56 protein-coding genes (2 of these 56 cut by a window edge) are annotated in these 55,899 nt (G+C 59.5%); 28 read left to right on the top strand and 28 right to left on the bottom strand.

From position 1 onward, the window contains the following. From V6S97_RS16555 to V6S97_RS16575, 5 genes are all read left to right on the top strand, one after another. Window positions 1-565, top strand: partial view of a D-galactarolactone cycloisomerase gene (locus V6S97_RS16555; protein WP_111821061.1) — the 3' end only. It extends 572 nt beyond the left edge of the window; 565 of the gene's 1,137 nt are visible here — the last part of the coding sequence; its start codon lies beyond the left edge, outside the window; it ends in the stop codon at window positions 563-565. Next, window positions 562-1,440: an amidohydrolase family protein gene (locus tag V6S97_RS16560; protein WP_087745502.1), complete on the top strand. Its 879-nt coding sequence runs from the start codon at window positions 562-564 to the stop codon at window positions 1,438-1,440. Before V6S97_RS16555 ends, V6S97_RS16560 begins: the two co-directional genes overlap by 4 nt. A 143-nt stretch (window positions 1,441-1,583) precedes the next feature. Further along, entirely contained in the window at window positions 1,584-2,561 is a 978-nt protein-coding gene (locus tag V6S97_RS16565) for a TRAP transporter substrate-binding protein (RefSeq protein WP_026372454.1), read from the top strand. Between the two features lie 69 nt (window positions 2,562-2,630). Further along, complete coding sequence (locus V6S97_RS16570; RefSeq protein WP_020812561.1) at window positions 2,631-3,152, top strand: TRAP transporter small permease; 522 nt, start codon at window positions 2,631-2,633, stop codon at window positions 3,150-3,152. A gap of 1 nt (window position 3,153) precedes the next feature. Beyond that, entirely contained in the window at window positions 3,154-4,434 is a 1,281-nt protein-coding gene (locus V6S97_RS16575) for a TRAP transporter large permease (RefSeq protein ID WP_020812560.1), read from the top strand. A 29-nt stretch (window positions 4,435-4,463) separates the two neighbouring features. Here the strand turns inward: V6S97_RS16575 and V6S97_RS16580 are convergent, their stop codons facing one another. Beyond that, window positions 4,464-5,390: a helix-turn-helix transcriptional regulator gene (locus tag V6S97_RS16580; protein ID WP_020812559.1), complete on the bottom strand. Its 927-nt coding sequence runs from the start codon at window positions 5,388-5,390 to the stop codon at window positions 4,464-4,466. A 212-nt stretch (window positions 5,391-5,602) separates the two neighbouring features. On the opposite strand from V6S97_RS16580, the gene V6S97_RS16585 reads away from it, so the two are divergent. The 6 genes from V6S97_RS16585 (at window position 5,603) to V6S97_RS16610 (ending at window position 12,591) form a co-directional block, all read left to right on the top strand. Next, the gene (locus tag V6S97_RS16585; protein ID WP_111821060.1) at window positions 5,603-6,484 is read left to right on the top strand and encodes a carbohydrate ABC transporter permease; all 882 of its coding nucleotides are present in this window, start codon (window positions 5,603-5,605) and stop codon (window positions 6,482-6,484) included. Window positions 6,485-6,488: 4 nt separating this feature from the next. Then, window positions 6,489-7,373 carry a carbohydrate ABC transporter permease gene (locus V6S97_RS16590; RefSeq protein WP_003508131.1) on the top strand — a complete coding sequence of 295 codons (885 nt, stop codon included), beginning with the start codon at window positions 6,489-6,491 and terminating at the stop codon, window positions 7,371-7,373. 2 nt (window positions 7,374-7,375) lie between these two features. Beyond that, a complete protein-coding gene (locus tag V6S97_RS16595; protein ID WP_003508132.1) occupies window positions 7,376-8,476 on the top strand; it encodes an ABC transporter ATP-binding protein in 1,101 nt (366 codons plus the stop codon). Window positions 8,477-8,519: 43 nt separating this feature from the next. Continuing rightward, complete coding sequence (locus tag V6S97_RS16600; protein WP_111821059.1) at window positions 8,520-9,788, top strand: ABC transporter substrate-binding protein; 1,269 nt, start codon at window positions 8,520-8,522, stop codon at window positions 9,786-9,788. A 110-nt stretch (window positions 9,789-9,898) separates the two neighbouring features. Continuing rightward, a complete protein-coding gene (gene pglA / locus V6S97_RS16605; protein WP_111821058.1) occupies window positions 9,899-11,452 on the top strand; it encodes a polygalacturonase PglA in 1,554 nt (517 codons plus the stop codon). Between the two features lie 8 nt (window positions 11,453-11,460). Further along, on the top strand, window positions 11,461-12,591 hold the full coding sequence (locus V6S97_RS16610) for a glycoside hydrolase family 88/105 protein (protein ID WP_111821057.1): 1,131 nt from the start codon (window positions 11,461-11,463) through the stop codon (window positions 12,589-12,591). Window positions 12,592-12,603: 12 nt separating this feature from the next. On the opposite strand, the gene V6S97_RS16615 is transcribed toward V6S97_RS16610, so the two are convergent. Beyond that, a complete protein-coding gene (locus tag V6S97_RS16615) occupies window positions 12,604-12,840 on the bottom strand; it encodes an acyl carrier protein (RefSeq protein ID WP_020810476.1) in 237 nt (78 codons plus the stop codon). 310 nt (window positions 12,841-13,150) lie between these two features. On the opposite strand from V6S97_RS16615, the gene V6S97_RS16620 reads away from it, so the two are divergent. Further along, window positions 13,151-14,248, top strand: coding sequence for an acyltransferase family protein (locus V6S97_RS16620; protein WP_334427553.1), 1,098 nt, complete (start codon window positions 13,151-13,153; stop codon window positions 14,246-14,248). A 380-nt stretch (window positions 14,249-14,628) separates the two neighbouring features. Here V6S97_RS16620 and V6S97_RS16625 read toward each other — a convergent pair whose 3' ends face one another. From V6S97_RS16625 to V6S97_RS16680, 12 genes are all read right to left on the bottom strand, one after another. Continuing rightward, window positions 14,629-14,916 (bottom strand): hypothetical protein, encoded by a 288-nt coding sequence (locus V6S97_RS16625; RefSeq protein WP_020810478.1) that lies wholly within the window; start codon window positions 14,914-14,916, stop codon window positions 14,629-14,631. Window positions 14,917-15,464: 548 nt separating this feature from the next. Then, window positions 15,465-15,605 carry a hypothetical protein gene (locus V6S97_RS16630; protein ID WP_003508140.1) on the bottom strand — a complete coding sequence of 47 codons (141 nt, stop codon included), beginning with the start codon at window positions 15,603-15,605 and terminating at the stop codon, window positions 15,465-15,467. Between the two features lie 96 nt (window positions 15,606-15,701). Then, entirely contained in the window at window positions 15,702-15,917 is a 216-nt protein-coding gene (locus V6S97_RS16635; RefSeq protein WP_111821055.1) for a hypothetical protein, read from the bottom strand. Window positions 15,918-15,952: 35 nt separating this feature from the next. Continuing rightward, window positions 15,953-16,189, bottom strand: coding sequence for a 30S ribosomal protein S21 (gene rpsU / locus V6S97_RS16640; protein ID WP_020810479.1), 237 nt, complete (start codon window positions 16,187-16,189; stop codon window positions 15,953-15,955). A gap of 28 nt (window positions 16,190-16,217) precedes the next feature. Then, window positions 16,218-16,508: a hypothetical protein gene (locus tag V6S97_RS16645; protein WP_003508143.1), complete on the bottom strand. Its 291-nt coding sequence runs from the start codon at window positions 16,506-16,508 to the stop codon at window positions 16,218-16,220. Window positions 16,509-16,617: 109 nt separating this feature from the next. Further along, window positions 16,618-16,827, bottom strand: a complete 210-nt coding sequence (locus V6S97_RS16650; protein ID WP_003508146.1) for a cold-shock protein — start codon at window positions 16,825-16,827, stop codon at window positions 16,618-16,620. Between the two features lie 281 nt (window positions 16,828-17,108). Further along, on the bottom strand, window positions 17,109-17,279 hold the full coding sequence (locus V6S97_RS16655; protein WP_003508147.1) for a hypothetical protein: 171 nt from the start codon (window positions 17,277-17,279) through the stop codon (window positions 17,109-17,111). Between the two features lie 336 nt (window positions 17,280-17,615). Next, window positions 17,616-18,851 carry a Gfo/Idh/MocA family protein gene (locus V6S97_RS16660; protein WP_003508149.1) on the bottom strand — a complete coding sequence of 412 codons (1,236 nt, stop codon included), beginning with the start codon at window positions 18,849-18,851 and terminating at the stop codon, window positions 17,616-17,618. A gap of 19 nt (window positions 18,852-18,870) precedes the next feature. Further along, window positions 18,871-19,692, bottom strand: coding sequence for a sugar phosphate isomerase/epimerase family protein (locus V6S97_RS16665; RefSeq protein WP_111821053.1), 822 nt, complete (start codon window positions 19,690-19,692; stop codon window positions 18,871-18,873). A 24-nt stretch (window positions 19,693-19,716) separates the two neighbouring features. Next, window positions 19,717-20,880, bottom strand: a complete 1,164-nt coding sequence (locus V6S97_RS16670; protein ID WP_111821052.1) for a dihydrodipicolinate synthase family protein — start codon at window positions 20,878-20,880, stop codon at window positions 19,717-19,719. Between the two features lie 10 nt (window positions 20,881-20,890). Beyond that, complete coding sequence (locus V6S97_RS16675) at window positions 20,891-22,033, bottom strand: Gfo/Idh/MocA family protein (RefSeq protein ID WP_162691921.1); 1,143 nt, start codon at window positions 22,031-22,033, stop codon at window positions 20,891-20,893. A 246-nt stretch (window positions 22,034-22,279) separates the two neighbouring features. After that, window positions 22,280-22,978, bottom strand: coding sequence for a TetR/AcrR family transcriptional regulator (locus tag V6S97_RS16680; RefSeq protein WP_111821051.1), 699 nt, complete (start codon window positions 22,976-22,978; stop codon window positions 22,280-22,282). A 117-nt stretch (window positions 22,979-23,095) separates the two neighbouring features. On the opposite strand from V6S97_RS16680, the gene V6S97_RS16685 reads away from it, so the two are divergent. From V6S97_RS16685 to V6S97_RS16700, 4 genes are all read left to right on the top strand, one after another. Further along, complete coding sequence (locus tag V6S97_RS16685; RefSeq protein ID WP_111821050.1) at window positions 23,096-24,385, top strand: ABC transporter substrate-binding protein; 1,290 nt, start codon at window positions 23,096-23,098, stop codon at window positions 24,383-24,385. 6 nt (window positions 24,386-24,391) lie between these two features. Then, window positions 24,392-25,345: a carbohydrate ABC transporter permease gene (locus tag V6S97_RS16690; RefSeq protein ID WP_003508157.1), complete on the top strand. Its 954-nt coding sequence runs from the start codon at window positions 24,392-24,394 to the stop codon at window positions 25,343-25,345. After that, complete coding sequence (locus tag V6S97_RS16695) at window positions 25,338-26,213, top strand: carbohydrate ABC transporter permease (protein WP_020810285.1); 876 nt, start codon at window positions 25,338-25,340, stop codon at window positions 26,211-26,213. Before V6S97_RS16690 ends, V6S97_RS16695 begins: the two co-directional genes overlap by 8 nt. Before the next feature lie 86 nt (window positions 26,214-26,299). After that, entirely contained in the window at window positions 26,300-27,373 is a 1,074-nt protein-coding gene (locus V6S97_RS16700; protein ID WP_003508161.1) for an ABC transporter ATP-binding protein, read from the top strand. A 138-nt stretch (window positions 27,374-27,511) separates the two neighbouring features. Here V6S97_RS16700 and V6S97_RS16705 read toward each other — a convergent pair whose 3' ends face one another. The 4 genes from V6S97_RS16705 to V6S97_RS16720 are packed head-to-tail and all read right to left on the bottom strand — an operon-like array spanning window position 27,512 to window position 32,232. Then, window positions 27,512-28,288, bottom strand: a complete 777-nt coding sequence (locus V6S97_RS16705; protein WP_099086915.1) for a sugar phosphate isomerase/epimerase family protein — start codon at window positions 28,286-28,288, stop codon at window positions 27,512-27,514. After that, window positions 28,285-29,301 (bottom strand): hydroxyacid dehydrogenase, encoded by a 1,017-nt coding sequence (locus tag V6S97_RS16710; RefSeq protein ID WP_003508173.1) that lies wholly within the window; start codon window positions 29,299-29,301, stop codon window positions 28,285-28,287. The genes V6S97_RS16705 and V6S97_RS16710 overlap by 4 nt, the downstream gene beginning before the upstream one ends. Beyond that, complete coding sequence (locus V6S97_RS16715; RefSeq protein ID WP_112278165.1) at window positions 29,298-31,175, bottom strand: DUF2264 domain-containing protein; 1,878 nt, start codon at window positions 31,173-31,175, stop codon at window positions 29,298-29,300. Before V6S97_RS16715 ends, V6S97_RS16710 begins: the two co-directional genes overlap by 4 nt. Next, entirely contained in the window at window positions 31,168-32,232 is a 1,065-nt protein-coding gene (locus V6S97_RS16720; protein WP_112278166.1) for a LacI family DNA-binding transcriptional regulator, read from the bottom strand. The genes V6S97_RS16715 and V6S97_RS16720 overlap by 8 nt, the downstream gene beginning before the upstream one ends. A gap of 112 nt (window positions 32,233-32,344) precedes the next feature. Between V6S97_RS16720 and V6S97_RS16725 the strand changes: the two genes are divergently transcribed. The 7 genes from V6S97_RS16725 (at window position 32,345) to V6S97_RS16755 (ending at window position 40,586) form a co-directional block, all read left to right on the top strand. Further along, a complete protein-coding gene (locus V6S97_RS16725; protein ID WP_026372429.1) occupies window positions 32,345-33,637 on the top strand; it encodes an ABC transporter substrate-binding protein in 1,293 nt (430 codons plus the stop codon). Window positions 33,638-33,817: 180 nt separating this feature from the next. After that, entirely contained in the window at window positions 33,818-34,747 is a 930-nt protein-coding gene (locus V6S97_RS16730; protein ID WP_020812829.1) for an ArsR/SmtB family transcription factor, read from the top strand. A 121-nt stretch (window positions 34,748-34,868) separates the two neighbouring features. After that, window positions 34,869-36,380, top strand: a complete 1,512-nt coding sequence (gene arfA / locus V6S97_RS16735; RefSeq protein ID WP_112294024.1) for an arabinosylfuranosidase ArfA — start codon at window positions 34,869-34,871, stop codon at window positions 36,378-36,380. Window positions 36,381-36,387: 7 nt separating this feature from the next. Then, entirely contained in the window at window positions 36,388-37,461 is a 1,074-nt protein-coding gene (locus V6S97_RS16740) for an ABC transporter ATP-binding protein (RefSeq protein WP_334427554.1), read from the top strand. A 75-nt stretch (window positions 37,462-37,536) separates the two neighbouring features. Further along, window positions 37,537-38,811 (top strand): extracellular solute-binding protein, encoded by a 1,275-nt coding sequence (locus tag V6S97_RS16745; RefSeq protein ID WP_080864974.1) that lies wholly within the window; start codon window positions 37,537-37,539, stop codon window positions 38,809-38,811. A 66-nt stretch (window positions 38,812-38,877) separates the two neighbouring features. Continuing rightward, the gene (locus V6S97_RS16750; RefSeq protein ID WP_162687303.1) at window positions 38,878-39,762 is read left to right on the top strand and encodes a carbohydrate ABC transporter permease; all 885 of its coding nucleotides are present in this window, start codon (window positions 38,878-38,880) and stop codon (window positions 39,760-39,762) included. Further along, a complete protein-coding gene (locus V6S97_RS16755; RefSeq protein ID WP_003508186.1) occupies window positions 39,759-40,586 on the top strand; it encodes a carbohydrate ABC transporter permease in 828 nt (275 codons plus the stop codon). Before V6S97_RS16750 ends, V6S97_RS16755 begins: the two co-directional genes overlap by 4 nt. 12 nt (window positions 40,587-40,598) lie before the next feature. On the opposite strand, the gene V6S97_RS16760 is transcribed toward V6S97_RS16755, so the two are convergent. The 4 genes from V6S97_RS16760 to V6S97_RS16775 form a co-directional block, all read right to left on the bottom strand. After that, the gene (locus V6S97_RS16760) at window positions 40,599-41,330 is read right to left on the bottom strand and encodes an ABC transporter ATP-binding protein (protein ID WP_112278169.1); all 732 of its coding nucleotides are present in this window, start codon (window positions 41,328-41,330) and stop codon (window positions 40,599-40,601) included. Further along, the gene (locus tag V6S97_RS16765; protein ID WP_112294025.1) at window positions 41,327-42,196 is read right to left on the bottom strand and encodes an ABC transporter permease; all 870 of its coding nucleotides are present in this window, start codon (window positions 42,194-42,196) and stop codon (window positions 41,327-41,329) included. Before V6S97_RS16765 ends, V6S97_RS16760 begins: the two co-directional genes overlap by 4 nt. Then, window positions 42,193-43,188 carry an aliphatic sulfonate ABC transporter substrate-binding protein gene (locus V6S97_RS16770; protein ID WP_112278171.1) on the bottom strand — a complete coding sequence of 332 codons (996 nt, stop codon included), beginning with the start codon at window positions 43,186-43,188 and terminating at the stop codon, window positions 42,193-42,195. The genes V6S97_RS16765 and V6S97_RS16770 overlap by 4 nt, the downstream gene beginning before the upstream one ends. Window positions 43,189-43,337: 149 nt before the next feature. Then, window positions 43,338-44,666 carry an LLM class flavin-dependent oxidoreductase gene (locus V6S97_RS16775; RefSeq protein ID WP_020812837.1) on the bottom strand — a complete coding sequence of 443 codons (1,329 nt, stop codon included), beginning with the start codon at window positions 44,664-44,666 and terminating at the stop codon, window positions 43,338-43,340. Between V6S97_RS16775 and V6S97_RS16780 the strand changes: the two genes are divergently transcribed. Then, on the top strand, window positions 44,643-44,843 hold the full coding sequence (locus V6S97_RS16780) for a hypothetical protein (RefSeq protein ID WP_060726495.1): 201 nt from the start codon (window positions 44,643-44,645) through the stop codon (window positions 44,841-44,843). The two genes, V6S97_RS16775 and V6S97_RS16780, sit on opposite strands and share 24 nt — an antisense overlap. Before the next feature lie 248 nt (window positions 44,844-45,091). On the opposite strand, the gene V6S97_RS16785 is transcribed toward V6S97_RS16780, so the two are convergent. The 5 genes from V6S97_RS16785 to V6S97_RS16805 all read right to left on the bottom strand — a co-directional run bounded on the left by V6S97_RS16785 (window position 45,092) and on the right by V6S97_RS16805 (window position 50,175). Further along, complete coding sequence (locus tag V6S97_RS16785) at window positions 45,092-46,213, bottom strand: sn-glycerol-3-phosphate import ATP-binding protein UgpC (RefSeq protein ID WP_020812839.1); 1,122 nt, start codon at window positions 46,211-46,213, stop codon at window positions 45,092-45,094. A 32-nt stretch (window positions 46,214-46,245) separates the two neighbouring features. Next, entirely contained in the window at window positions 46,246-47,130 is an 885-nt protein-coding gene (locus tag V6S97_RS16790; RefSeq protein WP_003508199.1) for an ABC transporter permease subunit, read from the bottom strand. 7 nt (window positions 47,131-47,137) lie between these two features. Beyond that, entirely contained in the window at window positions 47,138-48,028 is an 891-nt protein-coding gene (locus V6S97_RS16795) for a carbohydrate ABC transporter permease (RefSeq protein WP_003508200.1), read from the bottom strand. Window positions 48,029-48,109: 81 nt separating this feature from the next. Next, the gene (locus V6S97_RS16800) at window positions 48,110-49,453 is read right to left on the bottom strand and encodes an extracellular solute-binding protein (RefSeq protein ID WP_334427555.1); all 1,344 of its coding nucleotides are present in this window, start codon (window positions 49,451-49,453) and stop codon (window positions 48,110-48,112) included. A gap of 248 nt (window positions 49,454-49,701) precedes the next feature. Beyond that, window positions 49,702-50,175 (bottom strand): VOC family protein, encoded by a 474-nt coding sequence (locus V6S97_RS16805; protein ID WP_031234446.1) that lies wholly within the window; start codon window positions 50,173-50,175, stop codon window positions 49,702-49,704. Between the two features lie 490 nt (window positions 50,176-50,665). Here V6S97_RS16805 and V6S97_RS16810 point away from each other — a divergent pair, with 490 nt between their 5' ends. The 3 genes from V6S97_RS16810 to V6S97_RS16820 all read left to right on the top strand — a co-directional run bounded on the left by V6S97_RS16810 (window position 50,666) and on the right by V6S97_RS16820 (window position 54,209). Next, the gene (locus V6S97_RS16810) at window positions 50,666-52,450 is read left to right on the top strand and encodes a methyl-accepting chemotaxis protein (protein ID WP_080864977.1); all 1,785 of its coding nucleotides are present in this window, start codon (window positions 50,666-50,668) and stop codon (window positions 52,448-52,450) included. Between the two features lie 283 nt (window positions 52,451-52,733). Further along, on the top strand, window positions 52,734-53,627 hold the full coding sequence (locus V6S97_RS16815; protein ID WP_112278173.1) for a lytic transglycosylase domain-containing protein: 894 nt from the start codon (window positions 52,734-52,736) through the stop codon (window positions 53,625-53,627). 168 nt (window positions 53,628-53,795) lie between these two features. Further along, complete coding sequence (locus V6S97_RS16820) at window positions 53,796-54,209, top strand: hypothetical protein (protein ID WP_162691920.1); 414 nt, start codon at window positions 53,796-53,798, stop codon at window positions 54,207-54,209. Between the two features lie 36 nt (window positions 54,210-54,245). Here V6S97_RS16820 and V6S97_RS16825 read toward each other — a convergent pair whose 3' ends face one another. Then, window positions 54,246-55,148 (bottom strand): hypothetical protein, encoded by a 903-nt coding sequence (locus V6S97_RS16825; protein WP_080864981.1) that lies wholly within the window; start codon window positions 55,146-55,148, stop codon window positions 54,246-54,248. Between the two features lie 190 nt (window positions 55,149-55,338). On the opposite strand from V6S97_RS16825, the gene V6S97_RS16830 reads away from it, so the two are divergent. Further along, on the top strand, window positions 55,339-55,899 hold the 5' portion of the coding sequence (locus V6S97_RS16830; RefSeq protein ID WP_080864982.1) for a 3'-5' exonuclease. Its footprint extends 420 nt past the window's final position; 561 of the gene's 981 nt are visible here — the first part of the coding sequence; it begins with the start codon at window positions 55,339-55,341; its stop codon lies off the right edge, out of view.

Here is a 55,899-nt window from a genome sequence, read left to right as displayed (position 1 = left end):
GATGATCGACGCCAATCATGGTTATACCGTCACCGAAGCCATCACGCTCGGCAAGCGCGCTGCCGATTATGGTATCGACTGGTTTGAGGAACCGGTGGTTCCGGAACAGCTTGATGCCTATGCCCGGGTGCGGGCGGGTCAGCCAATCCCGGTTGCGGGCGGCGAGACCTGGCATGGACGTTATGGCATGTGGCAGGCGCTTTCCGCCGGTGCTGTGGATATTCTCCAGCCCGATCTATGCGGCTGCGGCGGCTTTTCCGAAACACAGAAGATTGCGACGCTTGCCACGCTGCACGGCGTGCGCATCGTGCCGCATGTCTGGGGGACCGGCGTGCAGATCGCCGCCGCGCTGCAATTCATGGCGGCGATGACGCCCGATCCGGTGCGCGTCAATCCGATCGAGCCGATCATGGAGTTCGATCGCACGCATAATCCGTTTCGTCAGGCCGTGCTGCGCGAGCCTATCGAGGCGTTGAACGGCATTGTCGCCATTCCCAATGGTCCCGGTCTTGGAATTGAGATCAACCGCGACGCATTGCTTGAATTCAGGATGCCAGACCCGTGAGCGAACTTGTCAGAAAACTGAGCGGCACAGCGCCTCAGCCTGCTTTCCCGAAAGGGGCTGTCGACACGCAGATGCATATGTATCTGCCTGGTTATCCCGCCTTACCGGGCGGGCCGGGCCTGCCGCCCGGCGCCTTGCCGGGACCGGAGGAGTATCGCAAGCTCATGCAGTGGCTCGGCATCGACCGGGTCATCATCACTCAGGGCAACGCCCACCAGCGCGATAATGGCAACACGCTCGCCTGTGTCGCTGAGATGGGCGAGGCGGCCCGCGCCGTGGTCATTATCGATGCGGCCACGACCGAAAAGGACATGGAGAGACTGATCGCCGCCGGCGCCGTTGGCGCGCGCATCATGGATCTGCCTGGCGGTGCCGTGAACCTTTCCGAGCTTGATGCGGTGGATGAGAGAGCGCAGGCGGCTGACTGGATGGTGGCGGTGCAATTCGACGGCAATGGTCTTCTCGATCACCTGCCACGCCTTCAGAAAATCCGCTCACGCTGGGTGTTTGATCACCACGGCAAGTTCTTCAAGGGCATCAAAACGGACGGCCCGGAAATGACGGCTCTTCTGAAGCTGATCGATCGCGGCAATCTCTGGTTCAAGTTCGCCGGCGTCTATGAAAGTTCGCAGGAAAACTGGCCCTATGAGGATGTCGCCGCCTTTTCGCGGGTGATCGCCGCCCATGCGCCGGAGCGCATCGTCTGGGGCACCAACTGGCCGCATAATTCGGTGCGCGAAACGGCTGCCTATCCGGACGATGCCCGCCTTGCCGAACTGACGCTCGGCTGGCTGCCGGATGAGGCGGCCCGTCATCGTGCATTGGTGGAAAATCCGGAAGCGCTGTTCAAGATGCCGCCATTCAAGGCGGCATAGGTCAATTCGGGATGGGAGGGGAAGGGAGGCCCCATCATCCTTTTCAAATGAGAGGTCTTTGCATGCCGGCCCGGATGGGCGTGAAAAAATCGGTCCGATAGCCTTGGAGGGGCTGGGCCGTTTCAACAATGGAGGAGGAAAGCATGAAAAAGATTGCAAGCATGATGTGCGTCGCGATGGGGATCGCGCTATCAGGTGTGGCCGCCGGCGCGCAGGAAATAACCCTGCGCTCCGCCGATATCCACCCGGATGGTTATCCAACCGTCGAAGCCGTGAAATACATGGGCGAGCTGCTGGCCGAGCGAAGCAATGGCCGCATCAAGATCCAGGTCATGAACAATTCCGTTCTCGGCGGCGAGAAAGACACTATTGAGCAGACCCGTTTCGGCGTCATCGACATGAACCGCGTCAACGCCGCCCCCTTCAACAATCTGGTCAAGGAAACCACCGTTCTCGGCCTGCCGTTCCTGTTCCGCTCGACCGAGCACATGCACAATACGGTGGACGGCCCGATCGGCGATGAGGTTCTGGCAGCCTTCGAACCACACGGCCTTGTCGGCCTTGCCTTTTACGATTCCGGTGCGCGTTCCTTCTACACCACCAAAAAGCCCGTCGAAAAACTGGCGGACCTGAAGGGCCTGAAAATTCGCGTGCAGCAGTCCGATCTGTGGATTTCGATGATGCAGGCCTTTGGCGCCAACCCAACGCCGATGCCGATGGGTGAGGTCTATTCCTCACTTGAAACCGGCGTCGTTGACGGCGCCGAAAACAACTGGCCGTCTTACGAATCCGCCCGCCACTATGAAGTGGCGAAAAACTACTCGCTGACGGAGCATTCCCTCAATCCGGAAATTCTCGTCATTTCCAAGATCTCCTATGACAAGCTCTCGCCGGAAGACCAGAAGCTGCTGCGCCAGGCCGCCAAGGATTCCGTTGCCAAGATGCGCGAACTCTGGAGCGCGCGCGAAAAGGCGTCGGAAGAAAAAGTCCGCGCCGGCGGCGCCAACATCATCAAGGTCAACAAAGAGGAATTCGCTGCGGCGATGGGTCCGGTCTACGACAAATTCGTCACCGATCCGAAGATGAAAGACCTTCTGGAACGTGTGAAAGCGGTCAAGTAACGCGCGGAAAACCGGCCCTGGACACAGGGCCGGTTTTCTTTTGTCGCCGTGGATGCGGAGGAACAGACAATGCGAAATTTCATGCGGGCAATCCGCCCCTTTCTCGGCGCGCTCAGCCACGCGTCGCTTTATATTGCCAGTATCGGTATGATCGCCATGACGCTCATCGTCGGCTGGCAGGTCTTTGCCCGTTACATCCTGAATGATTCACCCAGCTGGTCGGAGCCGCTGTCGCTGCATCTCATGTCATGGTTCATCATGCTGGGGGCAGCCGTCGGCGTGCGCGAAAGCGTGCATCTTGGGCTTGATATTCTGCGCTACATGATGTCGCCACGCGTGCAGAAAGTCATGGACTTGACGAGCCTTGCGCTCATCTTTTTCTTCGGCGTCGGTATGGCCTGGTATGGTGCCTCGCTTTCCATGGGCACGTGGTCGGCGACGATCCCGGTTCTCGGCTGGCCCGGCGGCACGGACTTCTTCCCGCTGATCGGCGGCGGTTTCCTCATTGCGCTGTTTTCCGCCGAACGTTTCATCGATCTTATCATCGGCGAGGAAATCGCGGCTGACGTGATCGTGCAGGAGGCTGCGTAAAATGGCTTACACCATTCTCTTCGGCGTCTTCACCCTGCTGATGCTGATCGGCACGCCGATCGCCTTCTGCCTCGGCATCGCTTCCTTCGCCACGGTTCTTTATCTCGGCCTGCCACCCGTCGTTGTGTTCCAGCAGATGAATTCCGGCATGAATGTCTTTGCGATGATGGCGATCCCGTTCTTCATCTTCGCCGGAGACCTCATGGTGCGCGGCGGCATCGCCCATCGCCTCATCCGCTTTGCCGCCGGTCTCGTCGGGCACCTGCGCGGCGGCCTCGGTCAGGTCAATATCGTGGCCTCGACGTTGTTCGGCGGCATTTCCGGTTCGGCCGTCGCCGATGCCTCGGCTGTCGGCGGGCTGATGATCCCGCAAATGGCCAAACGCGGTTATGACAGGGATTATGCCGTCAATATCACAGTCAATGCCGCCATCATCGCGCTGATGATCCCGCCCTCGCATAACATGATCCTCTATTCGATTGCAGCGGGCGGCAACGTCTCGGTCGCCGATCTTTTCACCGCCGGCATCATTCCGGGCCTGCTTTTGGCCGCGGCGCTGATGGTGACGGCCTATATCGTCGCCCGCCGCAAGGGTTATCCATCCGAACCGTTTCCTGGTTTTTCGAAGCTGATGTATTATCTGCTGGCGTCGTTCCCCGGCATTCTGCTGATCGGCATCATCTTCGGCGGTGTGCGCTCGGGCATTTTCACCGCCACGGAAAGCTCCTGCATCGCCGTGCTCTATGCCTTCCTCGTAGCCATGCTGGTTTACCGCGAGCTGGACTGGAACGGTTTCGTGGAAGCGGTGATGGGTGCCGTCCGCACCACGGCCATGGTGCTGCTCGTCATCGGCACGGCGGCGTCCTTCGGCTGGCTGATGGCCTTCCTGCAGGTGCAGACGCTGATGATCGCCGCAATCAGCGCGATTTCGGACAATCCAATCATCGTGCTGCTGGTTATCAACGTCATCCTGCTGCTGCTCGGCACCTTCATGGACATGGCGCCCATGGTCATCATCTCCACGCCGGTGCTTTTGCCTGTCGTGAAGGCCTTCGGCATCGACCCCGTGCATTTCGGCGTCGTGATGATCCTGAATGCCGGCATCGGCCTCAACACGCCGCCGGTCGGAACGGTGCTCTTCGTCGGCTGCGCGGTGGGCGGCATATCGATACGGGAAGCGATGCGGACGATCTGGCCTTTCTTCGGCGCCAGCATCGCCGTGCTGCTCGCCGTCACCTATATCCCGTCGCTTTCCCTGTGGTTGCCATCACTGTTCCGGTAACTCCGGAGGTTCCAAACAAGGAGGCCCCGCTATGCCGGGGCCTTTTCCATTTCGGCGGCAAGCAGCCTCTGTTGTTCATGCTCGTCAAACGCCATCAGATTGCCATGCCGGCTGCGGCGTATCCGGTTCATATGCTCGCGCGGACTTAGTCCCAGTGTGCGCTTGAACATGCGTGAGAAATAATAGGGGTCGCCATACCCCACCTCGGCAGCGGCCGCCGAGACTGAAAGTCCTGCCTCGAGAAAATGCATGGCGCGTTCCATGCGCTTGAATTCCTGATATTTCCGCGGCGTTCGACCCACCCGTTTCTGGAATTCGCGCAGGAAATAATCGCGATTATAGGGCGCTGCGTCTGTCGCCCGACCGGCAATGTCAGGGTCCAGCGGATTGGCCGAAATCATGGTGATCGCCTTCATCACCGCAAGGTCGAGGCCTTCCGTGCCTTCCGGCTGGAAACTCGGGCGGTCAACCCATCCGAGGAAGGCATCGTCGATGAAGGCGATCAGAAGCACCATGAAAAGATGGTGCTGGCCCAGTGTCACGGAAGAGGGCGGGGCGCTCTGCCGGTAGTGACGCACGAGCGGCTCCAAAAGCGGCCAGCGGCTCAGCCGTAATTTCGGCTTCAGGTCCATCTGCGCGATCAGGTTGTGGCGGCCGTAAATGTCGAGCGTGAAATGCTGCGCCACGCCGCGATAGGTCAAGGCCTGCTCGTTCCAGCCGACAAAGCGCTGCCCCTTCAAAATCAGCATCGCATCACCGGGCTCCAGCACCCGCGCCTCGCCATCGACGAGATAGTGCCCGCGTCCTTCCAGGCAGATGATGAGATCGTCCACCTGATTGGATTTGTCGATCTGCCAGGTGCGCGAATGCTCCATCTTGATCGTCGCGCGCGTCAGGTTGAGGTTGAGCGCCGCAGGCGGAACGGATGACAAAATGCCACCTTCGATTTCGTCCATCTTTTTCCTCGTCTTTGTTAATTCACCTTGGCTCGGAAATTTGGTCTTGTCACCGCATAAATAGCTTTTACGCGCCGTATCAATGAGGGAGGAGATCGGTCGCGGCGAGAAATTGCGCCATCACGCGCCCGCCGCCGGCCGTTCCAGGAGAATCACTTGTACGAAATTGTATTCTGTCAGTCGCGTTCCATTGGGGCGCGGGGAGGTGCGGCATGAAATCTCAGCGCTTCCTCGGGCTGGGATATCTGACGCCTTATATCATCGGGCTGCTGGTCTTTACCGCGATCCCGTTTCTTGGCTCACTCTATCTCAGCTTCACCCGTTACGACCTGATGAGCGATCCAAGCTGGGCGGGGCTGGCGAATTACGAGCGCCTGGTCACCCGCGACCGCACCTTCATGAAATCGCTGAACGTTACCCTGTTCTACGTGTTTCTGACGGTGCCGCTGAAGCTTGCCTTCGCCCTCTTCATTGCGGCGATACTCAATTACAAGCTGCAATTCATCAACTTCTTCCGCACGGCCTTTTACGTGCCGTCCATCCTCGGCGGCTCGATCGCGATTGCGGTGCTGTGGCGCTACATCTTTGCAAGCGAGGGGCTCGCCAATATGGCGTTGGCGGCCGTCGGCCTGTCGCCGGTTGATTGGTTCGGTGATCCCGGCAACGCGCTTTTCACCATCACGCTGCTGCGTTGCTGGCAGTTCGGCTCTGCTATGGTGATCTTTCTCGCCGCCCTGCAATCCATCGACAAATCGCTTTACGAGGCGGCCGCCATCGATGGCGCGGGCAAGGTCAGGACCTTCTTCTTCATCACGCTGCCGCTTTTGACACCCGTGATCTTCTTCAACCTCATCATGCAGATGGTGCAGGCATTCCAGGAGTTCAACGGACCTTACATCATCACCCAGGGCGGGCCGCTGAAGTCCACTTACCTCCTGCCACTTTATATCTACGACGAGGCCTTCAAGAAGTTCAACATGGGCTATGCCTCCGCCATCGCCTGGGTGCTTTTCACCATCATCACCGTGCTGACCCTCGTGGCCTTCTGGTCCTCGAAGAAGTGGGTCTATTACGCCGGCGACAAGCGGAATTGATGCCATGACCGATATCGCAACCCTAAACGACATGCAGGCGGCCCGCCGGGCACGGCTCAGGCTGCTCTCCACCTCCGTCCGCTACGTGCTGCTGTTCGCCGTCGGCCTTGTCATGCTTTACCCGCTGATCTGGCTGGTGGGCGCAAGCTTCAAGACCAATTCGGAAATCTTCTCCGGCGCCGGTTTCATCCCGGAAAACCCGACGCTGGATGGCTATATCCGCGGCTGGGAAACCTCGACGCCCTATACGTTCGGCCGGTTCTTCTGGAATTCGTTCCTGATCATCCTGCCGAAGGTCATCGGCACGGCGATTTCCTGCACCATGGCGGCCTATGCCTTTGCCCGCTTCGATTTTCCGCTGAAGAAAATCCTGTTCGGCTCGGTCATCGCCATCTTGCTCCTGCCGAACGTCGTCACCCGCATTCCGCAATATATTCTGTTCCGTGATCTCGGCTGGCTGGATAGTTTCCTGCCGCTCTGGGTTCCCTCGGCTTTCGCCGGTGATGCCTTCTTCGTCTTCATGCTGGTGCAGTTCCTGCGCTCGCTGCCATCGGACATGGAAGAGGCCGCCCGCGTGGATGGCGCCAACAGCCTGCAGACGCTCATCTATATCGTCGTGCCGATGCTGGCGCCGGCGCTGATCTCGGTCTGCCTGTTCCAGTTCATGTGGACGATGAACGATTTTCTTGGGCCGCTGATCTACCTGTCCTCGGTCGACAAATATCCGGTGAGCCTTGCGCTCAAACTCTCCATCGACACCACCGAAGCCTTTGAATGGAACCGCATCCTGGCGATGTCGGTGCTGACGATCGCGCCTGCGCTGATCGTGTTCTTTGCGGCGCAACGGTATTTCATTGAAGGGATCTCGTCTGGCGGGGTCAAGGGCTGAAAATGGCAAGCGTTCAACTTAAAAATCTCGAAAAAATCTATGGCGGCAGCTTCAAGGCCGTGCATGGCATCAATCTCGACGTCGAGGATGGTGAGTTCATGGTGTTCGTCGGCCCTTCCGGCTGCGCCAAATCCACGACGCTGCGCATGGTGGCGGGGCTGGAGGAAATCACCGGCGGCGAAATCCTCATCGGTGACCAGCGCGTCAACGACCTGCCCCCCGGCAAGCGCTCCATCGCCATGGTATTCCAGAATTATGCGCTTTATCCGCATATGAAGGTGCGCGGCAATCTCGCCTTCGGCCTGAAGATCGCCGGTGTCGCCAAGCCTGAGATCGAAAAGGCGATCGACAATGTCGCGCGCATTCTCGAAATCGAGCCGCTGCTCGACCGGTTGCCGAAGCAGCTTTCCGGCGGACAGGCGCAGCGTGTGGCGCTGGGTCGCGCGCTCATCAAGAAACCTGGCGTGTTCCTGTTCGATGAGCCGCTGTCCAATCTCGATGCCAAGCTGCGCGCCTCCATGCGGGTACGCATCACCGATCTGCACCGCCAGCTGAAGGCGGAAGGTCTGTCCTCCACGGTCATTTACGTTACGCATGACCAGACGGAAGCCATGACCATGGGGGACCGTATCTGCGTGATGCAGGCCGGGCGCATCATGCAGGTCGCGACGCCGAAGGAGCTCTACAACCATCCCGCCAATCTGTTCGTGGCCGGTTTTATCGGTATGCCGGAAATGAACCTCGTGGATGTGACCATCGACGGTGCGGAATTCGTCATTGGCGGGCAGCGCCTGCCAATCGGCGAACATCTTGAAAGGCGTCTTTCAGCAAAGCCGGTAGATGCCGTCATCGGCATTCGCCCGCAGCATCTCTCGCTGGCAGGCGAGGCTGATGGTCCGGCCTTGCAGGCGAAACTCACCAATGCGGAATTCATGGGTCACGAGGTCTATCTGCACGCCGATCTCGGCGGCCAGAAGCTGGTGAGCGTGGTGGGGGCGGCGGAGTTCGAAGCGCTCGGACGCGACGGTATCCTGCGGCTGAAGCCGGACCCGGAGAAGCTGCATATTTTCGACAAGGCCGATGGCCGCAACGTCTCGCTGTGAGGAGGGGACGCGCGTGCCTGATTTTTCGAGGAGGAGAAGAACAATGAAGATGATGACAAGAATGATGGCGATGTTCGCCGGTGTAGCCTATGCCGCCATGGCGGCGGCCCCCGCGGCGGGTGCTGCAGAACTGCGCATGTCGTGGTGGGGCGGTGAAAGCCGCCATGTCGCCACCCAGAAGGCCATTGCCGCCTGCGGCGAGAAATACGGCCACACGGTGAAGGGGGAATTCACCGGCTTCGACGGCTATCTGGAAAAGCTGACCACGCAGATGGCCGGCAAGACGGAAGCCGATATCGTTCAGGTCAACTGGCCATGGCTGCCGCTGTTTTCCAAGAACGGCGAGGGTTTTGCCGATCTGCGCCAGCTGAAACCGCTCGATCTTTCGCAATGGGCCGAGACCGATCTGGAGGCAGGATCGATGAACGGCGTGCTGCAGGGGCTTTCCGTCTCCACCACGGGCCGCGTCTTCTTCTTTAACGCCACCACCTTCGAGAAGGCGGGCGTGGAAATTCCGAAGTCCTGGGATGAGTTCTTCGCGGCAACCAAGACCATCAAGGAAAAGCTCGGCAAGGACTATTACACCTTCAATGCCGTGAAAGAGACCGCCCAGTTGCTCGTAACGCTGGCCATCGTGCAGAAGACGGGCAAGGATCTGGTCGACCCCAAGACCAACCGTGTGGCCTGGACGCCGCAGGAGCTGGCAGAGGGCATCTCCTTCGTCGGCAAGCTGGTCGAAACCGGCTCCATCCGCTCCCAGAAAGAGGAGGCGGCCGATGGCAACGTCAATCTCTATGAAAAGCCGTCCTGGTCCGAAGGCCGCATCGCCGGCTCCTATGAATGGGACTCGACCTATTCGAAATATGCCGATCCCCTGAAGGAGGGACAGGTTCTGAAACCGGTGCCGATGCTGAAGCTTGCCGATGCCGTGACGGAAGGCGTTTATCGCAAGCCCTCCATGGTATTTTCGATCTCGAAAAACTCCAAAAATCCGGAAGCGGCTGCTCAGATTCTGAACTGCCTGCTTAACGAGCCGGAGGGCGTCGACGCGCTTGGCACCTCGCGCGGTCTGCCGGCGTCGAAGGCTGCGGCGGCGCGTCTGGGTGACAAGGGCGAGCCGGAAGTGCGCGCCGCCAATGCCATCGTCATGGCGGCATCGGGACCGGTGGTTTCCCCCTTCAACGAACATCCGGAAATCCGCTCGGGCTTTATCGATACGCTTGAAGAATATGCCTATGGCCAGCTGACGGCGGAACAGGCAGCCGAGCAGATCATCGATACGACCAACGATGTTCTTGCCAAGTTCGATTGACGACAATGGCCCGCCGCCTCTGGTGGCGGGCCCTCTATCCGGCCGCCGGATGATATGAAGCATGTCCGCCAAGGGTTTGGCCGGCCATTCACGAAAGACGAGAAGAGAGCATGAACGAACCCCTTGTCATCGCGTCTTCGGCGCGAACGGCAGCGCTTTGCCTTGCCGCGCCCGGCGCTCGATATTTCCTTCCGTCCAAAACGGAATGGCGTCTGACGTCGGCGGATGGCGATGAACGGAGTGGCGAAACCGCGACCGTGGTGGCGCTGCTGCATGATCTCTCCCCGGATACGCGCTATATCTTCGAAGCGGAAGGGTTCGGAAGGCTGGAGTTCAGAACCCTTTCCTGTGCCGGGCGTGTCGATGCCGCGGCATTTCAATTGTTGCCGGATGTTTCGCTCGATGATGAAGAGGGCGCGCGCGCCAATGCGCAGGTGCTGGAAAGGGCGGTTGCCGCCGTGCCGCAGGGCGGCACGTTGCGACTTGCAGCCGGTGTCTGGACCGCCTTTCCCGTGCGCCTCAAAAGCAACATGACCTTTCACCTTGCGCAGGGAGCCGTACTGCGCGCACCTTCCACCCGCAGGGGATGGCCGATATTGCCCGCACGCGATGAGGTCGGCCGCATGCTGGGCAGCTGGGAAGGATTGCCGGATGCCTGTTTTACCGCGCCGGTTCATGCCATCGGGGTAGATAATCTCGTCATCGAGGGCAGGGGCATTCTTGATGGCTCCGGCGACAAGGGCGATTGGTGGAGCTGGCCGAAAGAAACCCGCGATGGCGCGCGCCGGCCGCGTGGTCTGCATCTCGTTTCCTGTCGCAAAACCCAGCTTCTCGGTTTCACGATCCGAAACGCCGCCTCATGGACGATCCATCCGCAGGGCTGTGAAGAGTTGATCGCCGCTGGTCTCAGCATCGTCGCGCCGCATGAAAGCCCGAACACCGATGGTTTCAATCCAGAAAGCTGCCGCAACGTCACGATATCAGGCGTGCGCTTCTCCGTCGGAGACGATTGCATCGCGGTGAAGGCGGGAAAGCGCGGCCCTGACGGCGAGGACGATCATCTTGCGGAAACACGCGGCGTGCGTGTAGGTCATTGCCTGATGGAGCGCGGCCATGGCGGGCTGGTGATCGGTTCGGAAATGTCCGGCGGCGTGCATGACGTGGCGGTTGAGGATTGCGACATGATCGGCACGGATCGCGGCCTGCGCCTCAAGACACGGCGCGGGCGGGGCGGCACCGTCAGCAACATCGCCATGCGCCGGGTGCTGCTGGATGGCGTGAAGACCGCGCTTTCCGCCAATGCCCACTACCATTGCGACGCCGATGGGCATGATGACTGGGTGCAGTCGCGAAACCCCGTGCCGGTCGATGGCGGTACTCCCTTTATCGACGGCATTACCGTGGAGGATGTCGAAATCCGCAATCTCTCCCATGCTGCCGGCGCTTTTCTCGGTCTTGCCGAAGCGCCCATCCGCAACGTCACCATCCGCAATCTCACCATCGTCTCGCGCGATCCGTCGGCCATCGCAACGCCGCCGATCATGGCCGACCGGGTGCGCCCCATGCGCCATGAGGCGATTGTTTTCGAGCAGGCGCATATAGTCTGCGATAATCCCGCCCTGCTGAGCGACGCTTCCGTTTCCATTGTGTCAGATTTCGATTGAGAAACTCCATGAAAGCCACTGAATATTTTGATCAATTCTCGAGCCGCTATCGCTACTACAAGGGCGGAAGCTGGTGTTACGAGGATGGATGTCTCTATCGCGGCTTGCAGCAGCTGTTCGAGGCGACCGGAGAGGCGCGCTGGAATGACCATCTGCACCGTCTGGCCGATGCACAGATAGCGGCTGACGGAACGCTCGCCGGTTACGATCCGCAGGAATATAATATCGACCATATTCTCGCCGGCCGCATTCTCTTTCCCCTTGCGGTGGAAACGGATGATCCGCGTTACCTCGCTGCGGCGGAACATCTGGCGGGACAACTCCGCAGCCATCCGCGTATTGCCTCCGGGAATTACTGGCACAAGAAGCGTTATCCGCACCAGGTCTGGCTGGACGGGCTTTATATGGGACTTCCTTTCCAGATCGAATATGCGCAGGCGACGGGCCGAACAGAACTGATCGACGATGCGCTGCGGCAGTTTTCAGCGGCGCTCGCGGCCACGGCGGATAGTGGCGGGCTTTATGCCCATGGTTACGACGACAGCCGCAGCCAGCGTTGGGCCGATCCTCAGAGCGGCAAGTCTCCCGCCATATGGGCGCGTGCGGTGGGCTGGCTCGCCATGGCGCTGGTGGACGCACTGACCATCCTGCCCGAGGATGGCGCAACGGCGGAGCTTCGGGAGAGCACACGGCGTCTTCTGGCCGGCATCATCGCACGGCAGACTAAGACGGGCCTCTGGATGCAGGTTCTCGACAATCCGGGCCTTGCGGGCAATTATGAGGAAACATCCGCCTCGGCGATGTTTGCCTATGCCTTGCTGCACGCAGTGCGGCTGAAGCTCCTGCGGGGCGAAGAGGCGACTGCCGCCCTTTCGGCGGGCCGCCGCGCGCTTGAGACGCTTCTGGAAACGCGGCTGAAAGCCGATGAAGAGGGCGTGATGCGCCTCACTGGCATCGTGCATGTCGCGGGCCTTGGCGGCTTCGAGGGCAATTATCGCGATGGAACGCCGGAATATTATCTGACCGAACCGGTGGTGTCCGACGATGCCAAGGGTGTCGGGCCGTTGATGATGGCCTATGCCGAAAGCCTGCTTCTGGCCAAGCCGCAGGCTGTTTCAGCGGCGTCATCTGCGGGGTAAATTCCCCGTCGGTCACGCCTTGTTTTTTTCGATGAAACGGATGGCGTCGCCGACGGTCAGGATCGTGCTTGCGGCGGAATCTGGAATTTCCACTCCGAATTCCTCCTCGATTTCCATGACGATCTGAACCGTCTCCAGGGAATCCGCACCGAGATCGTCAGCAAAATTGGCATCGTCCACCACATTGGCGGGGTCGGCGCCAAGCTGGTCCACGATGATTTTTCTGATACGTTCTGCAATGGTGGACATGGTGAGACTCCGAGAAAGTTGCTTGCCGCCGAACCCGCCCGATCTGAATTTGCGCCGAAGATATCCAAGCGAAATCAAGCTGAATTCAAAAGGACAGGCCGCAGAGTCAAAGGGTCAAAAGATCGATGACATCCGGACGTAGCACGCCTTTCGCAGCCGCGAAAGGGTGTCGATCACCCTTTAGTACCCTATAATAATACGGGATGTTTGCCACGTTAACCAGTTTGTGACTGGCAGCGGCAAACCGCTACGCGCTAAAGCTGGTTGCTTGTGAACTTTTAAATCCGCCAGCCACACCGAGCCTCACGCCATGGTCCAGTCGTCCCCGGAACGCTTCATATTGCTCGACGGCATAAGGGGAGTGGCTGCCCTTTTCATCGTCCACCGCCATGCCGAGGATCTGTTCGGGAAAAGCACGGCTTCGAGCTATCTCGCCGTGGATTTGTTCTTTGCGCTCAGCGGTTTCGTGTTGGCGCATGCCTATAGCCGGAAGCTGAGCGAAGGGGCGATTACACCGGGCTTTTTTTTGAAGGCGCGCTTTGCGCGTCTTTACCCTCTTTATGCGCTGGCGCTGGCGTTGATGGCGGCTTATTTCATCTGCCTCTACGTGCTGGGCGTGCCGACGCCGATCGACGATTTGCATCGTCTTGTCGATCCCGGCGAGCTCGCTTTTGCCCTTTTCACGGGGCTGCTGTTTTTGCCGGCGCCCTTCACACTGACCCTGAACGGCGCGTTGTTTCTCGTCAGCCCGGCATGGTCGCTTTTCAACGAACTGGTGGTGAATGCGTTTTATGCCCGCTGGGGTGTTCGGGCCACGACGAGACAGACCGCTGTGGTGCTCACCGTCAGCGCGCTTGTGCTGATGGTGGCGGCCGCCGAGTTCGGCCGTTTGCATGCGGGGTTTCGCTGGCACGAAATGTATGCGGGCATGGGCCGGGTGTTCTTCTCGTTTTTTGCCGGCGTGCTGATTTACCGTTTCCGCAATCGCGTACCGCAGTTGAAACCCTTTCAGGCGGCACTTTGCCTTCTGCTGGTCTGTTTCATTCTGGCGGTGCCCATGTCGCGCGAGCTTCGGCCGTTCTTCGATCTTGCGGTTGTCCTGTTTGTCTGGCCGCTGCTGCTATTCGTGGCCAGCAAGACGGTTCCGGGTCGCCGGGTGGGAATGGTGTCGGTGTTTCTCGGCACGGCGTCCTATGCGGTCTATGTGCTGCATATTCCGCTTCTCGCCTGGACGGAGTTTCTGATCCCGGCGGGGCACAGGGAAAATCTCGCTCTGCCGGCGGGCATTGTTTTTCTCATCGCCACGACGTGCCTGCCATGGTGGCTGACGGTCTATTATGACCAGCCCGTTCAGAAATGGCTGAAGAACCGGTTGAGAAAGCGGAGTGAAATCCGCCAGCCGGTATGATCCTGCCTTGCGGCTGCGAACCTCAATAATGGGCGAAAATCGGGGCTGTCAGCACGAAAGCTGCGACGAGGCTGATGATCGTCAGTTTCGCCGCTCGCATGCGGCGCATTTTGCGGCCGCTCCAGTCATACGTCATACTCACCTCCACGCAGACGCAAAACTTACCGGCATGGGGACAGTCGGGACCCGGCGCAGGCCGGTCATGGTCCCGCAACTCACCTGATGCACATTCCATACCCAAGCTTCCCGGATGCGCCTGATCGCGCGCGGGACGCTCAATTTCAGTGTTGCCTGATATACGGCTTTTGCCAAGCCGTTATTTTCATCGGTGATTTTGAAGGCCGCTTCGCGTGGTTGCCACGAAAAGGGCGGCAACAGTATCACCGGTAAAGAGGCGGCAGACCCTGAATGGCATAACGCGGCAGCGGTCTCCACGGTCTTACGCGTTCATGTTTGTGAACGCCGAACAGAAACAGCATTTCCTCCGAGATATCGGCGGGGTCGGTCAAGCCATCCTGAAAGAGCTGGATCACCTTGCGGGCGGCATTGTTGTAGAGAACGATTTCGTCATCCATGGTGTGGCGATCATAACCGAGACCTTCCAGCACGGACTGGAGCATTTTGAGGTCCTGCGATGTGATGATGCAATTTTCATATGCGGAAGACATGGCGTCCTCCTTTCTTGTGAGGTTCACAAAAGCCGGAGCGTCGCGCTGCCATCCGGAGATGGTGCGAGGACGCTTCAACGCCTTGAGACGCGGGCAGCGCCAGGGAAACCGTTGCCGGCCCGTGGCGTCATGCATGTCGCGTGAATTCCGAATCGCTTCCCTGGTGGTCAGCAGGCGGGACAGGGCTGGAAATGCAGCAGGCCTGACGGTGGCAACGCCCTTTAATTACCGATGACGAAGCGTGCGCCGTTTATGGGGAATAGGCAAGTTAATTCCGTTACCGCAGGGAAGATGCAGCATTCGCTGCCGCAGGCAACAAAAAAGGCCGGGGCAATATTGCACCGACCTTCCTCATATCGCTCTCAACACCAGTGCCAGTACATCCGTGGTCAAAAGTCTGAAGCGACTAAAACAACTGCGAACATCGATTTCATTCGCGCTCACCAGCAGTTGCCATGGGAGCTATTTAAACTGGCAATGTGGCCAAAACAAGTCCGGCGCCTATCGCGATGTTTTTATTCGTCGTGGCTTGCCGGCTGCGCGTCGCACTACTTCTTTTTGCCGTCCGCTGTCGTGGCATTTGCGAACTTGACCTGCGAACCGGCTGGCGGCGCTGCAGCCACTTTCGCCGTCTTGTCCTTCTTCGGTTTTCGGACTTCCTTGTTACTGCGCAATTGACCCTTGGCCATGGTGTCCTCCTCCTGTTGGATTGATGGGGCCTTGAGCGGGTATGAGATAATCCGTTCAAGACCCGTTCGATCGTCGATGCTGGAAATCCCGTCCGGCTATTTCTTGCTGGATCGTTTTTTTGCGGAAACGGGCGTGTCGGTTATGATCGTCGCTTCCTGGGCTTCGCGAAGCTGGCGAAGGCGTTCCGTTTTGCGGGCGCGCTGAGCGGCCTCGGCGTTTATGATCTGCTTTGCGGCGCTATCCGTCAGTGACGCCTTGTCCTGCGCGGATAGTTTGCCGGGTTTGAAAAAAGCTTCTTTTGTCGCAGCCATGGCATTCTCCTTTACGGAAGAGCAGTATCGAACGGCTAGCGGGGGCGGGCAACCTTTTTGGGGGCGGGCAACAGCCCTTCGCGCTGCATTTTTTTCTTCGCCAGCTTGCGGTGGCGGCGCACGGCCTCTGCTTCTTCGCGGACGCGCTTTTCCGAGGGCTTTTCATAGGACTGCCGGGCCCGCATCTCGCGGAAAATGCCCTCACGCTGCATTCTCTTTTTCAGAACGCGAAGGGCCTGCTCTATATTATTGTCTCGAACGAGTACCTGCACGAATATCTCCTTTATGCAGCCGCAGCTGCTATTTTCTGATTTTAATCCTGTCCGGATTGATCCAGCTCGATCCCGTTTCGCGCGCCGATGGGCTTTCGCTGTTGCGCGACGGCGATGGCGCCGAGGTGGGCGCACTTATTTCATCGAGTGCGATGTTGCGCTCGAAATTTTCATGCTGGAAACGCACCCTGTAGCGAACAGTTCCCTGCGCTTCGGGCAGGATCGATACGACCCTGCCAGGACCGTCGGGCTGGTTGTTGCCCAGCACGCCTGGCTTCAAGAATATGGCATCGCCGCATCGGTAGGGATTTTTACGCATGAGGACCTCCATGGCCCAAAAACAAAAGGCCGGGCTTTGACCCGACCTCTCACAATCACTTAAACCTGCAGCCAGTACATCCGTGGTCTGCGGGGTCAAATGACGAATATCAAGCTGCCTGAAGGTTGTCAGCCGAGCTCTTGCCGGACCGACGGTCCTGGACGATCTCGTAGCTGATCTTCTGGCCGTCGTTCAGCGAACGCATGCCAGCGCGCTCAACAGCGGAAATGTGAACGAAAACGTCCGTGCCGCCGTTGTCAGGCTGAATGAAGCCGAAGCCCTTGGTGGCGTTGAACCACTTTACAGTACCAGTGTTCATAACGATTTCCTTTCGTAGAATCGTTGTGGTTCCCGCGATACCTTGCGGGATAAGATCGATTATTTGAGAGGAAATCCGACGGGGAACAGTCTGTTCCAGAACGACGTCACAAGCAATGGTCGATATCCAAAATATAGGCTCAATTTTTGATTTTGCAATGGGCGGAGAACAAAAAAGCACCGGCGAGCCACTGCCCAGCGGGTAAGTATCTGGTTCAGGACACTATTTCCCGATCGCCGCAGAGTCCTTCGGGCTTGGCGCGGCCCTCCGTCCCGTGCGCATCAACCCGCGCCGGGAGACACGTCTTTCTCACGGTCATCCGGCAGGCTGCCCGCGCCCGGCGTCTTGTCATAGTCGGTGAGGGAGGGTTTGGCATGCGGGCCGGCGGGGGGAATGTCGTTCGGGCTGGAAGGCCCTTTTTCAACGGTTTTCGATTTCTTTTTCTTCGTCATATCGCGTCCTCCTTCTTGCAGGGAAAACCCCGGAGAAAAGGTACTGGTTCCGCCTCCACGCCGCGCGGGCGCGTTTTTCCGCCATCAGCGGCGGGAACGCGGTTTTTTCTCTTCCCGGTTCATATCTCGCCCCACCCATTTGAAGAATACGACGAGGCTGACGCCGATGATGATGAGCGGAACGAAGGATTCAAAACTGGACATGATCACTCTTTCTTCCCCCGGCGATCATTTTATCGGCAGGGAAGAAGCGCGTAATCTGCGGAATATCGTCCGTTCTTTTTTGGTAATTGCCGTCTGCGGCCCATCTGTCGACGAGGCCGCAGGCTGCCGCGGCTAAACTGGCAGCGATTTCACCGCCGCTGTGCCGCCCTCACGGGCGCTTTTCAGCGCGGCCACGCCTGTCAGAACGGACATGGCGCCGGCGCGCGAACCCGCCCGCTGCCGCAGCCGGTCGTTCGAGCCCGGCTTGAAGATCATGTCGCGCATGCGGTTGTCGCCGCCATAGTGGCCGCCCGGCTCATGCGGCACCCATATGCGTTCAACACCGCCGCCGAAGCTTTTCACCAGCAGGATTTCGTCCGCCGGCGGCTCCGTCCAGGGCTGCTTTTCATATTGGCGCATTTCGATACGGCCTTTATGGCCGTTGAAGGCAATATGGTGGCCCTCGATCGGCATATAGGTGTTGAGCGAATAGGAGACCTGCACGCCGCTGGCATAGCGGATCGAGGCGCTCATGGTGTCGGGAATGTCGATTTCCTCGCGGAAGACGCAGGCATCGCGCATATAGCCGTCCACCGCCGAAGGGTCCTCATAGAGAGCATCGAGGAAAGGATCGGCGCCCAGATCCATGAAATAATCGCACTCGTTTTTGTGTGGACAGGTGCGACAGCGTGTTCCCCGGAACGGGCCGTTCTTGCCATAATGCAGCAACTGTCCGAACCCCTTTACCTCCACGGGGTCGGAATCGAGATACCAGTTCAGAAGATCGAAATGGTGCGTGGCCTTGTGCACGAACAGGCTGCCGGAATGTTCGGTGAAGGCGTGCCAGCGGCGGAAATAATCCGCGCCGTGCTGGTTATCGAGATACCAGTGAAAATCGACCGAGGTGACGGTGCCGATTGCACCCTCATCGATCAGCTCCTTGATGCGTGCGGCGGTGGGAGAAAAACGATAGTTGAAGGAGACATCCACACGGCGGCCGCTTTTCGCCTCCGCGGCGCGAATACGGTCAATCTTTTCCGGGGTGGTGGTCATGGGCTTTTCGCTGATGACATCGGCCCCGCCTTCCAGCGCGCGGATGATGATGTCGTCGTGAGTATCGTCAGGCGTGCAGACGATGACGAGTTCCGGGCGCTGCTCTTCCATCATCCGGTCGAAATCGTCGTAAAGCGGCGCGCTTGATCCCATCATGGCGCGGGCGCGTTCGGCGCGCATCAGGTTCAGGTCGCAAATGCCGACCAGTTCGACATAGTCGCTCCAGCCGGCCAGCAATTCGCGGCCCCACATGGTGGTGCCGCGATTGCCGGTGCCGACCAGCGCATAGCGTTTGCGTTTCACCTTTTCAGGCATTTGCTCTCTCCCGGATATATCAACAAACAGTCTTGAAACGCTCCACCACGGTGGCGAGGACCTCGTCTACCGGCCGCGCCTGCCAGCGATGCGAAAAGATTTCCACTTCCTGCGGGCCGTGGAAGCCGGCTGCCTCGATCATGGCGCGAAATGCCTTGAGGTCAATCACGCCGTCGCCCATCATGCCGCGATCATTGAGCGGATCGGTGGTAGGCACCAGCCAGTCGCAGATGTGATGCGCCAGAATTTGCTCGTTCTTTCCCGCACGCGCCACTTGCTCCTCCAGTTCAGGGTCCCACCAGACGTGGTAGACATCGATGGCGACGCCTGTTCCCGAACCCAACCTGTCGCAGAGATCGAGCGACTGTTTCAGCGTGTTGAAGCAGGCGCGGTCAGCGGCATAGAAGGGATGAAGCGGTTCGATGGCCAGCGGTACGCCGGCAGCGCGGGCATAGGGGAGCAGTTCGGCCATGCCGTCCTCCACCATCTGCCGCGCACCTTTCAGATCGCGCGAGCCGGCGGGCAGGCCGCCCACGACAAGCACAAGGCAATCGGCTTTCATTGCGGCGGCTTCATCGACGGCGCGTTTATTGTCCTCAATGGCGATGCGGCGGCCTTCGGCATCGTGGGCGGGGAAAAAGCCGCCACGGCAATGGCCGCTGAGACGCAGCCCGTTCCGTTCGACGATGCGGGTGGCTTCGGCAAGCCCGACACCGTGCACCTGCTCGCGCCAGGGCGAGATGGCGGTGATGCCGTGCGCAAGGCAGGCATCGACAATAGCGCCGAAATCGCCACCCTGCCGCACGGTGGCGAAATTGATGGAAAGGCCTTCAAGGCTCATGTCGGTATCTCCCCTCATTCTGTTTCAGCTGATACCCCGGACGGCGAGAAACGCGTTCATGCGCTGCGTCGCCAGATCCGGCTCTGCAAGCACATTGGCCTTGTCCGCCAGCCGGAAAAGCTCGGAGAAATGCTGCGTGGAGCGGGTGCTTTCCTGGCCGCCAACCATGGTGAAATGGTCCTGTAACCCGTTGAGGTAGGCGAGAAACACTACACCGGTCTTGTAGAAGCGGGTCGGGGCCTTGAAGATATGACGCGAAAGCGCCACCGTCGGCTCCAGAATGTCGAAGAATTCATTGTCCGCGCCACGCTTCAGGCTGGCCAGCGCTTTGGAGGCGGCCGGCGCAATGGCGTCGAAAATGCCGAGCAGCGCATCCGAATGGCCCTGTTCGTCGCCGGCGATCAGTTCGGCATAGTTGAAATCGTCGCCGGTATACATGCGCACGCCAGCCGGCAGGCGACGGCGCATGACGATTTCTTTTTCCTTGGAAAGAAGCGAAATCTTGATGCCGTCGATCTTGTCGGCATTCTCCTCGATCATGGCAAGGCAGGTTTCCATGGCCGTCATATGGTCGCCCGAACCCCAATAGCCCTCCAGCGCCGGGTCGAACATTTCGCCCAGCCAGTGGATCACCACTTTTCCTTCCACACGGGAGAGAACCCTGGCATAAGCCCTCAGATAATCATCCGGCGAGCGGGCGGCAGCGGCCAGCGCACGGCTGGCCATCAGGATCACGCGTCCACCTTCTCCCTGAACAAAATCAAGCTGTTCGAGGTAAGAGTCGACAATCTTGTTGAGGTCGTAACCACTGCCATTGAGATGGTCGGTGCCCACCCCGCAGGCAATCAGCGCATCCTTGCGGCTGGCGGCTTCCTTCAGCGAACGGGAGATGAGTTCCTGCGCCTGCGGCCACGCCAGCCCCATGCCGCGCTGCGCCGTATCCATCGCCTCGGCGACACCGAGACCGAGGTCCCACAGGCGGTGACGGAAGCGCAGCGTGGCGTCCCAGTCGATGGCGGGGGTAAGCCACGGATCATTATCGGCAAGCGGATCGGCCACCACATGGGCGGCGGCGAAAGCGACGCGGTTGAAATCCGCAGCACTTCGTTTTTCAACGGCGACCGGCGTGCCTGAGAGTTTGTAGACCTCGATGCTGCGGTCGTCTTTCGGAAGCTTGAGCTCGCTCACATCAGCCTCCTCAGGAAAGGTCGGGAACGTCGAGCCAGCGGCGTTCCTTCCACGATCTCAGCCCAAGTTCGGCAAGCTGCACGCCCTTCACACCTTCCATGAGGCCATAGGGCCAAGGATCATTGTCGACGAGGTGGCGCACGAACATTTCCCACTGCGCCTTGAAGCCGTTGTCGTAGACGACATTGTCCGGCACTTCCTGCCAGGTCTTGTAGAAATCGATGGTCTGCGGCTGGTCCGGATTCCACACCGGCTTCGGCGTATTGGTGCGGTGCTGGGTAAAGCATTTGGTCAGGCCCGCCACCGCCGAACCATGGGTGCCGTCCACCTGGAAGGTGACGAGGTCGTCGCGGCGTACCCGCACCGCCCATGAGGAGTTGATATGGGCAATGGCGCCGCCTTCCAGCTCGAAGGTCGCATAAGCGGCATCGTCCGCATCTGCCTTATAGGCGCGGCCATGCTCATCGAAACGTTCAGGGATATGGGTGGCGCCGAGGCAGCTTACGGACTTCACCGGCCCGAACAGATTGTCGAGCACATAACGCCAGTGGCACAGCATATCGAGAATGATGCCGCCGCCATCTTTCAGGCGGTAATTCCAGGAGGGCCGCTGCGCCGGCTGCCAGTCGCCTTCAAAAACCCAGTAGCCGAATTCGCCGCGCACCGAGAGGATTTTGCCGAAAAAGCCGCTGTCGCGCAGCATGGCGAGCTTGCGCAGGCCGGGCAGGAACAGCTTGTCCTGCACCACTCCATGTTTGATGCCAGCGCTTTCGGCGAGCCGGGCAATGGCCAATGCCTCTTCCATCGTGTCGGAAATCGGTTTTTCGCAATAGACATTCTTGCCGGCCTTGATGGCCTTCTCCAGCAGGCTGCCGCGCATCTGCGTCGTGCCGGCATCGAAGAACAGTGTGTCATCGGGGTTTGCGAGTGCAGCGTCGATGTCGGTCGTCCAGCGCGCGACATTGTGCTTTTTGGCGATTTCCTCGATCTTTGCGCCGTTGCGGCCGACCAGAATGGGGTCGAGCATGACCCTTTCACCGTTCTTCAAAAGCACGCCGCCCTGATCGCGGATGGCGAGAACGGAGCGCACGAGATGCTGGTTGTAACCCATACGGCCGGTGATGCCGTGCATGATGACGCCGATACGTTTCATGAATTTCCTCCCAAGGCGGCCTTCTCCCGAAAAACCGCTTCCGTCAAACATGGCAATTTGTAACCATTTGGTTATTTGTGGTCGTGAAGGATGCGATCTGTCAAGGTGTTTTCGACAGGAAAAATTCGTCTTGTGCGAACTGTCTCGTTTACGTATCGCCACCGCGCCGCAAAAGAAAACGACGCGCTTCGCGGATGCGAATGGCGCGTCGTCGCTGTTGTTAAAGAGGAATTCGGTTCGTCCGACTCAGACCGGCCGCACTGCAGCAAGCAGGGTATCGACGATATGCTGGCCCCAGCGTTCCAGCTCGGCAGGGTCGGTGAGGTCGCGCTGGAAGATCGTCGACAGCGTGAAACGGTTCGACAGGTAAAAGGCGCCAAGCGAGGCGATCGTCAGATAGACGTCGATCGGATCGAGGCCATCACGAAATTCGCCCGCGTCGCTGCCCCGCCGCAGCACGTCCTCGAGTTCCGAAATAAAATTCGAATGCATCGCCGCAATCGTCGGAGATTGCCTGAGATAGCGGGCTTTATTGAGGTTTTCCGTGGCGAGGATGCTCAGGAATTCGGGATGGTCGAGGAAGTAGTGCCAGGTGAAAAGCGCAAGCTCGCGCAAGCCCTCCGACGGAGCCTTGCGGGTCAGGTCAAGCCGTCTTTCAGTATGGCGGATATGGCGATAGGCGTCTTCCAGAACGGCGAGATAAAGCGCATCCTTGTCGCCGAAATAATGGTAGATCATCCGCTTGTTGGTGCCGGCACGCCGGGCGACAACATCGATTCGCGCCCCTGCCAGCCCCTTGGCGGCCACCTCACGGCGGGCGGCTTCGAGAATGGCGGCGCGCGTTCTTTCCGGGTTTCGCACCTGTGCCGTCGCGCGTTTGCGCTTGGGCGACGGTGTGTTCTCCGCGGCCGGATCGAGCGGCTGGTTTTTTGTCGTTTCTTCCATTTCAGCACCCGCTTGACAATGTTTGCGATCAGTGTTCCCATGTAACCAATTAGTTATAAAACGGCAAGTGTCGTTTACGTTCATCATCAATTGGCAGTCAATAGGGAGGAGTTGCCAATGCCCGTGATGCTTCAGAGGAGAGGTGTGCTTTCAGCAGGGCTTGCGGCCCTGTCGCTTGCAACATTGGGAGGGGGTTCGGCGCAGGCTCAGGCCGCGCGCCTTCGCATGTTGTGGTGGGGTTCGCAGGAGCGCGCCGATCGCACCAACAAGGCGATAGCAGCCTATAAGCAGGTCAAGCCGGATCTCGACATTGCCGGTGAATTCGCGGGCTGGAGCGATTACTGGCCGCGCCTTGCAACGCAGGTTGCCGGCCGCAATGCGCCTGACCTGATCCAGATGGATTATCGCTACATCTTCGAATATGGCCGCCGCGGCGCGCTTGCGCCGCTGGATGACTATATCGGCAAGGACCTGAAGATCGAAGATTTCGGCAAGATGAACATCGATTCCGGCCGGGTTGATGGCAAGCTCTACGGCATCAATCTCGGTGTCAATTCCAGCGCTGTCTTCTTCGATAAGGCAGCCTGGGAGAAATCAGGCGCAACGCCGCCAGCGATCGGCCAGACCTGGGAAGAGTTTGCCGAAAACGCCGCCAAGCTCAGCAAGAACAAGCCGAAGCCCGGTTATTACGCGACGGCCGACGCCAGCGGCGTGGAGCCGAGCTTTGAAAACTGGCTGCGCCAGAACGGCAAGTCGCTCTACACGCAGGATGGCGGCATTGGCTTTGATCCGACCGATGCGACCAAGTGGTTCACCCTGTGGGCGGATCTGCGCAAGAGCGGCGCCTGTGTGCCCGCCGATGTGCAGGCGCTTGACCAGCTCAACATCGAAACGAACCCGCTGACGACGGGCAAGGCGGCAACCGCATTTGCCCATTCCAACCAGTTTGTCGGTTATCAGAAGCTCAACAAGTCCAAGCTTGCCATAAGCTCCTATCCGAAGAGCACGAAGGATGGCCCTTCCGGCCATTACCTGAAACCTTCCATGCTCATCAGTGTCGCCAATGGCAGCCCCGGCATTGAGCAGGCTGTCGGCTTCATTAATTTCCTCGTTGCGGAACCGCAGGGTATCGACATTCTCGGCGTCGAGCGCGGCGTTCCGGCATCGGAATCCATGCGCAACCAGCTGAGCAGCAAGCTCGACGAGGTCAGCAAGATCATGGTGGACTATATCGCCGAGATTACCCCCGGCGTCGGCGATCTGCCGCCGGCACCGCCTCCGGGCGCGGGCGAATTCGCCTTTGTCCTCAAACGCACGGCGGAGGAAGTCGGTTTCGGCAAGATCACGCCGGAAGAGGGCGGTGACCGCCTCGTCAAGGAATCCGAAACCGTTATCAAACGGAAGTGATGGTTTATGGCCTTTCGATCTGAAACTCTTGTAGAGGAGAGCCGTGGCGCGGCTCTCCCGAAACGGGGCGGTGTGAAGCGGATTTTCGACCGCAACGTTCACGCCTATCTGTTTCTCCTGCCCTGGCTGATTGGCTTCTTCGGCCTCACCCTCGGCCCCGCGCTCGCGTCGCTTTATCTGTCGTTCACCAATTACGACCTGTTGCAGTCGCCGGACTGGGTGGGGGCGGCCAATTATGTGCGCATCGCTACCGCCGACCCCAAATTCGCCGCCGCCATGCAGGTCACCTTTACCTATGTGCTGCTGTCGGTGCCGCTGAAGCTGATCTTCGCGCTTCTGGTGGCGCTCGCCTTCAATCGCGGCATCAAGGGCCTGACGCTTTATCGGGCGATCTTCTATCTGCCATCGCTGCTGGGTTCGAGCGTCGCGATTGCCGTGCTCTGGCGCCAGCTTTTCGCCTCTGATGGTCTCGTCAACATGATCCTGTGGCAGGCTTTCGGTTATGAAGGGCCGAGCTGGATTTCCAATCCGGATTACTCGATCTACACGCTGGTCATCCTGTCCGTCTGGCAGTTCGGTTCTCCGATGATCATCTTTCTCGCGGGTCTGAGACAGATCCCGCAGGATATGTACGAGGCCGCCGAAATCGACGGTGCTAGCAAGGTGCGGCAATTCTTCCGCATTACGCTGCCGCTTTTGACGCCTGTCATCTTCTTTAACGCGGTCATCCAGACGATCGACGCCTTCAAGGCCTTCACCCCCGCCTTCATCATTTCCGAAGGCACCGGCGGGCCGATCAACTCGACGCTGTTTTATACGCTTTATCTCTACCAGGAAGCCTTCGGTTTCTTCCGCATGGGTTATGCCTCGGCGCTTGCCTGGATTTTGGTGATCATCATCTCGCTGTTCACGGCCTTCTCGTTCCTCAGCGCGAAATACTGGGTGCACTACGATGACTGATGCTGTTACCGCCCCCCGGCCGGGACAAGGCCCGCAACGTTCACCGCTGAAATCGGTGATGCTCCACACGGCTCTGATCATCGCGTCCTTCGCGATGCTCTATCCGATCCTGTGGATGATATCAGGTTCCTTCCGGCCGCAGGACGAGCTTTTCGGCTCTTCCTCGCTCATTCCCTCGGCAGTCGATTTCGGCGGTTATATTCGCGGCTGGACGGGGCTGCAGGTGAGCTTCGGGCAGTTCTTCTGGAACTCCTTCTTCATCTCGATACTCGCCACCATCGGTAATGTCGTCGGCTGCTCGCTTGCCGCCTTCGCTTTCGCCCGCCTCCGCTTCGGCGGGCGCAATTTCTGGTTCGCGCTGATGCTCGGCACGCTTATGCTGCCCTATCACGTCGTGCTCATCCCGCAATATATCCTGTTTCTGGAAATGGGCTGGGTGAACACCTCGCTGCCGCTGATCGTGCCGAAATATCTGGCGACGGACGCCTTCTTCATTTTCCTGATGGTGCAGTTCTTCCGTGGCATCCCGCGTGAGCTGGATGAGGCGGCTGTCATGGACGGTTGCTCACCCTTCCGCATCTACTGGAAGATCATGCTGCCTTTGTCGCTGCCGGTGCTGGCCACCGCCGCCATCTTTTCCTTCATCTGGACCTGGGACGATTTCTTCGGGCCGCTGATCTATCTGAACGACATCAACACCTACACCGTGCAGCTCGGTCTCAGATCCTTCGTGGATTCCACCGGCAGCTCGGACTGGACCTCGCTTTTCGCTATGTCCAACCTGTCACTGGTGCCGGTCTTCCTGTTCTTCCTGTTCTTCCAGAGGCTGCTGATCGAAGGCATCGCCACCACGGGCATGAAACGCTGAACGGAACCCGGATCGGGAACGCATTTTAAGACAATCAACACTGTCGCTGCCGCCCTGAATGCGGCGCGGCAGTCGGGAGAAACAGCATGGCAAGCAGCATTACTCTGGAAAAAATCGTCAAGCGGTTCGGCGCCTTTCCGGTCGTTCACGGCATCGACCTCAAGATCGAGCCGGGTGAGTTCACCGTCTTCGTCGGCCCCTCGGGCTGCGGCAAGTCCACGCTTCTGCGCATGATCGCCGGTCTGGAGGAAATCTCGGAAGGTGATCTTCGTATCGACGGCGAAAGGGTCAACGAAACAGCCGCCTCCAAGCGCGGCATCGCCATGGTCTTCCAGTCCTATGCGCTCTATCCGCATATGAGCGTCTACAAGAACCTCGCCTTCGGTCTCGAAACGGCAGGCTACAAGAAACCGGAAGTCGAGGCGCGGGTGCAGAAGGCCGCCGATATCCTGCAGATCGGCCCGCTGTTGCAGCGCAAGCCGAAGGCGCTTTCGGGCGGTCAGCGCCAGCGTGTGGCCATCGGCCGCGCCATCGTGCGCGAGCCGAAAATCTTCCTCTTCGACGAGCCTTTGTCCAACCTCGATGCCGAACTGCGCGTGCAGATGCGCGTCGAAATCGCCAAGTTGCACCAGACGCTGGGCAGTACCATGATCTATGTGACGCATGACCAGGTGGAGGCCATGACCATGGCCGACAAGATCGTGGTGCTGCGTGACGGCCGCATCATGCAGGTCGGCCGCCCGCTCGATCTCTACAACAATCCGGCCAACCAGTTCGTGGCAGGCTTCATCGGTTCGCCGAAAATGAATTTCCTCTCCGCAAAAGTGGCTGCAGGGGACAGTTCCAACCGCACCATCGAGGTGGCCGGCCAGCGCATCGTGCTGGAAAAGCCCGTCGCGGCTGCGCAGGGCGAGCCGCTCACCTTCGGTGTGCGTCCCGAACATGTGAACCCGCAGGCGCAATCCTCGCTCGGCGAAGCTTCTATCCAGCTCGTGGAACATCTCGGCGGCTCGACGGTGGTTTACACCAACACCCCCGACGGCCAGCCCGCCACTGTGCTGCTGGACGGCCAGCGCCAAATCCGCATCGGTGAGACAATTCCCTTTGCCTTTGATCTTTCGAAGACGCATCTGTTCGGGGCGGATGGGCGGCGGATATAAGGTGCAGAACCGGATGGGGGAGGCAAACCCTCCCCTCATTCCTGTGACGGGCACAGGGATGAGGACCGCAGGACGCTCTGTGACGGACAGCGAGTTTTTAGTTCGCCGCATTGGTTTTTGATAAGGGAAAAAGCGGTTCTACGAACCGGCAAGAATTCGCCGCAGCATCACCGCATCTGCCGAAAACTGCCCGACGTCGTCACCTTTGACGAATTCCAGCATCGCATAGCCCGTCTTTTTCCAAGCGCTTTCCGGCAGCGCATCAATGCAGGCCCGCCAGTAGTCCGTGCGCTCGGCAAGCGGCAGGCGGCTGGCGTCGGCAAGCCAGGCGAAGACGTGAAGATGACAGATGCGCGAGCCGAGTGCGGATATTTCCGCAAGTGCATCGTCCAGCGGCAGGCCGGGTGCGGGTTGCCAGTAGAAGAAAAGGTTGGGTGCGGCCAGATCCTGCGCCAGCTGCAGGGCCGAGGGCAGGGTGTCGGTCAGCGAATTGGGGTGATATTCGAGGCCGATCGTCATGCCATAGTCTTCCGCCCGGCGGGCGATTGACGCCAGCGCCTCCGTTGCCGCGCGGCGTTCCGAGGGCGAATAATCCGTGGAGGGGCGTTTGCGCTGGCCCGGCCAGATGCGGATATGGCCGGTGCCGAGCGCCTTTGCTGTTTCCAGCACGGCGGTCATGTCCTCGGGCGAAAAATCGGGTGCGAAAATGTAGGAGCCGTAGGAAGAGACGACGAGGCCCGCTTTCGCCGTCCGCGCCGCCACATCCCTTGCATTGGCAAGGTCGCCTGACGGCACATGGATATCCGCGCCCCATTCGATTGCCCTGATGCCATTTGCGGCGGCAAGGTCGATGACGGCCTGCACCGACAGGGAGCGGAAGGTGACGGAGCAGAGGCCCGGCTCAAACATTCTCATGCGATCAGTTCCAGATGTTCCGGCCGCACCTGCTGTTGCAATGGCGCTGCGCGGCAGAAGCGTTCGATTTCGGCAATTGCCATGTCGCCGAGCCTTGCACGTTCAAGGCCGGTGGCGCCGGCGATATGCGGCGTCAGAAAGACGTTCGGCAGGCTGTAAAAGGGTGACTCCGGTGGCGGCACTTCCGGGTCGGTGACGTCGATGACGGCTTCGATGCGTCCGGTTTTCAGTTCGGCCAGAAGCGCGTCTTCATCCACCAGTGCGCCGCGCGCCGTGTTGATCAGGGTTGCGCCGTCCTTCATGCGGGCAAGCGCTGCCGCGCCGATCATATGCCGTGTCTGCGGCAGGGAGGGCGCATGCAGGGAGATGACATCACTCACCGCCATCAGTTCCTCGAGCGAGACAAGACGCACACCGAGCTTTTCCGCCTCCGCGACGCTCAGGAGCGGATCGAAAAGGATGAGGTTGAGATCGAACGGTTGCAACAGATTGATGACGCGGCGTCCGATGCGCGATGCGCCGACGATGCCGACCGTCAGGCCGAGATTGCCGATGGCCTGCGCCTGCAATCGCTCGACAGGCGCGCGGTCGCGATGCTCCAGATAAAGACGTCGGAAGCCGAAAGTGCGCTTGCCGGCCAGCAGGATCATTGCCAGCGAAAATTCGGCGACCGGCTGCGCATTCGCCTCCGCCGCGCTGCACACGGTAATGCCGCGATCAAACACCGCTTGCGACAGGAAATATTTGACCGTGCCGGCGGCATGGGAGATCAGCCTGAGACGCGGCATCAGCGCCAGTTCCCGCGCGCCGATATCCGGACAGCCCCAGCCGGTCAGAAGAATATCCGTCCGCGCCAGCTGCTCCTTTACTGAAGCGGCGTGGAAATCGCAGATTCGCCCTGTGTCGAGAATCTCGACGCTCTGTGACAGCCTTTCGAACGCCTGCGGTGTCAGCACATGCTGGGTTCGCTCCGGGTCCATGGCGAGGCTGAGACGCGGAAGCGGGCTCGTCATTGCGGCTCTCCCGTGGCCGCCATGCTGCTGACCGGAACACCCTGTTCCGCAAACAGGCGGTCGAGCGCCCCCATATCCGGAAGTGCCGGAACCATCGCCAACGCTTTTTCGCTTTCTGGCCCGGCCACCCCGGCAAAGACCGCGCAGGCAAGCAGGGTTTCGCCCGCCGGAATCTCGCCCCGCAATTGCGGCACCGTGGTCTTGGCGTTGATGAGATTTGTGTTGGGCAGCGCCTTCAGCGCCACGCCGTGACGGGTCATGCTGGAGCCGATATCGATGATGGCGGATATGTCGGTGCCGCAATCGGCTGTCGCCCGGCCGGTCTCTTCGCTCACGACGTCGCGGTCGCCGTCGTTGCGGTTGATGGCGAAGCCGCCTTCGGTCACCGAAAGGGGGCGGGTCGACGTGATCCGGTGCAGCCTGACATGCCAGTCACCGGCCGCAACCAGCGTGGTTTCAACGTCGACATCGGGGAACGGCTTCCATGTCGCCCGCAGGCTTTCTCCCGCCAGCAGAACCTTTTCGTTGGTCTCGCGCACGCGGTAATGCAGGCCGTCTTCGGAAAAGGCCAGCATATTGTCGAAACCATTGGTGCGGAAGCCGCGCTCATCCACTTCCACGCCGAAACCATAACGCGAGGAATAGGCGAATTTGGCATATTTTTCCGGCCCACCGCGCATGGAAAGGTTTTCCTGACCGCTGGAAAGCGCCGTGACATTGCCTGTCGCCCGCATCATCACCATGCCGGGATGAACGAGCGGCCTTGGTCTTGCGGATGTGTCAGGCAGTTTTTCCTCCGCCTGCCAGAAGGGGTGGCTTTCCGGCAGGGCCAGCGGCAGAAAGGCCTTGAAGGCCCAGTAGGGCGAGCCCGCCGAATTATAGCTCTCAGACATGGTGAGCTGCGGATAGGCATAACCGATGGAGAGCACGCCGTCGCGGTCGGCAATCGGCTTTTTCGCCCACCAGCGCAGATGCTGCAGATAAAGCCCCTTGATCTCGCCCCAGGGCAGCGCCTCCTCATCGGCAAAGGCAAGGCCGGCCCAGAAGCCGCCGCAGGCGAAACGATAGGTCATGGAGCGCCCGAAGGCGAGTGTGCCGCCATCCTCATCGAACCAGCTGGCGAAATCGCCGGCGAAGAGGCGAGCGCGCTCGCGGTAGCGTTCGGCATAGGCATCATCAGGCTTGCTGAGCTTCGCGTAGATCAGGCCGTAAAAATGCATGGCGAAGGCGATGTAGTGATCGATGCGGCGGTAGTTGCCATCGCGATACCAGCCGTCAGCGATATAAAACTCGTCCAGTTCCTTCTGGAATGTCTCGGTCAGGCTGCGGTCGAAATCGATGCCGAGATGATCAAGGGCCATATCGACCATCACCCGGAAAAACTTCCAGTTATTATCGGCGTAATTGCGTTCGCGCGCCGTCAGCAGATAACGGCGCACATTGTCTTTCTGCACGTCGGACAGCGGTTCCCACAGGTGTTGAGGCGCAAGCCGCAGCGCAAACCCGATTGCGGCAAGCTCCACCAACCGCTGGTCCTTCTGGCGCACGTCACCCCAATATTCGGGATGGGAGGGATCGGTGCCGTTGGCTATTCCCTGCGCCAGAAGCGGCCAATGGTCGAAATGATCGCCGCTGAGCGCAAGCGGGGCGATGCCCCAGAGCGGACGGGCGAAACCTTCCAGATCCGCCGCCGCCCGGTCGAAATGCGCGGCGGCCCCGCTGAGCGTCACTCTTGCGCCGCCCTGCGAAAAATAGGGAAGAAGCGGCGCGAAACTGTCATCCAGCGCCCGCCGGACATCGGCGCGGCTTTTGAGCGGATTACCATGCAGCGGATTAAATCTGGCCATATTGAGCCTGGTCATGGTGTCATGCATCGCGTGTCGCCTTTCCCGTCTTTTTCGCTTTGCCGGCCGTCTGTCCTTCCACCAGCTGCACGCCAAGCTGCACCTGGCGGGCATTGGCGGAAGGTTCCGTCAGCCGGCGGCGCATCAGTTCCACCGCCTCACGGGCGATTTCGCGACGATCGACCCGGATTGTGCTGAGACGGGGCGTGGAGAGTTCGGCAAAGGGCAGGTCGTCGAAGCCGATGATGGAAAGATCATCCGGCACGCCGAGCCCAAGCTCCTGCGCCGCCCCAAGCGCACCCAGCGCAATCGCGTCATTCATGCAGAAAATGCCGGTGAGTTCAGGGTTTTTGGCCAATAGCTGACGAACCGCATCGCCTGCCTGTCCGAAACCGCTATCCGCCGTCGAAAGCAGAAACTCCTCATAGGTCGCGCCCCCTTCCTCGAGGATCGTATGGCGAAAGCCGCGCATACGCTCCCTTATGGTGTGGCGATGATGCGGGCCGATATAGGCGACCTTGCGATGGCCGAGTTCCAGAAGCCGCCGCGCCGCCAGCGCACCGCCGTAAAAATTGGAAGGCGAGACGCAATCCAGCATCATCGAGGGATCGGCGCTGTTGACCAGAACCGGTTGCAGCACACCCTGCGTGATGCGGTGGATGATTTCGTCCTCGGGATCGAGGCCGATGGCGAGAAGACCGTCCACCTCGCAGACCCGCTGGGTCAGGGCGTCGTCGATCTGCTTCTGGTGCAGAAGCCTGATATCGAGTTCGAAGCCATCCGTCTGGGCAAGGCTGCGCAGCATGTCGAAAATATCGTGATAAAAAGCGCCGATATCGCCGGTCGCCCTTTCGGCGGACATGAGCGCAAGGATTTTCTTGCCCTCCAGCGGCACGCCCCCGGTCTGGGTCGTGACTGGTCGCAATGGATAACCAAGCTCCGCCGCCACCCCCAGAACCTTGGTCTGGATGGATGCGCTGATGCCCTTTTCCCCTGCGAGAACCCGCGAAACGGTGCTGATGGAAACGCCGGCGCGCTGGGCGATATCCGACTGGCGCGGGCGGCTGATGTCGGGCGTATCGTTCATATCGTCTCCTGCGCTTGCAAAAAAATCTATTATGATGCAAATATTGCAAACTAAGAAAATTTGCAAGAATTTAAGTAGTCAGTGAAAAATTTGCAAAACGCGGGAGGAGCAGATGCAAACTATCGACAGACGTGGATTTTTGGTGACGGCGGCGCTGGCCGGTCTCGGCGTGGCGGCGGGCGGTTTTCGCGCGGCTGCGGCTGAGACGAGGCTTCGCTGCGTATGGTGGGGATCTGCCGACCGCAGCAAGCGCACCAACGACGTGATCGCCCTTTACCAGAAGGCGAACCCGCAGACGGAGATCAGCGGTGAAATGATCGCCGGTTCCGATTACTGGACCAAGCTCGCGACATCGATGGCGGGACGGAACGTCGCCGACATCTTCCAGCTCGAACCTTCCACCATTGCCGATTATTCCGGCCGTGGCGCCTGCATGGAGCTGGACCAGTTCGTCGGCAAGTCGCTTGATCTTTCCACCTTCGGCAAAAGCGAGGTCGATCTCTGCCGTATCGATGGCAAGCTTTACGGCGTCGGCCTCGGGCTGAATTCCTTCTGCATGATGTATGACGCCGATACGCTGAAGGAAGCCGGCGTTTCCGTGCCGCAGGATCAGATCACCTGGAAGGCGCTGGCGGAACTGGCGCGTGATTTCAAGAAGAACGGCCCGGCAAAACGAAACTATTGGGCTGTGCCCTATGGTGCGCGTTATCATTATGTTTTCGATGTCTGGCTGCGCCAGCGCGGCAAGCTTCTGTTTCAGGACGGCACCATCGGCTTCAACAAGGAAGATGCGAAGGAATGGTTCGCCTATTGGGAGGACCTGCGCGAGAACAAGCTCTGCGTTTCCGCCGATATCCAGACGCGTGACGACAATACCATCGAATCCAACGCCCTGACGCTTGGCAATTCGGCCATTGGTTTTGCCTATTCCAACCAGCTGGTCGGTTATCAGAAGCTCAATAAACAGACGCTGTCCATCGGTATGCTGCCGGGTGAGGGGGCGGGCAAGCCGACCGGGCACTATTACCGGCCGGGCCTTATCTGGTCCATTTCGTCCACCTCGACCAATGCGGAGGCGGCGGCGAAATTCATCAACTTCTTCGTCAATGATCTCGAGGCGGGCAAGGTGCTCGGCGTCGAGCGTGGCGTGCCGCCGGCCAAGGTCGTGCGGGAAGCATTGTTGCCGAGCCTCAACGAGACCGAGCGCAAGACGGTGGATTATATCGAAAGCCTGTCGGGCAAGCTCGATTCCTATCCGGAACCCGCCCCGATCGGCGCCAACGAGTTTGACCGTGGCGTGATGCGTCCCATCGCCGATTCGCTCGCCTTCGGCCGCGCCAGCGTGGATGAAGCGGCGCAAAACCTCGTCGACACCGGCACGCGGACCCTGCGCAAGCGCGGCTGACGACGAAACGGGCGCCGCCACACGGAATCGAAGCCGTGTGGCGGTGCTTTTTATGAAGTGCCTGAGATAAATGGCGCTTCACGCCGTTCAAAATGGTCTGTACAACAAACAGTACTGGACAAGTATATGGCATTTAAGCCAGAAATTCTGATCTGGATCGATAAATCTGAAGATTAGAATATGGCGCCCAATTTCCTTCTCGTTGATGCTGAAAAAGAGTTTGATGTCCTGAAAGCGGCGGCGTCGCTGATCCGCGTGCAGATATTGAAGCTGCTGCACGAGGCGAGCGGCCTGAATGTCAACGAAATTGCGCAGAGGCTGGATTTGCCGCAGTCCACCGTTTCCGCCGGCGTGGCCGTTCTCGAGGAGGCGGGGCTGCTGCGAACCGAGACGCGCAAGGCGCGCAAGGGCAACCAGAAAATCTGCTTTGCCACCTGTGATGAACTCATCGTTTCCTTCCGGAAACCCGAGGCGCCGGCGGCATCAAATTACATCGCGGTCGCCATGCCGCTCGGCCTTTATACCCAGAGTTCGGTCACCGCGCCCTGCGGTATCTGCTCGCCGGAGGGCATTATCGGCCTTCTTGATGTGCCCGATACTTTCATGGATCCAGACCGGATGAAGACGGCGCTGCTGTGGTTGACATCGGGTTTTGTGGAGTATCAATTCCCCAATAATGCCAAGATTCAAGGGCGTAGCGTCGAGGAAATAGAGTTTTCGATGGAGGTCAGTTCCGAGGTGCCGGGAACGCACAGTGACTGGCCGTCCGACATCACGCTGTCCGTCAACGGCAGGGAAATCGGTGTGTGGACCTCGCCCGGCGACTTCGGCGACAAGCGGGGCGTATTTACGCCAGACTGGTGGAAACTCTCCGGTTCCCAATACGGCATGCTCAAGACCTGGCGCATCACCGCGCAGGGAACCTATGTTGACGGAACCCGGATTTCGGATGTGACGCTGGCAGATATCGATCTGGCCAGCCACCGCTCCATCCGGTTGCGCATCGAGGTCAAGGCTGATGCAAAACATCCAGGCGGGCTGAATATCTTTGGCCGCGGCTTCGGAAATTACGATCAGGACATCGTCCTGCGCCTGCGCACCGCTGACTGATCCAGCCAATTTTCAAAAGTATGATTTTCGCGGTTGACAGGCGCGGATTCCCTCGGCAACTATATTATCAAATATGGTTCATATCATATTTTAAGATATAAATGCGCAGGGAGGAGAGCCTATGAAAGCGCGGGTTTCAGTCCACCGGGACTTCCGGATTGGGCGTATCGACGATCGTCTGTATTCCGCCTTCATCGAGCATATGGGGCGTGCGATCTATGGCGGGATTTATGAGCCCGGCCATCCGCAGGCGGACGCGAACGGCTTCCGCAAGGACGTCCTGAAATTTGTTCAGGACCTGAAAATTCCGGCCATCCGTTATCCCGGCGGCAACTTCGTTTCGGCCTATCGCTGGGAAGACGGCATCGGGCCGCGCGACCAGCGCCCCATCCGCCTCGACCTCGCATGGCGCTCCAAGGAAACCAACCAGATCGGCATCAACGAGTTCGCCGACTGGGCGCAGATGGCTGGTATCGAGATGATGCTCGCCGTCAATCTTGGTTCTCGTGGTCTGGATGACGCCCGTAATTTCCTTGAATATGTGAATTTTCCGGGCGGCACCGCGCTTAGCGATCTGCGCCGCAGCCACGGCACGGAAAAACCCCACGACGTGAAAATGTGGTGCCTCGGCAACGAGATGGACGGCCCCTGGCAGATCGGCCACAAGACCGCGGTGGAATATGGCCGCCTGGCGAACGAAACCGCCAAGGCCTTCAAGGGCTTCGATCCGACGATTGAAGCCATCGTCTGCGGTAGTTCCAATGACGGTATGCCGACCTATCCCGAATGGGAACGCGAGGTGCTGGAGGAATGCTACGAGAATGTCGATCACATCTCGCTGCACAAATATTTCGGCAATAACAGCCGCGACACGCTGAATTATTTCGGCAAGATCGAGGAGACCGGGCGTTACATCCAGACCATCGCCGGCGTCATCGATTATGTGAAGGCGAAGAAGCGCGCCAAGAACGATGTTTCCATCTGCTTCGACGAATGGAACGTCTGGTATCACATCCGCGACGAGGACGGCAAACGCATCAAGAGCTGGGACTGGCCGGAAGCGCCGGCACTTCTGGAAGAGACATACAACTTCGAAGATGCGCTTTTTGTCGCCGGCCTGCTCAACGAGTTCATCCGCCGTTCGGACCGCGTGCGCATCGCCTGCATCGCCCAGCTCGTCAACGTCATCGCCCCCATCCGGGCGGAAAAGAACGGGCCGGCCTGGCGTCAGACGATCTATTATCCCTATCAGTTCGCCTCGCTTTATGGCCGTGGCGTTGCGCTGAATGTTGCGGTCGATTGCCCGACTTATGATTGCAACGCGGCCGATGACGTCAAATATCTGGATGTCGCCGGTGTCTATGACGAGGCGGAAGGCATGGTGACGCTGTTCGTGCTCAATCGTTATCTGACCGAGGCGGCAGAGATCAATGTCAGCCTCACTGGCTTCTCCTCGGCCACGCTCGACCTGCATCTGGCCATGGCGGGATATGACCTGCGCGTCGGTAATGGTCCGGATCAGCCGGATCGTGTCGTGCCGGTGCCCGGCAGCGGCGTCGGCGTCGAGGACGGGGCGCTGAAGGGTTCCGTGCCGGCGCTGTCATACCATGTGCTGCGGCTGAAGGTTCAGTGAGGCGGCCATGGGTGTCCGTCTCAACAATATCGCCAAGTCCTTCGGATCCTTCGCCGCGATCCGGGATGTCTCGATGGAAATCCCGACCGGTAGCTTTGCGGTTTTCGTCGGGCCTTCCGGCTGCGGAAAATCCACGCTGCTGCGCATGATCGCTGGTCTTGAGGAGACCAGCGGCGGGCATATCGCCATCGACGACCGCGATGTCACGGCCGTCGAACCGGCCGATCGCGGTGTCGCGATGGTGTTCCAGAACTATGCGCTTTATCCGCATCTCAGCGTGTTCGAGAACATGGCCTTCAGCCTGCGTCTCGCGCGCCGCCCGAAAGCGGAGGTGAATGAGAGGGTGGGCGAGGCTGCCCGCATCCTGCAGCTCGAAGACCATCTGCATAAAAAGCCTTCGCAGCTTTCCGGCGGCCAGCGGCAGCGTGTGGCGATAGGCCGCGCGATCGTGCGGCAGCCGAAGGTCTTCCTCTTCGATGAGCCGCTGTCGAACCTCGATGCGGAACTGCGTGTCCAGATGCGTCTGGAGCTGACCCGGCTTCATCGCAAGCTCGGCGCCACGATGATCTATGTCACGCATGACCAGGTGGAAGCCATGACGCTTGCGGACAAGATCTTCGTGCTGAAGGGCGGTGTGGTGCAGCAGGCCGGTGCACCGCTTACCCTTTATGACGATCCGGATAACCGTTTCGTGGCGGGTTTCATCGGCTCGCCGGCGATGAACTTCCTGCAGGCGGAAATTGTCGAGCAGGCAAACGGCGTGGTGACGCTTTCGCTCGATGGCGGCCAGAGACATCTCGAAGCGCGGCTTTCGCAGCCTGTTTCCGCCGGCCAGCGGGTCGAAATAGGCGTTCGGCCCGAACATCTGATGATTTCGCAGGACGGCGCCCTGCCTGTCAATGTCGAGGTGACGGAGGAGCTGGGTGATGTCTCCTACCTCTATACCCGCGCGTCGTCAGGCAAGGAAATCATCGTGCAGCGGCAGGGTTCGCGCGAAAGTCTGGACGGCCGGTCCGTGTCGCTGAGCGCCTCGCCCGACCATATTCTGGTTTTCGACACGGATGGCAAAAGGTTGCGATAGGCGCGAGGAGGCGTCTTTCGATGCAGCAGACCGCCTCTTCAAGGGGTGTTTCCACATAAACGGGAGGAGTGAACGATGCGATTGATCAAGACATTGCTTGTTGGCACGGTTCTGGGTTTGACCGCCCTGCCGGCGCTGGCCAAACAGGATATCGTCTGGTGGGACTTTCTGTCCGGCGGTGACGGCGTGCGCATGAAGGCGCTGATCGATGCCTTCAACAAGGAGCACCCGGATATCCAGGTCAAGGGGACGACGCTGGAATGGGGCGTTCCCTTCTATACCAAGGTGCGGACCGCCTCTGCCGTCGGGGAGGGGCCTGATGTCATGACCTACCACCTGTCGCGTGCGCCGCTCGCCCTGCAGGAAAAGGTGCTGAGCGAGATTACCGACAAGGATCTCGAGGAGGCCGGCCTGAAGAAAGACGATTTCTTCGGCGCGCCGCTTGAAGCGGCGACCCATGACGGCAAGCTTTATGCCGTGCCCTTCGATATTCACGCGCTTGTTCTTTATTACAATGCCGATCTCCTGAAAGGCTCGCCCTACCTCGATGCCGAAGGCAAGTTGACCGGCATCCAGACGATGGATGATTTTGAAAAGGCGCTGGCCTGGGCGAAGGAAAAGGGTGTCCAAACGCCGGTCACCTATCAGTCCGGCGGCGAAGCCGGTGTCTGGCGCGTCTTTTACACCCTGTTCTCGCAGCAGGGCGGCGAACTCGTCACCAATGGCGAGGTGCTGGCCGGCGACAATGCCGAAAAGGCCGCCAAGGCAATCGACACCATGTCGAAATGGCGCGAAAACGGCTGGGCGCCGGAACAGGCTGAGTATCCAGCCTCCGTTGCGCTCTTTTCCGCCGGAAAATCTGCCTTCCAGCTGAACGGTGTCTGGGAAGTGCCGACCTACAAGGACCTGGAGAAAAACGGCAAGCTGGGCTTCAAGTGGAGCGCGGTCGAGGTTCCGCCCTTCATGGGCAAACGCGCCACCTGGGCGGATTCGCACGCTTTCGCCATCCCCAATCAGGGCGACAAGACCGTTTCCGGCGAAAAGCGCGCCGCCGTGATGAAGGTGATCGGCTGGATGGAAAAACACGCCATCAGCTGGGCCGATGCCGGCCATATTCCGGCCTATAAATCGATCACCGAAAGCAGCGAATACAAGGCGATGCAGCCGAACGCCACCTATGCATCGCTGGCGGAAGCGGCGGTGTTCGATCCGAAGACGACGATCACCGGTGTCGCTTCGCCCGCCTATGATGCGGCTCTCAACGTCATCGCCCCGGCCATTCAGGGCTTCATGAGCGGCACGGATGCGGTGGAGCAGATCAGGGAAGAGCTGCAAAGCAAGCTGAAGTAACAGGAAACCTGCCCTCCGGTTTCTGGCCGGAGGGCAGCACGCAATGCAAGGTTCCGGAGACATTCCATGGCTATGATTGAAAACCGGCGCAAGAAATCGCTGATCGCGCTGTCGATGGTGACGCCGTTCATCGTGGTCTTCGTCACCTTCTTCCTTTACCCGCTGATCGAGATGGTCCGCATCAGTTTCACCGATGCGCCGCTGATCGGCGATGGTGACTGGGTGGGGTTCGCGAACTACGCAAAGCTGCTGAGCGACCGTCTCTTCGTCACGTCGCTGAAGAACAACGGCTATTTCGTGCTTCTGACCGTCGTGCCGACGACCGTCATCGCCCTGATGATCGCTCTCGCCGTCAGCCGCCTTTCGGGCGTGAAGCAGACGATCGCCATGAGCCTGTTTTTCCTTCCCTATGTGCTGCCGGTTTCGGTCGTCACGGAAATCTGGGCGTGGATGCTCGATCTGCAGTTCGGCATTCTCCAGCCGGTGATTTCGCTGATTGCCGGCAAGCCGGTCGCGGTTTTCAAGAACCCCTACTGGGTCATGCCGATGGTTGCCGTCGTCACCATCTGGTGGACGAACGGTTTCAACGTGCTGCTGTTCATCGCCGGTTTGCGCAATATTCCGACGGAGCTTTATGAGGCGGCCTCACTTGACGGCGCAACGACGTGGCAGCGCTTCTGGCGGGTGACATGGCCGCTTCTCTGGCCCGTCACCGCGCTCATTCTCACACTGCAACTGATCCTGCAGCTGAAGATATTCGACCAGATCTATCTCCTGAGCGGCGGCGGGCCCTTCAATTCCAGCTTCGTGCTTCTGCTCAAGGTCTATCGCGAGGCGTTCCAGCTGAACAATGGCGGTTACGCTTCCGCCGTCGCCACCGTGCTCTTCCTGCTGATCGTCACCGTTTCCATTCTCCAGTTCCAGTTGCTGCGCATCCGGAGGAACTCATGAGCTTCACGAAAAGACTAGAAAACGTCGTTCTGACCCTGCTGACGTTCTCAGCGGCGCTCGTGTGGATCTTTCCGCTCTATTGGGGTTTCGTGACGTCGTTACGTTCGGACAATAATGTTGCCGGCAACATGTCGCTGCTGCCAGATGAGTTTCAGCTGGGGGCTTATGTGAACGCCCTCTTCAACACGCGGCTGTTGACCTGGTACGTAAATTCCATCGGCACCGCCGCAATCGTCACTGTCTCCGTGCTGCTGATTTCGATGCTGTGCGCCTATGCCCTGTCGCAGATCCGCTTTCCGGGACGGCGTCTGCTTTATGGCATCGTGCTTGCGAGTTTCATGGTGCCGGCGCAGACGCTCGTCGTCACTCAGTTCATCCTGATGAAGAACCTCAACCTCATCAACACCTGGGCGGGCATCATCCTGCCGCAGCTCATCACGCCCATCGTCATCATCGTTTACAAGCAGTTCTTCGACAGCGTGCCGAAGGAGATGCGCGAAGCGGTGGTTCTGGATGGCGGCGGCGAATATACCATCCTGTTCAAGGTCTATCTGCCGCTGAACTGGGGGATCACCACCGCCATGGCGATCGTGACCTTCATTACGGTGTGGAACGCCTTCTTCTGGCCCTTCCTGGTCGTCACCTCTGAAAACATGATGACGATCCCCGTCGGCATCACCCAGGTCAACGACACTTTCGGCATTGTTTATGCGCGCCTGATGGCCATCGCCATGCTGGCGGCGCTGCCGGTCATCATCGCCTATGTCATCTTCCAGCGGCGTGTGACGGAAGCGATCATGATCTCGTCCGGCGTGAAAGGGTGAGGGCGGCGCTGTTCAGATGACGTGGGCATTGTGCAGGGCGGTCAGCACCTCGTTCTTGAGGTCTGCGAGCTCAGGAGACCGCCGGTCGCGCGGGCGCGGCACGTCCACCTCTATCCGCTGCTGGATACGGCCGTCATGGGCGCCCATCATGTAGATCCGGTCACCGAGATAGAGCGCCTCGTCGATATCGTGGGTGACGAGCAGGAAGGAAATGCCGCGCTGTTCAACGAGTTTCAGCACAAGGTCCTGCAACTTCATCCGGGTGAAAGCATCGACCGCACTGAAGGGTTCATCGAGCAGCAGGATGCGCGGTTCTGTATAGAGCGCTCTTGCGATCGCCACACGTTGCGCCATGCCGCCCGAAAGAGCCTTCGGCAGCGCGCCGCCATGGCCGCTCAAACCGACATCGTCAATCAGCCCCTTCACGCGCTCGACATCATATTTCCTGCCGGCCGCATAACCGATGTTTTCGGCAACCGTCAGCCACGGCATCAGGCGGGGTTCCTGAAAGACAAAGGCGATGGGCGGTGAGTCCGATGCCTTCTCCTCGTCTTGCTGAACTCTGACAGCGCCTGAAAAACGCCGGTCGAGGCCGGCGGCGATGCGCAGCAGCGTGCTCTTTCCGCAACCGCTGGGGCCAAGGAGAACCGCCGCTTCGCCATCACCCAGCGTGAGCTGGATATCCTGAAGGATCACCGTGTCGCCGAAAGCCTTTTCGCGCACATCGACATTGAGCAAACTCATCGCAGGCGTCCTTCCTGCTGAAGGGGATAGCTGTCGCGCCAGCGCAGGCAGCGGTCTTCGACAATCTTGAAGAGGCTGTCGGAAATCTTGCCCAGCACCGCAAGGCAGATGATGGCGATCATGACGAGATCAGGCCGGGAAAGCTCCCGCCCGTCGGACAGCATGTAGCCGATACCTTCGGACGCGGCCAGAAGCTCGGCCGCGACGACGCTCAGCCAGGCAAGCGACAGCCCGTAACGCAGGCCCGTGAAGAGATGCGGCAGGGAGGCGGGAATGAAAATCCGCCAAACCAGCACGGGCAGCGGCTGACGATACATCTCGCCAACCTCCACCAGCTTGCGGTCAACATTTCGGATGCCGGAAAAAAGATTGAGGTAGACGGGGAAAAACGCGCTTTTGGCGATCAGCACGATTTTCGAGGTCTCGCCGATGCCGAACCAGATCATCAGCAGCGGCACCCATGCAAGGCTTGGGACCGCCCGCAGCGCCTGAAATGTCGGCTCGAGATAACGCTCGGCGGCGATCACCAGCCCCACCAGCGAACCGACCACGATGGCGAGCAGGGAGCCGATGACGAAGCCGACGAAGACGCGCGCGGTACTGGCCGCAACATTCGTCCACAGGGGACCTTCCGCAAGCCGCAGGAAGGTGTCGTAAAGTTCGGAGGGCGGCGGCAGCACAAAGGGGCTGACCCAGCCGAGGCGGACAAAAAGCTCGAGCAGCAGCAGTGACCCGACCGGCACGATTGCGCCGCGCAGATCAAAGCGGCCAAGGAAATTCCCCACCCTTTGCGCAAGTGGCAACCGGGAAGGGAATTGTTTCGCAGTCTGTTTCACGCGCTGGAATTCGCGCGGATGGGAATTCATGCGCCAAGTGCCTTTTTCGCCGGTGCCGGATCGATCAGCGATGACAGGACAGTGTCGACATTGACGCCCGGGCGCAGGACGTCGTCGCCCAAGAGCGGCGTGACGATGCGGATCGAGCTCAGCAATTCCTCACCGGGAACGGGATCCTTCCAGTCGCGCTTCTCGATCGTCAGCTTGGTGATCTTGGGATCGTTGCCGGTGACCTGCGTGACAAAATCGATGAATTCGCCCTTGTTTTCACGGATCCATTTCTGCGTCTGCACCCAGACGCCAAGAAGCCTGTCGACCGCTTTCGGGTGCTTCGCCAGAAACTCCTCGGAAACGCTGAAGACGCTGCCGTCGCGCCAGCTGCGCTCATCGAAAATCGCCCGGTCGCCCGCAAGCTCGGCCTGGGAGGTATGCGGATCGATGCCGACCCAGGCATCCACCTGACCCTGCTGAAGCGCGTTGAAACCTTCCGGATGCTGCAGGTTCACGACCTTGAGGTCGTCGATGGACAGCTTGTTCTGGTCAAGCGCGCGGACGAGGGTGAAATAGGGCGCGGTGCCCTTGGTCACCGCAATGGTCTTGCCCTTGAGATCGGCGACGGTCTTGACCGGCGAGTCCGGGCGCACCTGAATGATGGAGGAACCGCCCCAGCTCGCCACATAGATCACCTTCAGCGGCACGCCGTTGGCGCGGGCGAGAAAGGCTGATAGTGCGGCCGAGCCGGCAAAATCCGTCGAGCCGACTTTCAGGAATTCGAGCGAATTGTTGCTGCCGCGGGATTGCACCCAGGTGATCTTGGTGCCGACATCCTTGAAAGCCTCCTCAAGCCAGCCCTTGTTCTTTATCAGCAGCGTGTGGGAGGAGTAAAACCCCCAGTCCAGCTTCAGCTCCGCAGGAAATTCCGGCGAACTCTGGGCCAGGGCATTGCCCGTGACAAGTGGTGCTGCGAGCGCGCCTGCAATACCGAATTTGAGGATCTGGCGGCGGGAATGTTCGGCTTTCATATTAATCTACCTAGTTTATGTAATTTGTGTACTTAAAGGGTATGGGCGGGTGTTTTTAAGGTCAATCCGCCGTTCTGGAACCCCATGCCAAACTTTGCGAGCGGCGTGGAAAATCTCCCTACCGCGAGTGCGATTGGCGCGATGGCGCGTTATTCAGGAAAAAAACGATTGGCCGGCCGTTGCAGGCCAAGATGGTCGCGCAATGTCGGCCCCTCATAGTCCTTGCGGAACAGCCCGCGCCTTTGCAACTCCGGCACCACCTGCGTCGTGAAGTCGTCAAGGCCGGCTGGCAGGAAGGGGAAGGTGACATTGAAACCGTCCGAGCCCTCTTCGTGGAGCCATTGCTCCATTTCGTCGGCGATGGTCTTTGGCGTGCCGACAAAGGCAAGACCCGCATAGCCGCCCAGCCGTTGGGCGAGCTGGCGCACCGTCAGGGCTTCGCTTCGGGCAAGCTCGATGACCCTTTCGCGGCTGGATTTGCTGGCATTGGTCTCGGGAATATCAGGCAGGGGGCTATCGGGATCGAAACCCGAAACATCGTGGCCGAGCGCAATGGAAAGCGAGGCGATTGCGCTGTCATAATGGACAAGGCTGTCGAGCCTGGCGCGTTTGGCCTTTGCCTCTTCCACACTGTCACCCACGAGAACGAAAGCGCCGGGCAGGATGACAATTCCGTCGCGGGAGCGACCCACCGCGACGGTCCTGTCCTTGACGTCCTTATAGAAGGCCTTTCCTGCCGCAAGCGTGGGTGTTGCGGCAAAAACGACCTCCGCGGTTTCGGCGGCAAGCTGGCGTCCCGGCTCGGAAGCCCCTGCCTGAACGATAACGGGCCAACCCTGCACCGGGCGCGCGATGTTGAGCGGTCCGCGCACGGAAAATTCGGGGCCCTTGTGGTCCAGCACATGCATCTTATCGGGATCGAAGAACAGCCCGCTATCGACATCCCGGATAAAGGCGTCGTCCGAGAAGGAATCCCAGAGGCCGGTGACGACATCGTAAAATTCCCGCGCACGGCCATAGCGCTCTGCATGGTCAGGCTGTTCCTCGCGGCCGAAATTCCGGGCTGCGTCGGGATTTGACGTGGTGACGATGTTCCAGCCGGCGCGGCCATTGCTGAGGTGATCGAGCGAGGCGAAACGCCTGGCGACGTGATAGGGCTCATCGAATGTGGTGGAGGCGGTGGCGACCAGCCCGATGCGGGAGGTGACGGCGGCGAGCGCCGAAAGCAGGGTGAAGGGCTCAAAGGAGGTGACGGTATGGCTGCGGCGCAACGCCTCCGTGGGCATGTTCAGCACCGCCAGATGATCGGCCATAAAGAATGCATCGAATTTCGCGGCCTCGAGCTGCTGTGCGAAGCGCGCGAGATGGGCGAAACTGAAATTCGCATCCGGGAAGGCGCCCGGATAACGCCATGCACCCGTGTGGAGACTGACGGGCCGCATGAAGGCGCCGAGATGCAGTTTGCGATCATTTGCCATGGCTTCGCTTTCGTTGATGTTTTCGGCTCGCGCGGCGCGTTGCTGATGGCTTTAACTGCAGGCAGGCCTTTGCTTGTCGCGACGATATCCCTGCCGGACGATCGACGCGGCGAAGACTATTCCGATTATGATTTCCGAACCGAAAGATTTTTGCTGAAATTCTGCATTTGGCGGTGATCCCGTGGCGGCAGCCGCTCGGTCATCTTCGAAGTGTAACAGCGGAGTGGCCGCACTAAGATGGGTGGCGGCAAGCATTTCTCTGGCATGCAGATTCTAATTAATATATAGAAATCAAAATATTGATTGAATTTCCTGATGTAATATATCTGGTGTAATCAGTCGCAAGGCACCAAGATTGCATCTCTGCAGGAGCCGGTGCGGACGGACCATATCCGAAGCCGCACCGGAGGCATCTTGCGCGGCGCTTAAACCGCCAGCAGTTTCTCGTTGCCGATACGGGTGGTTTCGATGGCGCCCTCCGTTTCGATACGCTTGCCCGTGGCGGGATCGAAGAAGTGGAGGTGGGCGGTGGGGAGATCGAGGTGGACGCGCTGGCCGGGTTTTACCGAGAGGTCTTCACCGATGGCGGCGGAGAAGGTCTCGCCGGCGATATTGGCATGGACGATGCGGCCCGAGCCCAGTTCTTCGACGAAATCCACGATAGCCGGTACGCCCGCGCCGTCCGTGCTCACGACGCATTGTTCCGGGCGGATGCCCACTGTCACGTCGCGGCCGCGCAATTCCAGTGCGGTTTCGGGGAAGAGTTTCACCGGTGTGCCATCCAGCATCACGGCAGGGGATTCCACCTCCACCCTCGTGGCGAACAGGTTCATGGCAGGCGAGCCGATGAAGGACGCCACGAAGGTGCTGGCCGGGCGATGATAGATATCCAGCGGATGGCCGACCTGCTCGACATTGCCCTTGTTCATCACCACCAGCCGGTCGGCCAGCGTCATGGCTTCCACCTGATCATGGGTGACGAAGATCGATGTGGCGGAGAGACGCTGGTGCAGCTTGCGGATTTCCGCGCGCATGGTCACACGTAGCTTGGCGTCGAGGTTGGAGAGCGGCTCATCGAAAAGAAACACCGCAGGTTCGCGGATGATGGCGCGGGCCATGGCGACGCGCTGGCGCTGGCCGCCGGAAAGGGCGGCCGGTTTGCGCTCCAGATAATCGGAGAGGCCGACGATCTTTGCGGTTTCCTCGATGCGGCGCTGGCGTTCGGCCTTGGGAACACCGGCGACCTTCAGCGCATAGCCGATATTGCCGGCCACCGACATATGCGGATAAAGCGCGTAATTCTGGAACACCATGGCGCAGCCGCGTTCACGCGGCTCCAGCGTGTTGACCACGCGCCCGCCAATGGCGATTTCGCCCGAGGTGATGTCCTCCAGACCGGCGATCATGCGCAGCAGCGTGGATTTGCCGCAGCCGGAGGGGCCGAGGATGACGACGAATTCGCCGGAGTCGAAAGAGAGGTCCACCCCGTGCAGGGTGGGCGTCTTGCCGTAGGATTTGCGGACCTGACGAATATCGATCTGAGCCATGATAGAAAACCTTGTTGTTGAGAGCCGCGCTGTTACTTGTCGGACGAGACTAGACCGCGGACGAACCAGCGTTGCAGGAAGGCCACGACGAGAAGCGGCGGCAGAATGATGATGAGGGAGCCAGCCAGCGTGACGTTCCAGTCCGGCGTGCCGTCATCGGCGGGCAAAAGCGCGCGGAGCGACATCATCACCGTCTTGTAGGAAGGGTCCGTGACCATCAGGAGCGGCCAGAGATACTGGTTCCAGGCATAAACGAACATGATGGTGGTGAGCGCAAGCATGTTGGTGCGCGACAGCGGCAGCAGCATGTCCACGAAGAAACGCGCGGCACCCGAACCGTCCATGCGCGCGGCCTCCGCCAGCTCGTCCGGTATCGTCATGAAGAACTGCCGATAGAGAAAGGTGCCGGTGGCGGTGGCGATCAGTGGCAAAGTGAGGCCGGCATAGGAGTTGAGGAGGTTCCATTCCAGCGTGACCTCGATGCCGAACAGACCGAGAATCGAGCGGAACGGCTGGAAAAGATCGGCGGCGACCGAATAGGTCGGCACCACGCGCACTTCGAGCGGCAGCATCAGGGTGATAAACACCGTCCAGAAGAACAGGTGTTTGAGCGGCGAGCGGAAGAACACGATGGCAAAGGCGGTGAAGGCCGAAAGGGCGACCTTTCCGATGGTGACCAGCGTCGCCATGATGATGCTGTTGAAGAGGGCGTTGCCGAGATTGGCGCGTTGCCAGGCAGCCTGCGCATTGGTGAAGAATTCGCCCTGCGGCATGAAGCTGAAGGGGACGCTGTTGACCTGCTGGACCGTCTGGCTGGCGCCGGAAATAACGACGATGAAGGGGCCGATAAGCAGGAGGAGGCCGGCCGCCATGATCGCATAGGTCAGGGCGTCGGCGTAAGGGGTGCGCTGGATCATGGCCGTCTCACTTGTAATGGACTTGCCGCTCGACAAAGCGGAACTGGATGAAGGTGAAGACCATGATGAGGCCGATGAGGACGAGGCTCTGCGCCGAGGCGCCGGAATAATTCAGCCCCTCGAAGGCTTCGCTGACGATGCGGTAGACCATCACTTCGGTAGCATGGTTGGGGCCGCCCTCGGTGGTGGAGGCAACGATGCCGAACGTATCGGCGCCGACGAAACCCTCGGTCATCATGATGACGGTCAGGAAGAACAGGGTTGGCGCGAGCAGCGGCACCTGAATGTCGATGGCGCGGCGAATGGGCCCGGAGCCGTCCATGGCGGCGGCCTCCGTCAGCGAACGCGGCACGGATTGCAGGCCGGCGAACAGGAAGATGAAGGTGTAACCCGCCCATTTCCAGATGAAGATGACGATGACGAGGATGAGCGCGTGTTCGCCGTATTTGGCCGGGTTCCAGATATCCGGCCACCAGGAATTCAGCGATGCGGCGAGACCGCGTTCCGGCGACAGGATGAAGCGGAAGGCCATGCCGGCGGCGGGACCGGCAATCGCATAGGGCAGGATATAAAGCACCCGGAAAAAGCCGGAGCCAGGAAGCTGGCGGTCGACCGCAAGGGCGAGCACGAGGCCGATGAGGATCGCGAAAAACGGACCGGCGATCGCGAAGATCAGGCTCGTTAGGATCGATTGCCAATAAAGCGGATCACCGAAGGTTTCCACGAAATTGGCCAGGCCGACAAATTCCGCCTGGCCGCCGAAGGGCGGTTCCAGGGTGAATGCCCAGTTCAGCACCGCCGCAACCGGCCAATAGAAGAACAGAAGGATGAGCAGGAACTGCGGCAGGGCGAAGAGCACAGGCAGCCACGTGCTTTTGAAGACGGTACGCTTTTCCATTGGAGTCCGGCAATGTTCGAGATTTCGGCGGGCCTGCCCGGAGATTGTCCGGACAGGCTTCTGGCAGCGATGAAAGAGCGCTTAGTTCAGCTTGGCGCCTTCATAGGTCTTTTCGAAGCGGCGCAGACCGGTGTTGGAGCGCTCGACGGCCTTGTCGAGTTCAGCCTGGATATCGGCGTTCTGCATGAAGATGGCTTCGAGCGAAGTGGCGACTTCCTTGCGGATCTGCGTGAAACCGCCGAGGCGGATACCGCGGGTATATTCGGAAGGCGGGGTGAAGGTCAGGCTCTCGATCGCCTTTTCGCGGCCCTTGTAGGGAGCCTTGTCGTAGAAACCATTGGCCTTCATGGCGTCGAAGCCGGTCTTGGTAACCGGGATGTAGCCGGTAACGGTCGACCACCACTCAACCATATCAGGCTGGGCGATGAAGTTGAGGAATGCGGCTGCACCCTTGTATTCGGCGTCCGGACGACCGGCCATCACCCACAGCGAAGCGCCGCCGACCAGCGAGTTGTGACGCTCCGCGCCCTTCCAGATCGGCAGCATGGCGACGTCCCACTTCACGCCTTCAGGCATGGCCTTGCCGACGGTGCCGTGGCTGGCGATTGAGGACATGAACATCTGGCAGGTCTGCGAGGTGAAGGCGGGCAGGATGTCCATGCCGAGCTGCTTGGTCTTGACGACGAACAGCTTCTCGTCCTGCATCTTCTTGAAGAATTTGACCTGATCGACGAACTTGGTCTTGTTGATCGTCAGTTCGGCGTCGAGACCCTGATAGCCATTGCCCTTGGTGGCGATCGGCTGGTTGTGGATGGCGGAGAACTGCTCCATCAGCATCCAGGTGTCGAAGTTGAAGGCGAGCGGGCATTCGAAACCGGCGGACTTCAGCTTCTTGGAAGCTTCTTCAACCTGCTCCCAGGTGTCGGGCTTGAAGGTGATGCCGGCTTTTTCGAAAGCGTCGACATTGTAATAGAAGACAGCCGTGGAGGAATTGTAAGGGAACGAGTTCAACTCACCGGCGGCCGTGGTGTAATAATTGGCGATGCCGGGGAAATAATTGTTCCAGTCGATCTTGTAGCCATTGTCGGCCATCAGCTTCTTGGCGGGGACGAAAGCCTTGGACAGCATCATGTCCAGCGTACCGGCGTCATAAATCTGGGTGATGGCGGGCTGCTTCTTGGCGCGGTAGGCCGCAATCGTGTTCTGCAGGGTGGATTCGTAATCGTTCTGCGAGGTGCAGACGATCTCGAACTGGGCCTGGGAATCGTTGAACTTCTTGCAGGTCTCCTGCACGCGGTCACCAAGATCGCCGGAAAGGCCGTACCAGAATTCGAACTTGGTCTTTTCTGCCTGGGCGGCCGTGGCGCCGAAGGCGGCGGCGATGGCGACGCCGGCCACGAAGGAAGTCAGAGCGGAAGATTTCATGAGTTAGCCCCGTTGATGGAATGATGGCCTGCTCGGCAAGGACCTCATGTCCCCGGCACGTAGCCACGGGCTCTGCTAACAGCCGTCTTTGACGGATCGCTTACATTTTGTTGAACATTTTATGATGACTGGCCGCGCAGCCAAATCTGCGCGGCGGAAAAGCCGGAAAACCTTTATTTATCCTTATTTATCAAGCGGTTTACGTTTTTGGCCCGTTTCACTACTTGCTGCTGAACATCTCTCGCAAGTCAACCTCGGCGTGCGGCTTCGATGGTAGCAACGTCGATTTTCTTCATATCCATCATCGCGTCGAAGGCGCGCTTGGCTTCCGCGCCGCCGGCGGCCATGGCGTCCATCAGCACACGCGGCGTGATCTGCCAGGAGACGCCCCATCTGTCCTTGCACCAGCCGCAGGCGCTTTCTTCACCGCCATTGCCGACGATGGCGTTCCAGTAGCGGTCCGTCTCTTCCTGGTCTTCGGTCGATATCTGGAACGAAAAAGCTTCGCTCTGTTTGAAGGCCGGTCCGCCATTGAGGCCGATGCAGGATACGCCTGCAACGGTGAACTGCACCGTCAGCACGTCTCCCTTCTTGCCGGACGGATAATCGCTCGGCGCACGGTGGACGGCGGTTACCGCGCTGTCTGGAAAGGTCTCGGCATAAAATCTGGCGGCTGCCTCCGCATCCTTGTCGTACCAGATACAGATCGTGTTCTTTTCCACGTGCATAATCCTCCCTAGTTGAAATCGTCCCCCTGTCGCCGGTCAACTTGCTTGCCTATTGCCGGCTCCCCATCAGGCATAAAATGCAGCCGCGGCGCAAACGTTCCGAAAACGCTGCGTCGACCACCGTTAAGCCAGCGCCAATAGGGCGGTCAGCCAATAAAATCCGCCGACATAGGCCCACACCGCAAACACGACCATCAAATCAGCCATGTTTTCCCAATGCATTGCCGAGCCTTGCGATCTAGACGGAAAGCAAGCTACGGACCCGGAGCCAAAGTAACGATAGAACTGTTACACCGTCGTGACTTCAACCACGGGAACGCGCCTGAAATTTTTAAAGGAAAACCGGAGAATGGACATTTTTATGGGCCATTTAAATACATATGACAAAAATCAATATTGTCCTTAAATGTAATTTAATAATGTAATCGTAATATTAGTGAATAATTTTGGATGTAAACATTCTATTTTAATCGGAGGATTGTGCGTGAGTATTCTTGATCGTGGTGCCAATGCTTTTGCGGTTCTCGCCGCGCTTTCCAAATCCCAGGCCATTATAGAATTCGACCTTTCGGGAAAGATTCTTACCGCCAATGAGAATTTTTGTCGGGCGCTCGGTTATGAGCTTTCGGAAATCGTCGGCAGGCACCACAGCATGTTCGTGGAGCCCTCCATCGTGTCTTCGCAGGATTACAAGGCCTTCTGGTCCAAGCTTTCGGCCGGCCAGTTCGATCAGCGGCAATATAAGCGCATCGGCAAGGGCGGCCGCGAAGTCTGGATCGAGGCATCCTACAATCCGGTGTTTCGTCGCGGCAAGCCGGTGAAAGTGGTCAAGATCGCCACCGATATCACCGATCGCAAGCTGAAGGCGGCGGAAGATGCGGGCAAGATCGACGCCCTGTCACGGGCGCAGGCCATCATCGAATTCTCCCCTGATGGAGAGGTGCTGACCGCCAACGAGAATTTTCTGGCGGCGCTGGGGTATTCGCTGGCGGAAGTGCAGGGCAGGCATCATTCCATGTTCTGCGAACCGGCCTATACGCAGTCGCCGCAATATAAGCAGTTCTGGGAAAGGCTGGCCGGCGGCGATCTCGTTGCGGACGAGTTCATGCGGCTTGGCAAGGGCGGCCGCAAGGTCTTCATTCAGGCGTCCTATAACCCGATCTTCGATCTCAACGGCAAGGTGTTCAAGGTCGTCAAATTCGCGACCGATGTGACCGGCCGCGTCGAAAATGTCGAAAAACTTGCGCAATGCCTCACCGATCTGGCCGAGGGCGATCTTGCCCAGAGCATCGACAAGCCTTTCATCCCTTCGCTTGAAAGATTGCGCACGGATTTCAACGCTGCTTCGGAAAAGCTCAAGAGGGCAATGACGCTGGTGTCTGAAAATGCCGGCGCGATTTCTTCCGGCTCCAACGAGATCAGGTCCGCTGCCGATGATCTCGCTCGCCGTACGGAGCAGCAGGCCGCTTCCATCGAGGAAACGGCAGCCGCGCTGGAAGAAATTACCACTGCCGTCAACGATTCAAGCCGCCGCGCGGAAGAGGCGGGCAAGATTGTCGCCCGCGCCCGTGATCATGCGGAACATTCGGGCCAGGTGGTGCGTGATGCGATCGGCGCCATGGACCAGATTGAAAAATCATCGCGCGAAATCTCCAACATTATTGGCGTGATCGATGAGATCGCGTTCCAGACCAATCTTCTGGCGCTGAATGCCGGCGTGGAAGCCGCCCGTGCGGGTGAGGCGGGCAAGGGTTTTGCCGTGGTTGCGCAGGAGGTTCGCGAACTCGCGCAACGCTCCGCAACGGCGGCCAAGGAAATCAAGAGCCTGATCAATGCCTCCGGCGCGCAGGTGGAAAACGGCGTCGGTCTTGTCACCAGGGCTGGCTCGGCGCTGCAGGAAATCGCCGAGCAGGTGCGGGACATCAACACCAATGTCGTGGCGATTGTCGATGCAGCGCGCGAACAGTCCACGGCGCTTGCGGAAATCAATCAGGCGGTCAATACCGTCGATCAGGGCACCCAGCAGAATGCCGCCATGGTGGAGGAGCAGACCGCCGCAAGCCACAGCCTTGCGCGGGAAGCGACCGCGCTGTTCGAGCTTCTCGGGCAATTCCGGTTCGATGACGCGACACGATACACAGCCTCGCCGCGGGGGGGCTTCGAGCAGCAACCCGTGCCGGCGAGCCCGCGTCGTGGCGCATCTCGCCCGCTTGCGGCGCGCGGTTCAGCAGCGGTTGCTGTCAATCATGAGGAATGGCAGGACTTTTAGAGTCGGGCTGCAGTCGCCCTGAGCCCGGTGGTAAAGTGCGCATCCTCTCGAAGTCATCCCCGGCCTCGTGCCGAGGATGACGTTTAATAAAATCAGGAGGTTGCAGATCCTCGGGACAAGCCCGAGGATGATGTCGGCGTGATTGGCTTGGCTCATCGTCCCATCTGACGATACGGGATGACAAGCCCGCAAGCTGGGCATATCTTCCTGACTGGCCGATAACAGGCATATTGTGTTTGGAGTTTTCGGGGACGCGCGCTTGGCAGGGATATCGATAAGCCGCTTGGCTCTTGTCATCTGTCTGCTGGCCGCAGCCTCCGGCGCGGCGCAAGCGGAAGAGCCCGCCAAGGGAAAGACCTCCTGCGCCTACACCCATGATGTCGCGCCGGAATTGTGCATCAATGCCGGCAGTTACAATAATGATCTCTGCCACGCCATGGAGGTTCTGGCCGCCCGCCATGCCGTTCCGCCTGATTATTTCGCACGGCTGATCTGGCGGGAAAGCCTGTTCCGGGCGAGTGCGGTCAGCCCGAAGGGGGCGGAAGGCATCGCCCAGTTCATGCCGGGAACGGCGCGGCTTCGCGGTCTTGACGACAGTTTCAACATCATCGCCGCCCTTGAGGCATCTTCCCGTTATCTCTCCGAATTGAATGTGCAGTTCGGCAATTTCGGCCTTGCCGCCGCAGCTTATAATGCGGGCGAGGCGGGCTTGCGGAACTTCATCGCCAACGGCCGCCTGCCGACCGAGACCCGGGATTATGTGTTTGCGATCACCGGTTATCCGGTGGAGAGCTGGAAGGACAACCCGCCGGAAAAGGCGGCGCCGGCACTGGATGACAGCCGCCCTTTCCTTGATGCATGCGTGCGCCTCGCCGACACCCGCACCATGAACGATCCCGTCCTCATTGCATCAGCCGACTGGGCGCCCTGGGGCGTGCAGCTTGCGGCGCATTATAACCCTGCTGTAGCGAACCGGCTGTTCACCCGGGCGATCCTGCAGCTTTCGGAACCGCTGAATGCCGAACGGGCTCTGATCGTGCGGCAGAGGGGTGGAAACTTCGGGTCGCGGCCGCGTTATGCCGCCCGCATCGGCCGCGAAACCAGAGCCGAAGCCAACACCCTTTGTGGCGATATCCGGCGGGCGGGTGTTCCCTGCACCGTGTTTCGCAACCGGTAAAAACGGCCGCGTCGGACCGATAAGTCTTCCTCCCGCGACAAGGCTGATCATAACAAGTTGATCGGCTTGAAGGCCGTCCCATCTTTCAGGGGGGGAATGATCGTGCATAGATTTGCCGCGAATGCTGGCCGACAGGGGTCGGCTGCATGTGTGGGGAATGATCTGGAAATGAAATGGTTTGAAACCGGATGTCTGGCGGCCGTTCTGGTCGTCGTTTCGGGGTGCACCAGCACCGGGGAGACGCAGGTCTCCCGCACGGTCGCAAGTTTCGTGGGGCAACCGCGTGACGCCGCAATCGCCCGGCTTGGCCGCCCGAACAAGGTTATCATCGAAAACGGCGAAACCGAGTCCTATTGGCTGAAGGTCGATGTGGAGACCTATGCCGGCCTCAGCAATAGGCGCGAAGTCAAGACCGTGGACGGGCAGGCGAGGGTCTCGGAAACCGAAGGCATGAAGATCAAGGAACATCGCCGCGACTGCATCATCAAGATCACCGCGAATGCCGCCTCAACTATCAAGACGAGTGAGATCATCGGCAATCCCGCCAACTGCGAGACGCTTCTCAATCGTCCAGCCTCCTGAGAAGGTCCGTCGCAGCCGCTCCGGTTCCCGAGTGCCTCAGAGCTCCATCTTGATGGTCAGCATATATTCGGTGCCCTTTGCCCGGTCGCGCGTGCGGGATACTTCAAGTGTGACCTTGTCCAGCTTGTGCCCAAGGCTTTCCTTGATCGTTCCGCCCGGCGTATCTTCGCGCCGGAACGAGGTGTTGCCGTAACCGACGCCCATTTTGCGGGTAATGGCGTTTTCCGTGTAGGTTCTTCCGAACATGGCGGAAGCCTGGCCGCTGCGCACCGTCGTCTCGAAGCCGCGGGAATCGATATCCCGATAGGCCGAGGCGGCAATCGAATTGTCCGAACTGCTATAGCTGCCGCCAGCACTTATTCTGGCGAGGCGATGACCGTCGTGCTCGAGAGAGAGATTGCCGTCGGCCGAAGGTCCGAAACGCCCGCCGTTCATGGCGTCCTTATAGGTGAAGCGGAAGCGGCCGCTGCGCGCATCCACCTGATAATTATAGGAGGCGTCGCCGCTGCGGATCTGGATGCCGGGCGCCGGCTCGCTGCCGAGGATCGGCGAAACCTTGTCCGCGAACTGGAACAGTGGTTTGGTGACCTGATCGAACTCCGACTTCGACAATTCCAGCGGCTTGCCATCGGGGTCGAATTTCCCAACCGCCAGGCAGGGGCGCTGGTTGATGATGCTCTTCAGGGCAAAGACCGTGCAATTGTCGCTGGTCGTGCCGGCAATCGCGGCGTGGACGGAATTGCGCAGGGTGTAGCTGCCGCAGCAGGAGAAGGCTTCATTGTCCAGACTCGCATCGCGCGTATAGCCCGTAAAAACAATGCCGCTCGCCCCGTTGGTCAGGCCGACATTGGCAAAGTGCGGGCCGCTTTGTAGCGGAAAGAGCTTCAACTGGCCCTGGTCGGCAAGCGTTTTCGGGTTGGAAGGTGATGGAAGCGGCATTCTTCTTCTCTCCTGAAACACGGGAACGGTGTGTTTTTTTACCATCGTAAATTGAAGCCGCAACCCTTAACTGTACCCCGTGATATATCCCGTTCCTGTGGATGAGAGTGACCGCTGTTGTTACTGTGAGCCTGTGCGCATATGTTGGAGTACTTAATCTTGATTTGCGGGCAAGGCGGACAGGCGCATAATGACCTCCCAGTTGGATTTTTTCGCTCCCGCGTCAGCGCGGCTTCCTCAGGCTGAAAGAGGGCGAAAAGCGGGTGGTCGCGAAACGACCCAAAAGACCGCTACGGACGATGAGACCCTTGCCGGATACCTTGAATCCACCGGCAATTATCGTGTCCTGCGCCGGCTGCAGCCGCGCACGATCGTTGATCGGCCAAGGCCGGAATTTCCCCGCCAAGGCGTCATCCTCGATACGGAAACGACGGGCCTCGACCATCGCACGGACGAGATCATCGAAATCGGCGTCATCACCTTCACATTCGACGATAACGGTGCGATCGGCGATGTCACCGGCATCTATGGCGGGTTGCGGCAGCCTGCTATTGCCATTCCCGAAGAAATCACCCGCCTGACCGGGATTACCGACGAGATGGTTGCGGGACAGTCGATCGACATGGCGCGGCTGACTTCCCTCATTGCCGATGCTGATTTGATCGTCGCGCACAATGCGGGTTTCGACCGCCCATTTTGCGAGGCCTTCTCACCGATCTTCCGTGACAAGGCCTGGGCCTGTTCCGTTTCG

The organism is Agrobacterium sp. CCNWLW155, assembly GCF_036888815.1.
In the GTDB taxonomy this organism is placed as follows: Bacteria; Pseudomonadota; Alphaproteobacteria; order Rhizobiales; family Rhizobiaceae; genus Agrobacterium; species Agrobacterium radiobacter.
The sequence above is the reverse complement of the archived record's forward strand: the minus strand, read 5'-3'. Positions and strand labels throughout refer to the sequence as shown.

Bases quoted from the DNA above. Each gene is read 5' to 3' on its own strand.
- V6S97_RS16615 (WP_020810476.1), bottom strand. From the start codon at position 12,840: ATGTCCACCATTGCAGAACGTATCAGAAAAATCATCGTGGACCAGCTT.
- pglA (WP_111821058.1), top strand. From the start codon at position 9,899: ATGAACGAACCCCTTGTCATCGCGTCTTCGGCGCGAACGGCAGCGCTT.
- V6S97_RS16575 (WP_020812560.1), top strand. From the start codon at position 3,154: ATGGCTTACACCATTCTCTTCGGCGTCTTCACCCTGCTGATGCTGATC.
- V6S97_RS16705 (WP_099086915.1), bottom strand. From the start codon at position 28,288: ATGAGAATGTTTGAGCCGGGCCTCTGCTCCGTCACCTTCCGCTCCCTG.
- V6S97_RS16655 (WP_003508147.1), bottom strand. From the start codon at position 17,279: ATGACGAAGAAAAAGAAATCGAAAACCGTTGAAAAAGGGCCTTCCAGC.
- V6S97_RS16785 (WP_020812839.1), bottom strand. From the start codon at position 46,213: ATGGCTCAGATCGATATTCGTCAGGTCCGCAAATCCTACGGCAAGACG.
- V6S97_RS16800 (WP_334427555.1), bottom strand. From the start codon at position 49,453: ATGAAATCTTCCGCTCTGACTTCCTTCGTGGCCGGCGTCGCCATCGCC.
- V6S97_RS16650 (WP_003508146.1), bottom strand. From the start codon at position 16,827: ATGAACACTGGTACTGTAAAGTGGTTCAACGCCACCAAGGGCTTCGGC.
- V6S97_RS16795 (WP_003508200.1), bottom strand. From the start codon at position 48,028: ATGGAAAAGCGTACCGTCTTCAAAAGCACGTGGCTGCCTGTGCTCTTC.
- V6S97_RS16595 (WP_003508132.1), top strand. From the start codon at position 7,376: ATGGCAAGCGTTCAACTTAAAAATCTCGAAAAAATCTATGGCGGCAGC.
- V6S97_RS16765 (WP_112294025.1), bottom strand. From the start codon at position 42,196: ATGAATTCCCATCCGCGCGAATTCCAGCGCGTGAAACAGACTGCGAAA.
- V6S97_RS16710 (WP_003508173.1), bottom strand. From the start codon at position 29,301: ATGACGAGCCCGCTTCCGCGTCTCAGCCTCGCCATGGACCCGGAGCGA.
- V6S97_RS16695 (WP_020810285.1), top strand. From the start codon at position 25,338: ATGACTGATGCTGTTACCGCCCCCCGGCCGGGACAAGGCCCGCAACGT.
- V6S97_RS16635 (WP_111821055.1), bottom strand. From the start codon at position 15,917: ATGGCTGCGACAAAAGAAGCTTTTTTCAAACCCGGCAAACTATCCGCG.
- V6S97_RS16590 (WP_003508131.1), top strand. From the start codon at position 6,489: ATGACCGATATCGCAACCCTAAACGACATGCAGGCGGCCCGCCGGGCA.
- V6S97_RS16700 (WP_003508161.1), top strand. From the start codon at position 26,300: ATGGCAAGCAGCATTACTCTGGAAAAAATCGTCAAGCGGTTCGGCGCC.
- V6S97_RS16685 (WP_111821050.1), top strand. From the start codon at position 23,096: ATGCCCGTGATGCTTCAGAGGAGAGGTGTGCTTTCAGCAGGGCTTGCG.
- V6S97_RS16620 (WP_334427553.1), top strand. From the start codon at position 13,151: ATGGTCCAGTCGTCCCCGGAACGCTTCATATTGCTCGACGGCATAAGG.
- V6S97_RS16645 (WP_003508143.1), bottom strand. From the start codon at position 16,508: ATGCGTAAAAATCCCTACCGATGCGGCGATGCCATATTCTTGAAGCCA.
- V6S97_RS16790 (WP_003508199.1), bottom strand. From the start codon at position 47,130: ATGATCCAGCGCACCCCTTACGCCGACGCCCTGACCTATGCGATCATG.
- V6S97_RS16780 (WP_060726495.1), top strand. From the start codon at position 44,643: ATGCAGTTTGCGATCATTTGCCATGGCTTCGCTTTCGTTGATGTTTTC.
- V6S97_RS16745 (WP_080864974.1), top strand. From the start codon at position 37,537: ATGCGATTGATCAAGACATTGCTTGTTGGCACGGTTCTGGGTTTGACC.
- V6S97_RS16770 (WP_112278171.1), bottom strand. From the start codon at position 43,188: ATGAAAGCCGAACATTCCCGCCGCCAGATCCTCAAATTCGGTATTGCA.
- V6S97_RS16625 (WP_020810478.1), bottom strand. From the start codon at position 14,916: ATGTCTTCCGCATATGAAAATTGCATCATCACATCGCAGGACCTCAAA.
- V6S97_RS16760 (WP_112278169.1), bottom strand. From the start codon at position 41,330: ATGAGTTTGCTCAATGTCGATGTGCGCGAAAAGGCTTTCGGCGACACG.
- V6S97_RS16720 (WP_112278166.1), bottom strand. From the start codon at position 32,232: ATGAACGATACGCCCGACATCAGCCGCCCGCGCCAGTCGGATATCGCC.
- V6S97_RS16675 (WP_162691921.1), bottom strand. From the start codon at position 22,033: ATGAAACGTATCGGCGTCATCATGCACGGCATCACCGGCCGTATGGGT.
- V6S97_RS16610 (WP_111821057.1), top strand. From the start codon at position 11,461: ATGAAAGCCACTGAATATTTTGATCAATTCTCGAGCCGCTATCGCTAC.
- V6S97_RS16750 (WP_162687303.1), top strand. From the start codon at position 38,878: ATGGCTATGATTGAAAACCGGCGCAAGAAATCGCTGATCGCGCTGTCG.
- V6S97_RS16730 (WP_020812829.1), top strand. From the start codon at position 33,818: ATGGCGCCCAATTTCCTTCTCGTTGATGCTGAAAAAGAGTTTGATGTC.
- V6S97_RS16725 (WP_026372429.1), top strand. From the start codon at position 32,345: ATGCAAACTATCGACAGACGTGGATTTTTGGTGACGGCGGCGCTGGCC.
- V6S97_RS16570 (WP_020812561.1), top strand. From the start codon at position 2,631: ATGCGAAATTTCATGCGGGCAATCCGCCCCTTTCTCGGCGCGCTCAGC.
- V6S97_RS16665 (WP_111821053.1), bottom strand. From the start codon at position 19,692: ATGAGCCTTGAAGGCCTTTCCATCAATTTCGCCACCGTGCGGCAGGGT.
- V6S97_RS16565 (WP_026372454.1), top strand. From the start codon at position 1,584: ATGAAAAAGATTGCAAGCATGATGTGCGTCGCGATGGGGATCGCGCTA.
- V6S97_RS16755 (WP_003508186.1), top strand. From the start codon at position 39,759: ATGAGCTTCACGAAAAGACTAGAAAACGTCGTTCTGACCCTGCTGACG.
- V6S97_RS16775 (WP_020812837.1), bottom strand. From the start codon at position 44,666: ATGGCAAATGATCGCAAACTGCATCTCGGCGCCTTCATGCGGCCCGTC.
- V6S97_RS16715 (WP_112278165.1), bottom strand. From the start codon at position 31,175: ATGCATGACACCATGACCAGGCTCAATATGGCCAGATTTAATCCGCTG.
- V6S97_RS16740 (WP_334427554.1), top strand. From the start codon at position 36,388: ATGGGTGTCCGTCTCAACAATATCGCCAAGTCCTTCGGATCCTTCGCC.
- V6S97_RS16580 (WP_020812559.1), bottom strand. From the start codon at position 5,390: ATGGACGAAATCGAAGGTGGCATTTTGTCATCCGTTCCGCCTGCGGCG.
- arfA (WP_112294024.1), top strand. From the start codon at position 34,869: ATGAAAGCGCGGGTTTCAGTCCACCGGGACTTCCGGATTGGGCGTATC.
- V6S97_RS16825 (WP_080864981.1), bottom strand. From the start codon at position 55,148: ATGCCGCTTCCATCACCTTCCAACCCGAAAACGCTTGCCGACCAGGGC.
- V6S97_RS16600 (WP_111821059.1), top strand. From the start codon at position 8,520: ATGAAGATGATGACAAGAATGATGGCGATGTTCGCCGGTGTAGCCTAT.
- V6S97_RS16690 (WP_003508157.1), top strand. From the start codon at position 24,392: ATGGCCTTTCGATCTGAAACTCTTGTAGAGGAGAGCCGTGGCGCGGCT.
- V6S97_RS16585 (WP_111821060.1), top strand. From the start codon at position 5,603: ATGAAATCTCAGCGCTTCCTCGGGCTGGGATATCTGACGCCTTATATC.
- V6S97_RS16660 (WP_003508149.1), bottom strand. From the start codon at position 18,851: ATGCCTGAAAAGGTGAAACGCAAACGCTATGCGCTGGTCGGCACCGGC.
- V6S97_RS16630 (WP_003508140.1), bottom strand. From the start codon at position 15,605: ATGGCCAAGGGTCAATTGCGCAGTAACAAGGAAGTCCGAAAACCGAAG.
- V6S97_RS16820 (WP_162691920.1), top strand. From the start codon at position 53,796: ATGAAATGGTTTGAAACCGGATGTCTGGCGGCCGTTCTGGTCGTCGTT.
- V6S97_RS16680 (WP_111821051.1), bottom strand. From the start codon at position 22,978: ATGGAAGAAACGACAAAAAACCAGCCGCTCGATCCGGCCGCGGAGAAC.